53 protein-coding genes (2 of these 53 only partly in view) are annotated in these 55556 nt (G+C 65.5%); 39 read left to right on the top strand and 14 right to left on the bottom strand.

All coding sequences use genetic code 11. The annotated features are described in order from the left end of the window. From CAL19_RS19805 to CAL19_RS09015, 4 genes are all read left to right on the top strand, one after another. Positions 1–109 carry the 3' end of a hypothetical protein gene (locus tag CAL19_RS19805; protein ID WP_026637917.1) on the top strand. Its footprint begins 515 nt before the window's first position, so 109 of the gene's 624 nt are visible here — the last part of the coding sequence; the start codon falls outside the window, past its left edge; the stop codon is at positions 107–109. Between the two features lie 85 nt (positions 110–194). Then, on the top strand, positions 195–1043 hold the full coding sequence (locus tag CAL19_RS09025; protein WP_026637916.1) for an HAD family hydrolase: 849 nt from the start codon (positions 195–197) through the stop codon (positions 1041–1043). A gap of 46 nt (positions 1044–1089) precedes the next feature. Further along, positions 1090–1539, top strand: coding sequence for a tRNA adenosine(34) deaminase TadA (gene tadA, locus CAL19_RS09020; RefSeq protein ID WP_051423596.1), 450 nt, complete (start codon positions 1090–1092; stop codon positions 1537–1539). Beyond that, positions 1536–2504 (top strand): LD-carboxypeptidase, encoded by a 969-nt coding sequence (locus CAL19_RS09015; RefSeq protein ID WP_026637914.1) that lies wholly within the window; start codon positions 1536–1538, stop codon positions 2502–2504. The genes tadA and CAL19_RS09015 overlap by 4 nt, the downstream gene beginning before the upstream one ends. A 36-nt stretch (positions 2505–2540) precedes the next feature. On the opposite strand, the gene CAL19_RS09010 is transcribed toward CAL19_RS09015, so the two are convergent. The 4 genes from CAL19_RS09010 to CAL19_RS08995 all read right to left on the bottom strand — a co-directional run bounded on the left by CAL19_RS09010 (position 2541) and on the right by CAL19_RS08995 (position 7157). Then, positions 2541–3335 carry an enoyl-CoA hydratase/isomerase family protein gene (locus CAL19_RS09010; protein WP_094796604.1) on the bottom strand — a complete coding sequence of 265 codons (795 nt, stop codon included), beginning with the start codon at positions 3333–3335 and terminating at the stop codon, positions 2541–2543. A 27-nt stretch (positions 3336–3362) separates the two neighbouring features. Continuing rightward, entirely contained in the window at positions 3363–5288 is a 1926-nt protein-coding gene (locus tag CAL19_RS09005) for a TRAP transporter large permease (protein ID WP_094796603.1), read from the bottom strand. Continuing rightward, entirely contained in the window at positions 5285–5908 is a 624-nt protein-coding gene (locus tag CAL19_RS09000) for a TRAP transporter small permease subunit (protein WP_026637911.1), read from the bottom strand. The genes CAL19_RS09005 and CAL19_RS09000 overlap by 4 nt, the downstream gene beginning before the upstream one ends. Before the next feature lie 124 nt (positions 5909–6032). Continuing rightward, positions 6033–7157 carry a TRAP transporter substrate-binding protein gene (locus CAL19_RS08995; RefSeq protein WP_094796602.1) on the bottom strand — a complete coding sequence of 375 codons (1125 nt, stop codon included), beginning with the start codon at positions 7155–7157 and terminating at the stop codon, positions 6033–6035. Between the two features lie 322 nt (positions 7158–7479). On the opposite strand from CAL19_RS08995, the gene CAL19_RS08990 reads away from it, so the two are divergent. The 6 genes from CAL19_RS08990 (at position 7480) to CAL19_RS08965 (ending at position 13388) form a co-directional block, all read left to right on the top strand. Then, a complete protein-coding gene (locus tag CAL19_RS08990) occupies positions 7480–9084 on the top strand; it encodes an ABC-F family ATPase (RefSeq protein WP_026637909.1) in 1605 nt (534 codons plus the stop codon). A 156-nt stretch (positions 9085–9240) separates the two neighbouring features. Next, entirely contained in the window at positions 9241–9999 is a 759-nt protein-coding gene (locus CAL19_RS08985; protein ID WP_026637908.1) for an ABC transporter ATP-binding protein, read from the top strand. A gap of 90 nt (positions 10000–10089) precedes the next feature. After that, on the top strand, positions 10090–11097 hold the full coding sequence (locus CAL19_RS08980; RefSeq protein ID WP_094796601.1) for an ABC transporter substrate-binding protein: 1008 nt from the start codon (positions 10090–10092) through the stop codon (positions 11095–11097). Then, complete coding sequence (locus CAL19_RS08975; protein WP_026637906.1) at positions 11094–11867, top strand: ABC transporter permease; 774 nt, start codon at positions 11094–11096, stop codon at positions 11865–11867. The genes CAL19_RS08980 and CAL19_RS08975 overlap by 4 nt, the downstream gene beginning before the upstream one ends. A 39-nt stretch (positions 11868–11906) precedes the next feature. Then, complete coding sequence (locus CAL19_RS08970; protein ID WP_094796600.1) at positions 11907–12764, top strand: transporter substrate-binding domain-containing protein; 858 nt, start codon at positions 11907–11909, stop codon at positions 12762–12764. Between the two features lie 36 nt (positions 12765–12800). After that, positions 12801–13388 (top strand): IMPACT family protein, encoded by a 588-nt coding sequence (locus CAL19_RS08965; RefSeq protein ID WP_026637904.1) that lies wholly within the window; start codon positions 12801–12803, stop codon positions 13386–13388. Positions 13389–13407: 19 nt separating this feature from the next. Here CAL19_RS08965 and trxA read toward each other — a convergent pair whose 3' ends face one another. The 3 genes from trxA to CAL19_RS08950 all read right to left on the bottom strand — a co-directional run bounded on the left by trxA (position 13408) and on the right by CAL19_RS08950 (position 17079). After that, a complete protein-coding gene (trxA, locus tag CAL19_RS08960) occupies positions 13408–13785 on the bottom strand; it encodes a thioredoxin (RefSeq protein ID WP_026637903.1) in 378 nt (125 codons plus the stop codon). Between the two features lie 111 nt (positions 13786–13896). Then, a complete protein-coding gene (locus CAL19_RS08955) occupies positions 13897–14913 on the bottom strand; it encodes an LLM class flavin-dependent oxidoreductase (protein ID WP_094796599.1) in 1017 nt (338 codons plus the stop codon). 873 nt (positions 14914–15786) lie between these two features. Further along, positions 15787–17079: an NCS2 family permease gene (locus CAL19_RS08950; RefSeq protein WP_026637901.1), complete on the bottom strand. Its 1293-nt coding sequence runs from the start codon at positions 17077–17079 to the stop codon at positions 15787–15789. Positions 17080–17154: 75 nt separating this feature from the next. Here CAL19_RS08950 and tsaD point away from each other — a divergent pair, with 75 nt between their 5' ends. Continuing rightward, entirely contained in the window at positions 17155–18207 is a 1053-nt protein-coding gene (gene tsaD, locus CAL19_RS08945) for a tRNA (adenosine(37)-N6)-threonylcarbamoyltransferase complex transferase subunit TsaD (RefSeq protein WP_094796598.1), read from the top strand. Here the strand turns inward: tsaD and plsY are convergent. Beyond that, positions 18204–18845 carry a glycerol-3-phosphate 1-O-acyltransferase PlsY gene (gene plsY / locus CAL19_RS08940; protein WP_026637899.1) on the bottom strand — a complete coding sequence of 214 codons (642 nt, stop codon included), beginning with the start codon at positions 18843–18845 and terminating at the stop codon, positions 18204–18206. The two genes, tsaD and plsY, sit on opposite strands and share 4 nt — an antisense overlap. 202 nt (positions 18846–19047) lie before the next feature. Between plsY and surE the strand changes: the two genes are divergently transcribed. The 7 genes from surE (at position 19048) to rlmD (ending at position 25518) form a co-directional block, all read left to right on the top strand. After that, on the top strand, positions 19048–19806 hold the full coding sequence (gene surE / locus CAL19_RS08935) for a 5'/3'-nucleotidase SurE (protein ID WP_026637898.1): 759 nt from the start codon (positions 19048–19050) through the stop codon (positions 19804–19806). Beyond that, positions 19791–20606 carry a protein-L-isoaspartate(D-aspartate) O-methyltransferase gene (locus CAL19_RS08930; RefSeq protein WP_249276280.1) on the top strand — a complete coding sequence of 272 codons (816 nt, stop codon included), beginning with the start codon at positions 19791–19793 and terminating at the stop codon, positions 20604–20606. The genes surE and CAL19_RS08930 overlap by 16 nt, the downstream gene beginning before the upstream one ends. A gap of 17 nt (positions 20607–20623) precedes the next feature. Next, positions 20624–21478, top strand: coding sequence for a peptidoglycan DD-metalloendopeptidase family protein (locus tag CAL19_RS08925; RefSeq protein WP_094796597.1), 855 nt, complete (start codon positions 20624–20626; stop codon positions 21476–21478). Further along, positions 21475–22257, top strand: coding sequence for a 3'-5' exonuclease (locus CAL19_RS08920; RefSeq protein ID WP_094796596.1), 783 nt, complete (start codon positions 21475–21477; stop codon positions 22255–22257). Before CAL19_RS08925 ends, CAL19_RS08920 begins: the two co-directional genes overlap by 4 nt. A 101-nt stretch (positions 22258–22358) precedes the next feature. Then, on the top strand, positions 22359–22970 hold the full coding sequence (locus tag CAL19_RS08915; RefSeq protein WP_094796595.1) for a hypothetical protein: 612 nt from the start codon (positions 22359–22361) through the stop codon (positions 22968–22970). A gap of 332 nt (positions 22971–23302) precedes the next feature. Beyond that, positions 23303–24052, top strand: a complete 750-nt coding sequence (locus tag CAL19_RS08910; RefSeq protein WP_026637893.1) for a TorF family putative porin — start codon at positions 23303–23305, stop codon at positions 24050–24052. A gap of 71 nt (positions 24053–24123) precedes the next feature. Next, positions 24124–25518: a 23S rRNA (uracil(1939)-C(5))-methyltransferase RlmD gene (rlmD, locus tag CAL19_RS08905; RefSeq protein ID WP_094796594.1), complete on the top strand. Its 1395-nt coding sequence runs from the start codon at positions 24124–24126 to the stop codon at positions 25516–25518. Between the two features lie 60 nt (positions 25519–25578). Here rlmD and cueR read toward each other — a convergent pair whose 3' ends face one another. Both cueR and CAL19_RS08895 read right to left on the bottom strand, forming a co-directional pair. Continuing rightward, positions 25579–25974, bottom strand: a complete 396-nt coding sequence (cueR, locus tag CAL19_RS08900) for a Cu(I)-responsive transcriptional regulator (protein WP_094796593.1) — start codon at positions 25972–25974, stop codon at positions 25579–25581. Then, the gene (locus CAL19_RS08895; RefSeq protein WP_094796592.1) at positions 25971–28268 is read right to left on the bottom strand and encodes a heavy metal translocating P-type ATPase; all 2298 of its coding nucleotides are present in this window, start codon (positions 28266–28268) and stop codon (positions 25971–25973) included. The genes cueR and CAL19_RS08895 overlap by 4 nt, the downstream gene beginning before the upstream one ends. Positions 28269–28450: 182 nt before the next feature. Between CAL19_RS08895 and CAL19_RS08890 the strand changes: the two genes are divergently transcribed. From CAL19_RS08890 to CAL19_RS08880, 3 genes are all read left to right on the top strand, one after another. Beyond that, positions 28451–28654 carry a heavy-metal-associated domain-containing protein gene (locus tag CAL19_RS08890; protein ID WP_094796591.1) on the top strand — a complete coding sequence of 68 codons (204 nt, stop codon included), beginning with the start codon at positions 28451–28453 and terminating at the stop codon, positions 28652–28654. 119 nt (positions 28655–28773) lie between these two features. Continuing rightward, complete coding sequence (locus tag CAL19_RS08885; RefSeq protein WP_094796590.1) at positions 28774–29502, top strand: glutathione peroxidase; 729 nt, start codon at positions 28774–28776, stop codon at positions 29500–29502. 107 nt (positions 29503–29609) lie between these two features. After that, positions 29610–31028, top strand: coding sequence for a dihydrolipoyl dehydrogenase (locus tag CAL19_RS08880; protein WP_026637887.1), 1419 nt, complete (start codon positions 29610–29612; stop codon positions 31026–31028). Between the two features lie 271 nt (positions 31029–31299). Here CAL19_RS08880 and CAL19_RS08875 read toward each other — a convergent pair whose 3' ends face one another. Together CAL19_RS08875 and map are read right to left on the bottom strand one after the other, a co-directional pair. After that, positions 31300–33912, bottom strand: a complete 2613-nt coding sequence (locus CAL19_RS08875) for a [protein-PII] uridylyltransferase (protein ID WP_094796589.1) — start codon at positions 33910–33912, stop codon at positions 31300–31302. Positions 33913–33920: 8 nt separating this feature from the next. Continuing rightward, the gene (gene map / locus CAL19_RS08870; RefSeq protein ID WP_026637885.1) at positions 33921–34739 is read right to left on the bottom strand and encodes a type I methionyl aminopeptidase; all 819 of its coding nucleotides are present in this window, start codon (positions 34737–34739) and stop codon (positions 33921–33923) included. A 262-nt stretch (positions 34740–35001) separates the two neighbouring features. Between map and rpsB the strand changes: the two genes are divergently transcribed. The 16 genes from rpsB (at position 35002) to CAL19_RS08790 (ending at position 50668) form a co-directional block, all read left to right on the top strand. Beyond that, complete coding sequence (gene rpsB / locus CAL19_RS08865; protein WP_026637884.1) at positions 35002–35751, top strand: 30S ribosomal protein S2; 750 nt, start codon at positions 35002–35004, stop codon at positions 35749–35751. Between the two features lie 266 nt (positions 35752–36017). Continuing rightward, complete coding sequence (gene tsf / locus CAL19_RS08860) at positions 36018–36893, top strand: translation elongation factor Ts (protein ID WP_026637883.1); 876 nt, start codon at positions 36018–36020, stop codon at positions 36891–36893. Positions 36894–36989: 96 nt separating this feature from the next. Then, complete coding sequence (pyrH, locus tag CAL19_RS08855; protein WP_026637882.1) at positions 36990–37706, top strand: UMP kinase; 717 nt, start codon at positions 36990–36992, stop codon at positions 37704–37706. A 15-nt stretch (positions 37707–37721) separates the two neighbouring features. After that, positions 37722–38282: a ribosome recycling factor gene (gene frr / locus CAL19_RS08850; RefSeq protein ID WP_026637881.1), complete on the top strand. Its 561-nt coding sequence runs from the start codon at positions 37722–37724 to the stop codon at positions 38280–38282. Between the two features lie 134 nt (positions 38283–38416). Beyond that, positions 38417–39181 carry a polyprenyl diphosphate synthase gene (gene uppS / locus CAL19_RS08845; RefSeq protein ID WP_094796588.1) on the top strand — a complete coding sequence of 255 codons (765 nt, stop codon included), beginning with the start codon at positions 38417–38419 and terminating at the stop codon, positions 39179–39181. Positions 39182–39194: 13 nt separating this feature from the next. Continuing rightward, positions 39195–40052: a phosphatidate cytidylyltransferase gene (locus tag CAL19_RS08840; RefSeq protein ID WP_094796587.1), complete on the top strand. Its 858-nt coding sequence runs from the start codon at positions 39195–39197 to the stop codon at positions 40050–40052. After that, on the top strand, positions 40049–41248 hold the full coding sequence (locus CAL19_RS08835) for a 1-deoxy-D-xylulose-5-phosphate reductoisomerase (RefSeq protein ID WP_094796586.1): 1200 nt from the start codon (positions 40049–40051) through the stop codon (positions 41246–41248). Before CAL19_RS08840 ends, CAL19_RS08835 begins: the two co-directional genes overlap by 4 nt. 26 nt (positions 41249–41274) lie before the next feature. Continuing rightward, entirely contained in the window at positions 41275–42606 is a 1332-nt protein-coding gene (rseP, locus tag CAL19_RS08830; protein ID WP_026637877.1) for an RIP metalloprotease RseP, read from the top strand. 54 nt (positions 42607–42660) lie between these two features. Beyond that, complete coding sequence (bamA, locus tag CAL19_RS08825) at positions 42661–44991, top strand: outer membrane protein assembly factor BamA (RefSeq protein WP_094796585.1); 2331 nt, start codon at positions 42661–42663, stop codon at positions 44989–44991. 110 nt (positions 44992–45101) lie between these two features. After that, complete coding sequence (locus CAL19_RS08820; protein ID WP_094796584.1) at positions 45102–45656, top strand: OmpH family outer membrane protein; 555 nt, start codon at positions 45102–45104, stop codon at positions 45654–45656. Between the two features lie 17 nt (positions 45657–45673). After that, positions 45674–46798: a UDP-3-O-(3-hydroxymyristoyl)glucosamine N-acyltransferase gene (gene lpxD, locus CAL19_RS08815; RefSeq protein WP_094796583.1), complete on the top strand. Its 1125-nt coding sequence runs from the start codon at positions 45674–45676 to the stop codon at positions 46796–46798. A 58-nt stretch (positions 46799–46856) separates the two neighbouring features. Next, a complete protein-coding gene (gene fabZ, locus CAL19_RS08810; protein ID WP_026637873.1) occupies positions 46857–47312 on the top strand; it encodes a 3-hydroxyacyl-ACP dehydratase FabZ in 456 nt (151 codons plus the stop codon). Continuing rightward, positions 47313–48107: an acyl-ACP--UDP-N-acetylglucosamine O-acyltransferase gene (gene lpxA, locus CAL19_RS08805; RefSeq protein WP_026637872.1), complete on the top strand. Its 795-nt coding sequence runs from the start codon at positions 47313–47315 to the stop codon at positions 48105–48107. Next, positions 48104–49291: a lipid-A-disaccharide synthase gene (lpxB, locus tag CAL19_RS08800; RefSeq protein ID WP_094796582.1), complete on the top strand. Its 1188-nt coding sequence runs from the start codon at positions 48104–48106 to the stop codon at positions 49289–49291. The genes lpxA and lpxB overlap by 4 nt, the downstream gene beginning before the upstream one ends. Continuing rightward, positions 49278–49892, top strand: coding sequence for a ribonuclease HII (gene rnhB, locus CAL19_RS08795; protein ID WP_038851852.1), 615 nt, complete (start codon positions 49278–49280; stop codon positions 49890–49892). Before lpxB ends, rnhB begins: the two co-directional genes overlap by 14 nt. Continuing rightward, a complete protein-coding gene (locus CAL19_RS08790) occupies positions 49889–50668 on the top strand; it encodes a TrmH family RNA methyltransferase (protein ID WP_094796581.1) in 780 nt (259 codons plus the stop codon). The genes rnhB and CAL19_RS08790 overlap by 4 nt, the downstream gene beginning before the upstream one ends. A 28-nt stretch (positions 50669–50696) precedes the next feature. On the opposite strand, the gene ppsR is transcribed toward CAL19_RS08790, so the two are convergent. Beyond that, positions 50697–51527, bottom strand: coding sequence for a posphoenolpyruvate synthetase regulatory kinase/phosphorylase PpsR (gene ppsR / locus CAL19_RS08785; RefSeq protein ID WP_026637868.1), 831 nt, complete (start codon positions 51525–51527; stop codon positions 50697–50699). 159 nt (positions 51528–51686) lie between these two features. On the opposite strand from ppsR, the gene ppsA reads away from it, so the two are divergent. Then, entirely contained in the window at positions 51687–54056 is a 2370-nt protein-coding gene (gene ppsA / locus CAL19_RS08780) for a phosphoenolpyruvate synthase (protein WP_094796580.1), read from the top strand. Positions 54057–54647: 591 nt separating this feature from the next. Here ppsA and CAL19_RS08775 read toward each other — a convergent pair. Then, complete coding sequence (locus CAL19_RS08775; protein ID WP_026638606.1) at positions 54648–55400, bottom strand: glutamine amidotransferase; 753 nt, start codon at positions 55398–55400, stop codon at positions 54648–54650. A 99-nt stretch (positions 55401–55499) separates the two neighbouring features. Here CAL19_RS08775 and CAL19_RS08770 point away from each other — a divergent pair, with 99 nt between their 5' ends. Then, on the top strand, positions 55500–55556 hold the 5' portion of the coding sequence (locus tag CAL19_RS08770) for an NfeD family protein (RefSeq protein WP_026638605.1). 375 nt of this gene lie beyond the right edge of the window; 57 of the gene's 432 nt are visible here — the first part of the coding sequence; the start codon lies at positions 55500–55502; its stop codon lies off the right edge, out of view.

The raw sequence follows: 55556 nt of genomic DNA, 5'->3' as shown, positions 1-55556 counted from the left end.
GCCGGCCACGGCGCCTGGGGCCCCCATGCCGGCTCCCGTGTCGCCGGGCGCCGCGCCGGGCACTGTCGCGCCGCCGCCGGCGCCCGTCACGCCCGTGCCGGCGCGTTAACGCGGCGTGCTGATTGCGGTTCCCGGCCACGCCCGGGGCCGCAATCAGGCAAAATGTCGGCTATTGCCGACTTTGCGCCGCTTTCATGTCCGACGTCATTGCCCTGATTTTCGACTTCGACGACACGCTGGCTCCCGACAGCACGTCCGGCTTCCTCGACAGCCTTGGGGTGGATACGGCCGCCTTCTGGAAAGACAAGGTGGGGCCGCTGCTTTCCGACCAGGACTGGGACCCGGTGCCCGCCTACCTGTATCAGATGATCGAGCTCTCGCGCAGCGGCGCCAACGGGCTCATCACCCGGCAGAGGCTGGCCGACTGGGGCGCCCGCCTGCCTCTGCACGATGGGGTCGACACCTTGTTCCAGCGGCTGCGCGCGGCCGTGCGCGCCGAACATCCGCAAGTGCAGCTCGAGTTCTACCTGATTTCCAGCGGTATTGGCGATGTCGTGCGCGCCACGCCCATTGCGCATGAATTTACCGAGATCTGGGCATCGGAATTCGTGTATGGCCCGGACCAGGGCATTGTGTTTCCCCGCCGCCTGGTCAGCTTTACCGACAAGACCCGCTACTTGTTCCACATTCAGAAAGGCATCATTGGCCGCGAATTTCGCAACAAACCCTTTGAGGTCAACCGCAAGGTGCCCGAAGACCGCCTGCGCGTGCCGTTCGACCAGATGGTGTTCGTGGGCGATGGCTATACCGATATTCCATGCTTTTCGCTGATACGCCGCGCCGGCGGGTTCGCCTTCGGCGTGTGGGATCCCAAGCACCGCGACAAGCGCAGCCGCGCATGGGGTTTTATCGAGGAAGGGCGGGTCTCGAACCTGAACCAGGCCCGCTACGACGAACAAGCGGAACTGTATCAGTGGCTGGAAGAAGCGGTGGTCAGCCTGGCCGGCCGCATCGCGCTGAAGTCGCGGGTGTACCGTGGCTGAGCCCGCAGGGGCGACAGGCGCCGCATCTTCCCTGGACACCGACATGATGGCCCTGGCCCTCGAACAGGCCCAGGCCGCATGGCAGGCCGGCGAGGTGCCGGTGGGGGCCGTCGTGGCCGATCCGCAGGGCAGGGTGCTGGGGGTCGGCTACAACCGCACCATCACCGATAGCGATCCCACGGCCCACGCCGAAATCGTGGCCCTGCGCGCGGCCGCGACGCATATGGGCAATTACCGGCTGCCCGGCCTGACGCTGTATGTCACGCTCGAACCGTGCGTCATGTGCATCGGGGCCATGCTGCACGCGCGGCTGGCGCGCGTGGCCTACGGCGCATCCGATCCCAAGACCGGCGCCTGCGGCAGCGTTCTCGATGTTGCCGCTATCCAGCGGTTGAACCACCACACCACAATCACCGGCGGCGTCCTGGCTGAACCTTGCGGCGACCTGCTGCGCCGGTTCTTTCGCGAACGCCGCGCCAAGGAATCCACTGCATGAGTACCGCCCAACACCCGCCTCACGGGCATCATGACCACGCCTGCACCGACGGCTGCGAGCACCACCAGGCGCCGGCCGGTGGCATTTACCTTATCTCGCCATCGTCGGCGGTGGGCGATCCGGCCGCATTGCAGCGGGCCTGCCAGCGACTCGCGCAACAGGGTTTCAAGACCACTGTGGACCGCGCCGCGCTGGCGGTGCACCAGCGCTTTGCCGGCACCGACAAGCAACGCCTGGCTGGCCTGGCGCGCGCCATCCGCCAGAAGCATCCCATTGTGATGGCCACGCGCGGCGGCTATGGGCTGAGCCGGCTGCTGCCCGACATCGATTGGCGCGCCATGGCCGACAGCGGCAAGCGCTTCGTGGGCATGAGCGATTTCACGGCGTTCAACCTCGCGCTGCTGGCGCAAACCGGGGCCGTCAGTTATACCGGCGCCACGGCCGTGGCCGATTTCGGCGGCACTCGGGTCGACGACCTGACGCCGGCCTTGTTTGGCGAACTCATGCGCGGCGAACTCGAGATTCTCAGCTTCGAAACGCCCGACGCCGATCCGGTCGATTGCCGGGGCATCCTGTGGGGCGGCAACCTGGCCACGCTGGTGTCGCTGGTGGGCACGCCGTACCTGCCCAGGATACGCGGCGGCATCCTGTTCCTGGAAGACGTGGCCGAACATCCCTACCGGGTCGAGCGCATGCTGGCGCAGTTGTGGCAGGCGGGCATCCTGCAGCGCCAGAAGGCCATCGTGCTGGGGCATTTCAGCAATTACAGGCTGGCGCCCCATGACGCGGGGTACGACATGCCGGAAGTCCTGAAGTGGCTGCGGCGCACCGTCAAGGTTCCGGTCGTCACCGGCTTGCCCTACGGCCACATCGACACAAAGGCCACGCTGCCCATCGGCAAGAAGGTGGGCCTGGCCACCGAGCCGGGCATGGCGCACCTGGTGATCGACGAACACCACCATTGACCTTACCGGTTTGCCGCTCGGCGCGGCTCGGCGTCATTACGACGCTTCGGGCGGAGCCCAGCGCGGCCGGCGCTTTTCCAGAAATGCCGCAATGCCTTCGCGGCCATCGTCGCTGGCGCGCTGCGCCGCCAGCCGGGCGGCCGTGTCGCCTATTGCGTCGGCGTCGATAGCGCGGCCAGCCAGGTCGCGAATCAACCGCTTGCACTGCGCCACGGCGTGCGGCGAAGCGAACATGAAGGCCCCCAGCAGGGCATTGATGTGCGAGTCCAGTTCGTCTGTCTCGCATAGTTCCTGCACCAGGCCCAGGCGCCACGCTTCGGCGGCATCGAAGGTCTCGGCGGTCAGGAACCAGCGGCTGGCCGCGCGCGCGCCGATCGCGCGCAATACATAGGGCGAGATCATTGCCGGTATCAGGCCCAGCCGTGTCTCGGTCAGCGCAAATCGCGCCTCGCGGCCGGCCACGGCAATATCGCACGCGGTAACCAGCCCCATGCCGCCAGCCATGCAGGGCCCGTGGACACGCGCGATGGTGGGTTTGGAGCACGTGTAGATGCTGTGCAGCAAGTTGGCCAGGCCCATGGCGTCGGCGCGGTTCTCGTCCTGGCTCGCCTGTGCGCTCTGGCGCATCGCGTTCAGGTCCGCGCCCGCGCAAAAGGCCTTGCCGCGTGCGGCCAGCACAATGGCGCGCACTTCGGCGTCCTGTTCCAGCGTCGCGAACACGTCGGTCAGCTCGGCGATCATCCGCGCATCCAGCGCGTTGCGCACCTCCGGCCGGTTGAGCCAGACCACGGCAGTCTGGGGGCCATACGCAACTTCCACGGTTTGCAGCATATGCAGCGTCCTTCAAATGACGGTGAATCAACGGTAGAGCACAGTGGGCAACCACATGCCGATGCCCGGAAACATGTACAACAGGAAGATCGCAACCACCTGTATGGCCATGAAGGGCATCATCCCCAGGAAGATCTGGTTCAGTGTCACGTGCGGCGGCGACACACCCTTCAAATAGAACGCCGACATGGCCACGGGCGGCGACAGGAAGGCGGTTTGCAGGTTCAGCGCCACCAGCAGGCCGAAGAACAGCGGGTCGATATCGAAGCTGACGAGCAGCGGCACGAAAATCGGCATGAAGATAACAATGATCTCCGTCCATTCCAGGGGCCATCCCAGCAGGAAGATGATGATCTGGGCCAGCAGCATGAACTCGACGGGCGTCAGGCCCATCGACAGCACCCATTCCTCGATCAGGCGCTGTCCGCCCAGCAAGGCAAAGGCCGCCGAGAAGATCGACGACCCCACGAACAGCCAGCACACCATGGCGGATGTCTTGGCGGTCAGATACACCGACTCTTTCAGCATTGGCATGTTCAGGCGCCGGTATGCCAGCGCCAGCAGCGCGCCGCCCATCGCGCCCATCGCGGCCGCCTCGCTGGGCGTCGCCAGCCCAAAGGTGATAGTGCCCAGCACGGCGGCGATCAGCATGCTCAGGGGGAAGAACGAGCCCAGCAGCATCTTGAAGACTTCCAGCCGCACCCATGTCAGCAGCGCGTAGAACAGCGCCAGCAAAGCCAGGCATACGCCAAAGAAAATCCAGTATCCGGCCGGCGCCGGCAGGCGTGCGGGGCCTTCATCCGCCTGGGGCGTGTCCGGGGGAGCGGCGCCTGCGCCATCGGCGGACGGGGTGCCCGGCGGCTCGCTCAGGCCCCCATCGGCCGGCGGTTCGGCCAGCGAGCCGCCCTCTATGGGCGGCTCGGCAAGCCCGTAGTCATAATCCTGGCCGCTGCCCAGCCGCAGTTCGTCAGGAATCTCGTACACGACCGGGGGCTTGGTGACGACGTGGTATACGCTGCCCGTCAGCACCGCGAATGCCAGCAGCGGCAACAATGCTGCCGCCATATTGCGGCTCAGGAAGGCGAACGACACCGAACTGTTGCGCCGCCCCTTGAACATGGCCGCCAGCATGCCTGTCACGGCGTGCGTATAGCCCTGGCGCGTCAGGGTGTCCGCGTCGGCGGGCAGTGGCAGGCGCCGCTCTTCTGCCGTAAGGGGCGGCGCCATGTCGGGCCGCAACTTTGCCACCACCATCACATAGCCCACGTACAGGGCGGTCAGCATCAGGCCGGGAAAGAACGCGCCTGCGTACAACTGCACGACCGATACGCCCGTCGTGGCCCCGTACACGATCAGCATCACGGATGGCGGCAACAGGATGCCCAGGCAGCCACCCGCGGTAATCGACCCCGCCGTCAGGCGCACGCTGTAACCCGCCTTCAGCATGGCCGGCATGGCCAGCAGCCCCATCAAGGTGACCACTGCGCCGACGATACCGGTTGCTGTCGCGAAGATGGCGCAGGTGGCCAGCGTGGCCACCGCCAGCGCGCCGGGCAGCCGGGCCAGGGCCAGATGCATGGAGCGGAACAGTTTTTCGATCAGGTTGCCGCGCTCGACCAGGTAGCCCATGAACACGAACAACGGCACCGAGATCAGCGCGTCGTTGGTCATGGTGGCGTAGGTTCGCTGCACCATCAGGTCCAGGGTCTGCCGCAACGACAATTGCGCGTCGGGGTTCTGCAGGAAATAGGCCAGGAAGGTAAAGATGACGCCCATGCCCATCAGGGTGAACGCCGTGGGAAAGCCCAGCATGATGGCCACCACGATAAGAGCCAGCATCAGCAGCCCCAGGTGTCCGGTGGTGATGTCCGACCAGGGTGTCAGAAAACCGATCAGCGCAAGAACGATGCCTATGCAGCTCAGGCCAAACCACAGTGCCTTGTGGATTCTCATTTGGCCTTCTCCTCATCTACAACGTATCGGTCCAGCTCGGCAATATCCTCATCCTTGACCTGCACCAGTTCCTTGAGCTTGTCGACGTCGACTTCCTCCACATCTTCTTCGCGCGATGGCCACTTGCCCTGTCGCAGGCACAGGGCGCAACGGGCGATTTCCGCGAGCCCTTGCAACAGCAGGAATGCCCCCGCAATGGGAATGAACGCCTTGAACGGATAGATGGGCGGGCCATCGGCCATCAGCGACGAATGCTCGCGTATGGCGATCGACTCGCCCGCGTAATACCACCCGGCCCAGACCAGGGCCACCACGCCGGGTATGAAAAACGCGATGTACAGCACGATATCCAGGGTGGCCTGTACGCGCGGCGGCAGGAAGCCGTACAGGATGTCTCCGCGCACGTGCCCGTTCTTGGCCAGTGTGTAGGCTCCGGCCATCATGAACAGCACACCGTAATACATCAGCTGCAGGTCGAATGCCCAGGCGCTGGGAGTGTTGAACACATACCGGGCCGTCACTTCCCAGCATATATGTACGGTCAGTACCACGATGAGCCAGGCGAAGGCCTGGCCCACGAAGGTAGACAGCCGGTCTACCATGCGTATCAGCTTGAGCATCGAATGCCATCCAGGTCGTGAACAGGGCGTGCAAAACAACGCACCCGCCCGCCGCGCCGCTCAATGTCGGGGGCGCGGGTAGGGGCGGGTGCACAGCCGCGGCGATCCATCAGCCCGCGGCAGTTCAGGCGGCCGGCTTGCGAGCGAAGTAATGGTTGAACGCCATCCTGAAGTTGACCGATACGTCGTTGTGCCAGCGCCCCGCGCGTTCGGCAAAGGCGCGTTGCGAGTCCAGCACCTTCTTGAACAACGGATTCTCGGCGGACCGCTTTTCGATCATCTGATCCCAGATCTTGAGCTGCTGTTGCAGGATCGCGTCGGGCGTTTTGTAGAACTTGACGTTGTGATCCTTCTGCAGCTTGATGTAGTCGGACGAATAGCGGTCGGCCGCCTTCCACGACATATCGGCGCTGGCGGCCTGCGCGGCATATGCCAGGATGTGCTTCAGGTGCTGGGGCAGCGCGTCATACCGCTTTTTATTGAACAGCACCTCGAACTGTTCGGCGCTCTGGTGAAAGCTCTGCAACATGCAGATCTTGGACACATCCTGGAAGCCCAATGCCAGGTCGGACGATGCGTTGTTGAATTCGGCGCCGTCCAGCAGGCCCCGGTCCAGGGCGGGCACGATCTCGCCGCCCGGCAGCGCGTTCACGGCAGCCCCCATGGCCGAATACATGTCGATGGCCAGGCCCACGGTGCGGAATTTCACGCCCTTTACGTCTTCGGCCTTGGTAATGGGACGCTTGAACCAGCCGAAGGGCTGGGTGGGCATGGGGCCATACATCAGCGACACCACGTTCACCCCCATGGCCTGCTGTATTTCCGTCAGCAGTTCCTTGCCGCCGCCATACTCGTGCCAGGCCAGCAGCATGTTGGCGTCCATGCCGAACGCAGGGCCGGATCCCCACAGCGCCACCGCCGTGTTCTTGCCGTACCAATAAGCCACCACGCCGTGGCCGCCATCGAGCGTGCCGGCCGAAACGGCGTCGAGCAGGTCGAACGCCTTGACGACGGCGCCCGCGGGCAGCACCTCTATCTTCAACTGGCCCTCGGCCATGTCGTTGACCTTGCGTGCGTAGTCTTGCGCGAACTCGTGGAAAATGTCGTTGGACGGCCAGGTGCTCTGGAAGCGCAGCGACACAGGCGAGCCCTGCGCGCGGGTAATGGCCGGAAAGCCCAGGGCCGCGGTGCCCGCTATGGACGTCGCGCCCGCGATGAAACGACGGCGGGAAGAGGGGGGGTGTTGCATGGCTTGTTGTCTCCGGTTTTTTGACTGCGTGAACCAACTTGTTGTGCACAACTTGTGGGACAGCGGACTACAGGACAAAGCGCAATGCATGAAGCGTGCGGCCGCACAGAGAAACAGCCGCCGCATGGCGGGTGGGTCGCAAGGCGATTAAACCGTGCCGGGCGTGATCTGACAATTGCCTGACGCTTGGTGATAACCCGTACCGATTCTGCCGAACGTCCACCGTCCGCGCGCGGCGCCATTCGCGGGAAGGGCCCCTTGGCTGCTAAACTACCCGGTTTACCCCTGCGTCTGCGACGCGCCTGCCTCCAATTCCACAGCCGTGATTTCTACCGCCAATCTCACTATCCAGTTCGGCCCCAAGCCCCTATTCGAAAACGTCAGCGTCAAGTTCGGGGAAGGCAACCGATATGGTCTGATCGGGGCCAACGGCTCGGGCAAGTCGACGTTCATGAAAATCATCGGCGGCGATCTCGAGCCGTCGGCCGGCAACGTGTCGCTCGAGCCGGGGGTGCGGCTGGGCAAGTTGCGCCAGGACCAGTTCGCGTATGAAGACATGCGCGTGCTCGACGTCGTGATGATGGGCCACACCGAAATGTGGGCGGCCATGACCGAGCGCGACGCGATCTACGCCAACCCCGACGCCACCGAAGACGACTACATGCGGGCCGCCGAGCTCGAGGCCAAGTTCGCCGAATACGACGGCTACACGGCCGAAGCCCGCGCGGGCGAACTGCTGCTGGGGCTGGAGTTCGCCGTCGACCAGCACCAACTGCCCATGCGCGAAATCGCGCCCGGCTGGAAACTGCGCGTGCTGCTTGCGCAGGCGCTGTTTTCCAATCCGGACGTGCTGCTGCTCGACGAACCCACCAACAACCTCGATATCAACACCATCCGCTGGCTGGAAACGGTGCTCAACAGCTACCAGAGCACCATGATCATCATCAGCCACGACCGGCACTTCCTGAACCAGGTCTGCACCCATATGGCGGACGTGGACTATGGCGAAATCCGCATCTATCCGGGCAACTACGACGACTACATGCTGGCGTCCACGCAAGCCCGCGAGCGCCTGGTGGCCAACAACGCCAAGGCCAAGGAGCGCGTCGCCGAACTCCAGGACTTCGTGCGGCGCTTCTCGGCCAACAAGTCCAAGTCGCGCCAGGCGACCTCGCGCCTGAAGCAGATCGACCGCATCAAAGCAGAGCAGGTCGTCGTCAAGCCATCATCGCGCCAGAACCCGTACATACGGTTCGAACAGAACAAGGTCATGCATCGCCTGGCCGCCACCATCGAACGCTTGTCCAAGTCGTACGACGCGCCTGTCATTCGCGATTTTTCGGCCATGATCGACGCCGGCGAAAAGATCGCCATCATCGGCGCCAACGGCGTGGGCAAGACCACGCTTCTGCGCATGCTGGCGGGCGATCTCGCGCCCGATTCGGGCTCGATCAAATGGTCGGATAACGCCGACCTCGGCTACATGGCGCAAGACGTATCCGACCAGTTCCAGCAGTCGGACATCAATCTGTTCGACTGGATGAGCGAATACCGCCAGCCCGGCGACGACGATCAGGCCATCCGGTCCGTGCTGGGCCGCCTGTTGTTCTCGGCCGACGACCTGCCCAAGGCGCCGCGCGTGCTGTCGGGGGGCGAGAAAAACCGCATGACCTTCGGCCGACTGATGCTGGGCCGGCATAACGTCATGCTGCTCGACGAGCCGACCAACCACTTGGACATGGAATCCATCGAATCGCTGCAGTTCGCGCTCGAAAAATACCAGGGCACCCTGATATTCGTGTCGCACGACCGCGAGTTCGTGTCCGGCCTGGCCACACGGGTCATCGAAATCCTGCCCGACGGCGAAATCGTGGACTACCGTGGCGGATACGAAGACTACCTGGCTTCCCGCGGCATCGAAGGCTGACCGGCCCAAAGCCGGCCCAGGCGGGCCGGCCTGCCCGCGCCGGCTCTTTCTATATGCCTGATAGTTATTAAAGAATTATAAAAATATTGTTTGGATTCATATAACGGATTGTTAGATTAGGGGCTCTTTACACGCCACCGTGCGAGCCCCATCCCCATGAATCTGACTTTCGATCACGTCCACAAGAACTTCGGCGCCCTGCAGGTCGTGGACGGTTTCTCCAGTGAATTCAAGACTGGAGAGCTGGTCGCCCTGGTGGGTCCGTCCGGCTGCGGGAAGTCCACCTTGCTGCACATGGCCGCCGGGCTCGAGACCCCCACGCAGGGTCAGGTGCTGGCCGACGGCAAGCCGGTGGCCGGCCCGCACCCCAGCCGCACGCTGGTGTTCCAGGAACACGCGCTGTACCCGTGGCTGACGCTGCGCGACAACGTGGCGCTGGCCCTGGAATTCCAGAATGTCGCCAAGGCGACGGCGCGCGAAAAGGCCGTGGGCTGGCTGGCGCGAGTGGGGCTGGAAGGCTTCGAAAACTATTATCCGCAACAGGTTTCAGGGGGCATGCGCCAGCGTGCGGCTCTGGCGCGCGCGTTTATCGCGCAACCCCAGACCATGCTGATGGATGAGCCGTTCGGCGCGCTGGATGCGCTGACTCGGCTCAGCCTGCAAGACGTCCTGCGCCAGCTTATTCAACAAGAAAAGCCTTCTGTGCTGCTGGTCACGCACGATGTGGACGAGGCCCTGTTCCTGGCCGACCGCGTGGTCGTGTTCAGCGCGCGGCCTGCTCGTGTGCTGCGCGAATTCAATCTGAAGCATCGCCGCAAGACGCACGACCTGGCCGACCTCGCCGGCGAAAAGCGCGAGATCCTCAGCCTGTTGGGCATCCGCGTCGCCGACAGCGACATCGCGCTGGCGGCCTGACGGCGCCCCGGCCCGCGGCCCTTCCATGGCGCCCGACGGCGCCGCATCGAATTTCATATCACTATCTGTTGAAGCACTGGAGAGCAAACAATGAGACTCAAGAACTGGTTGGCCGCCACGCTGGCCACCGCAGCGGCGGCCATGGCGCTCGCCTCGACTGCCGCCGCGGCCGAAAAGTTCCGCGTGGGCTATCTGCGCGTCATGGACGATGCGCAGGCCATCGTGGCCCAGGAGGGCGACTTCTACAAGAACGCCGGGCTGGATACTGAGCTGGTGGAGTTCAAGTCGGGCACCGACCTGATCAAGGCGATTGTCGGCGGCCAGCTCGACATCGGCGTGCTGGGCTTTACCAACGCCGTGGCGTGGGCGTCCAAGGGCGCCGATCTGAAGGTCGTGGGCGGCGCGCAACAGGGGTACCACTCGCTGCTGGTGCGCGAAGGCACGGGCATCGACGATATCGCGGGCCTCAAGGGCAAGACGCTGGCCTCACAGAGCGAGGGCAGTACGGCGGACGTGGTGCTCAAGGGCGTAGTGCTGAAAGAGGGCGGCCTGCAGCCCTCGGACGTGAACATCATGGGCGTCAGCCCTGCCGTTGCGGTGCAATCGCTGGTCGGGCAGCGCGTCGACGCGGCGTTCCTGTTCGAGCCCTATGACCGCATCGCGCAACTGGTCGCCCCGGTCAAGCAGATCTACGAGGTGGGCCAGGCCTGGCCGTTCCCGTGCATGGTGGTGATCACCTCGGGCGAAGTGCTTGAAAAGCGCAAGGACGATGTATGGAAGGCGCTGGACGCGCAAAAGGCCGCCATCGACCTGCTGCAGCAGAATCCCTCCAAGGCCGCAAGCCTGATCGCTTCTTACTTCATTGCCGAGCCTACCCTCAAGACGCTCAAGCGTGGCGAGCTGCCGCGCGAGACGGTCATCGAAGAAGCCATCAAGACGCAGGTCTTTACGGCCAAGCTTACCGACAAGGACGCGGCGCGCATGCAGGAAATCGCCGATATCCTGCAGGCGCAGGGCTCGCTCAAGACCCGCGACGGCAAGCCGTACGATGTCTCGACCATCGTTGACCTTTCGTGGCAAGAGGCGCGCAAGCTTTGACCTCCTCGACCCGCGTAACAGGGCTGCGCAAGCACCTCGCCGGGGTGCTTGGCGTGGCTTTCATCCTACTGCTCTGGCAAGCCGCGGCCTGGGCGCTGCCCGACTTCCTGATGCCGGGCGTGCCCACGGTGGTGCTGCGCCTGCTGCACGACCTGGGCGACCCGGGCTTTCACCAGAGCCTCATGGGCACGCTGGGCCGGCTGGGAGCGGGCTACGGCCTGGCCCTGCTGGCCGGTGTCGGGTTCGGGCTGGTGGCGGCGGTGCTGTATTTCTTTCGCGAAGTGCTGCGCAGCGCCATTGTCATCCTGCAATCCATTCCGTCCATTGCCTGGGTGCCGCTCTTTCTGATCGTCATGGGGTTCGGCAGCGCGCCCATCATTGTGGTCGTCGCGTTGGCGGCGTTCTTTCCGGCGGCGCTCAGCGTCATGAACGCCACCGAATCCGTGCAACGGGTGCATGTGTCGGCCGCGCGCGTCATGGGCGCCACGCGCTGGGGCTTGATCAAGCGCGTCTATCTGCCCGCCGTCATGCCCGAGCTGATCACCGGCGCGCAACTGGCCTTCGGCAATGCGTGGCGGGCCCTGATTTCGGCCGAAATGCTGATCGGCTTCGGCAAAGGGTTGGGGCGGTCGCTGGCGTATTCGGGTGAAATCGCCGACATGAGCGGCGTGATGATGAACATCCTGGTGATAGCGATTCTTGCCGCCCTGATCGACCAGCTCGTGCTTGAAAACCTCAAGCACCGCCTGTTGCGGTATCAGTACGTTTAACCGGACGGAAGGCGGGGCTTGCCCCCGCCGCTTAGCACCATGCCTGGCTTGAAAGTTGTTTCTCACGCGCGCCGCGCCCTGGCCACAGGGCTTGCGGCCTGGCTGCTGTGCGCGCAGGCGGCGGGTCCGGCCGATGCGGCGGACCAGCCGTTCGGAAAGGCGCGCGAACGCGGCACGCTCGTGGTTGGCGTGCCATACCTGGCGCCGCCTGCGGCGGCAGGCGCCAAGGTGCGTACGCCCGAGCGCCTGGACACTGTTGCGGCGGCGCGCCTGGCCGAGCAGCTCGGCCTCGCCCTTGAAGTGGTGCAGATCCCGCCCGCGCGACAGGCCCAGGCGCTGGCCGACGGCGTGGTCGACGTGCTGCTCGCCGACCGTGTCGCGGACCAGTCTGCCCCCGCGTTGCAGGGCGACGGCACGGCCGTGGTGGCGGCGGGCTATGTGACGCGCCCCAAGGCGGTTATCCGCAGCGACACGCCGTTGCGCGACTGGAGCCAGGCAAAGGGCCTTACCGTATGCATGTCCACCGCTGCCTTTCAGGCGCAGGCGCTGGCCGCGACCTGGGGCGCAAAGGTGCAGACTCATCGGGTGCCGTCCGATGCGCTGGTGGCGGTACGGGAAGGCAGCTGCGATATCGGCCTGGTGGACGACACGGTGTGGGGCCCGTTGATGCAGTTCCCCGAATGGAAGAAGTTTTCGGCAACGCTGCCTGTCACCGGCCCGCAGGCGGAACTGGTATGGGTGGCCCGCAATGGCGATCAGGCCACGGCCCGCTGGCTGGCCGCCACCATGCGCCAATGGCGCAGCCAGGGCGTCTGGCAAGCCATGGCGCGCAAGTGGGCGCGCGACGTCGCGTTCGACGTTTATCTGGACCAGGAAGTCCCCGACTGCCACGGCTGACGGGCGGCGGGCGCCGGCCGCCTACAATCCCGGGGTATGAGCGAAACCCTGAGCGCGGCGAGCGCGCATCAAGAAGACATCAAGAAGAGCCGTTTCCAGGCTTACGCGGCGCCGGTGGCCAGCGTGGACGAAGCCATGGCGTTTTTCGCCGCGCACAGCGATCCGACGGCCACCCACAATTGCTGGGCTTACCGTATCGGGCAGGCTTATCGCTTCAATGACGATGGCGAGCCGGGCGGGACGGCCGGGCGCCCCATATTGCAGGCCATAGAGGGGCAGGGGCTGGATCGGGTCGCGGTGCTGGTGGTCAGGTGGTTCGGGGGCGTCAAGCTGGGCGCGGGCGGCCTGGTGCGGGCCTACGGCGGCTGCGCGGCACAATGCCTGCGCCTGGCGCCCCGCGTCCCGATTGTGGATATGGCCACCGTTACGTGCCGCTGCGAATACGCTGAACTGCCCTTGCTCAAGGCGCGCGTCGCGCAAGCCGGCGCGCAGGTGCAGGCCGAATCTTTTGGCGGCGAGGGCGCGTCGCTGGTGCTGCGGGTGCCGCGCGACGCGTTATCCAACGTGGAACAGATCGCCGCCGACGTTACGCGCGGCCGCGCCGGCTGGCAAGTCCGCGATTAGCCGGCGAGCCCGCAGGCGCCTATTTGTCGGTGTCGCCTTGCGCGGCGGCGATTTCCTGGTGCACCTTTTCCATGTCCACCGCCTTGATCTTCTCGAGCAGTTCCTGAAGCTGGCCGGCGGACAGGGCGCCGGGCTGCGAGAACATCAGCACTTGTTCACGGAACACCATCAGGGTGGGAATCGAGCGGATGCCCAGGGCGCCGGCCAGCTCCTGCTCTTCGTCGGTATTGACCTTGGCAAAGGTTACGTCGGTGTGGTCTTTGGCGGCTTGCTCGAATACGGGAGCGAAGCCGCGGCAGGGGCCGCACCAGGGCGCCCAGAAGTCCACGATCAGGGTGTTGTCGGGCGTGATGGCTTCCTGGAAGGATTCTTTGGTGAGTTCGAGAATGCTGCTCATGCTTGGCGTCCTTGCCGCCGAATGGGCGGCGTCGATGGCCGGATCGGCCGATTGGGCGGGCGCTTGCCGGGCGTCCGCGCGAAAATCCCGCCGCGGGGCGGGGGTGCGGGCCTACGCTGCGGCCTGGGCGGCTGCGTTTTGCTTCAGCGTAGCAAGTATTTCGTAAGAGCGCAGGCGATCGGCGTGGCGATAGAAATCGGAAACAATCATGACCTCGTCGGCCTCGGTCTGGGCGATCAGCGCCTGCAGACCGGCCTTGACGGTGGCAGGGCCTCCGACGATCGAGGCTGCCAGTTTCTGTTCCACTGCATGCTGCTCCCACTCGTTCCAGAGCCCGTCCATGCTGGCGACCGGGGGCTGCAGCTGCAGGCGGTTGCCGCGCACCAGCGACAGGAATTTCAATTGCTGGGTGGTGGCCAGGTAACGGGCGTGCTCGTCGGTGTCGGCGGCGATTACCGGTACGCCTATCATCGCGTAGGGGCGCGACAGCGTTGCCGATGGCTTGAACAGATGCCGGTACAGGCGCATGGCGGCCATGCCTTCGGGCGAGAAGTGGCCGGCGAACGAGAAGGGCAGCCCCAGTTCGGCTGCCAGGCGTGCGCTGAAGTCGCTGGAACCCAATAGCCAGATGGGGATGTCCAGGCCGGCGCCGGGAATGGCGCGCACGCTCTGGCCGGGGCGTTCCGGCGCCAGGAAGGCGCGCAGTTCGTCGAGCAGGGCAGGAAATTCCAGCCCGCTGCGCGGGCCGCGCCGCAAGGCGTGCTGTGTGGCGCCGTCGCTGCCCGGCGCGCGGCCCAGGCCCAGGTCGATGCGTCCGGGAAACAGGCTTTCCAGGGTGCCGAACTGTTCGGCGATGATCAGCGGGGCATGGTTGGGCAGCATGATGCCGCCCGAACCCACTCGCAGGGTGCTGGTGCGGGCGGCAACGTGGCCGATGAGCACGGCGGTGGCGCTGCTGGCCACTCCGGTGATGTTGTGGTGTTCGGCGAGCCAGAACCGCTTGTATCCCCAGCGCTCGACGTGCTGGGCCAGGTCCACGGTGTTCTGGAACGCCTGCGCGGCAGTGCCGCCCTGCACGATGGGGGCAAGGTCCAGTACGGAAAACGGCACGCGGGCCAGATCGGTCATGGTGGTAAGGCTCCCGGAAGTCATGACAATAAAGCGCCCGAAGCCGGGCGCCTGTGCAATTTCCGGACAGTGTATCGGCGATTGCGCTGCAAGGCGCGATCAACCGCACTCTTGATCAGGTCGATAGAAACTGCCAATGGCCGAGGAAGTATGCACGGGCGGGTTGCTGTTGGCGCGCAGGCACGCAATCGCCATGCCGATGGACGCAGCGTCCGGCGTAGGCGCCGGCATGGCAACGACGGGCTGTGCAGTCCGGTGCGGGTCAGCTTCGTCCCATGCCCGACTTCCGCGGGGTACGACAGGCGTCTGACCGCCGTAGAGTGCGTCAGGTGCCTGCCCCCGTAGAGTGCGTCAGGTGTCTGACTCCCGAAGGGTGTCAGACATCGAGACACCGGTAAGCAGTCGCGGCCTTGTTCGGTTCTGGCGCCGTCCCGCGCCGTGGGGGCTTGCAGGGCGGCGCACGTGCGTCGGGCTCGGGCGCATGCAGGCGCCCTCGGCCGGCTGCGCCGGCTGCCCCGCCGCCCAACGCGCCGCCCTGCAAGCCCCCACGGCGCGGGACTGTGGCAAGAAAGCGATGGAGCGGTGTCGTTCTCGCGCGGGCGCGCATATCCGCCAGGTGTCTGACACCCGAAGGGAGTCAGACACCGCGATCAGGCACCACGACCAGCAAGCCTGGGTCTCGCCGACTTCGTCAGGTGTCTGACTCCCGAAGGGTGTCAGACATCGAGATCGAAGGGTGTCAGACACCGCGATCAGCCGCCCCGACCAGGAAGCCTGGGTCTCGCGGACTTCGTCAGGTGTCTGACTCCCGAAGGGTGTCAGACACCGAGACCGGTTCCCGCAGCGAGCTGCACTCGCTTCATGCTCTATCCGTCACTCGGGGAAGAATGCGTACCGTATGACGAACAGCGCTGCCACCAGCCACGTGGCGGCATGGACTTCGCGGGCGCGGCCGGTGCAGGTCTTGAGCACGACGTAGCTGATGAACCCGAAGGCCAGCCCGTTGGCGATCGAATAGGTGAATGGCATGATCAGCGCCGTCAAAGCCGCGGGAGTGGCTTCGGACACTTCGTTCCAGTCGATATCGATCAGCTCGCGCATCATCAGGCCCGCCACATAGAGCAGGGCGGGCGCCGTGGCGTAGGCGGGCACCGAGCCGGCAAGCGGCGAAATGAACAGTGCGGCCAGGAACAGCACGCCGACCACCAGTGCCGTCAGGCCGGTGCGGCCGCCGGCTTGTACGCCCGAGGCGCTTTCGACATATGCGGTTGTGCTGCTGGTGCCCAGCACGGAGCCGGCCACGATGGCGGTGCTGTCTGCGAAGAGCGCGCGGCCCAGGCGGTTGGGGCGGTCTTCGGGCACCAGGCCGGCCCGCTTGGCCACGCCCATCAGCGTGCCGGTGGCGTCGAAGACTTCAACCAGCACGAACACCAGGATCACGTGCACGAAGCCCGTGTGCAGGGCGCCCATGATGTCCAGTTGCATGAACGTGGGCGCCAGGCTGGGCGGCGACGAGAAGACGCCGTGGAATTCGTTGTAGCCCAGGGCCATGGACAGCAGCGTGACGGCCAGGATGCCGATCAGGATGGCTCCGCGCACGCGCAATGCGTCCAGCGCTGCGATGATGAAGAACCCCAGAATGGCGAACAGCGGGCCGTGGCCGCGCAGGTCGCCCAAGGTTACCTTGGTAGCCGGATGCGCCACCACGATACCGGCGTTGGACAGCGCGATAATGGCCAGGAACAGCCCGATGCCGGCCGCGATGGCGCTGCGCAGCGAATGCGGAATGCCCTTGATCAGCCATCCGCGCGCGCCGGTAACGGTAAGCAGCAGGAAGATCACGCCGGAGATGAACACTGCGCCCAGCGCCTGTTCCCAGGTATAGCCCATGGTCTTGACCACGGTGAACGCGAAGAAGGCATTCAGGCCCATGCCAGGCGCCATCCCGATGGGCCAGTTGGCCACCAGCGCCATGATCAGAGTGCCCAGCGCGGCGGCCAGGCATGTGGCGACAAACACGGCATTACGGTCCATGCCGGTTGACGACAAGATATCCGGATTGACGAAGATGATGTAGGACATCGTCAGGAATGTCGTCAGGCCGGCGACGATCTCGGTACGGGCATTGGTACCGTGCTCGCGCAGTTTGAATAGCTTCTCCAGCATTTTTCGGTTCCCCGGTAATTGGTAGGCGCGGTGTTAGAAAGCCGCCATTTTCGCACCAGATGTAAACTTCCTGCCATGATCATCCTAGGCTTTGAAAGTTCGTGTGATGAAACCGGCGTGGCGGCCGTATGCACCGAACGCGGTTTGCTCTCGCACGCGCTACATACCCAGATCGCCATGCATCAGGAATACGGCGGCGTGGTGCCCGAGCTCGCCTCGCGCGACCATATCCGCCGCACAGTGCCGCTGGCCCGCCAGGTTCTGGCCGATGCGGGCCTGGGCCTGCAGGATGTCGACGCGGTGGCCTACACGGCCGGGCCGGGCCTGGCCGGGGCCTTGCTGGTCGGCGCCAGTGTGGCGCAGGCATTTGCCTGGGCCCGCGGACTGCCTGCCATTCCCATTCATCACCTGGAAGGGCATTTGCTGTCGCCTCTGCTGGATGATCCGCGCCCCGATTTCCCTTTTGTGGCGCTGCTGGTGTCGGGCGGCCATACGCAGCTGATGCGTGTGGACGGCGTGGGCCGCTACGCCTTGCTGGGCGAAACCCTGGATGACGCGGCGGGCGAGGCGTTCGACAAGTCGGCCAAGCTGCTGGGCCTGGGGTACCCCGGCGGGCCGGCGCTGGCGCGCCTGGCGTCCCACGGCAATGCGCAGCGTTTCGTCCTGCCGCGCCCCATGCTGCACAGCGGCGACCTGGACTTCAGCTTCAGCGGCCTGAAAACCGCCGTCCTGACGCGGGTAAAAGAGGCCGAGCGCGAAGGGGGGCTGGATGATGCCGCGCGCGCCGACCTGGCGGCGGCCACGCAGGCGGCGATTGTTGAAGTGCTGGTGGCCAAGTCCGCGCGCGCGCTCAAGCAAACGGGGCTGAAGCGCCTGGTGGTGGCCGGAGGGGTGGGCGCCAACGAACAGTTGCGCGAACAGCTCGCGCGCGCCTTGAAGCCCTTGGGCGCACGCGCCTATTTCCCGCCGCTGTCACTGTGCACCGACAATGGCGCCATGATCGCCTTTGCCGCGGCCGAGCGGGTCAAGGCGGGCCTGGCCACGCTGCGCGCCGGCCAGCACGCGTTTACCGTGCGGCCCCGCTGGGACCTGGCCGACATTGGCGCGGACGCGGCCCCCGCGCGCTAGGCTTTTTTACGGCTGCCGATGCGGCTTTCTGTGCCGGCCATCAGCCGTGCAATATTGGCGCGGTGCCGGTAGAACAGCAAAATGGTAATGACGCCCAGCGCCACGCCGATGGGCGCCTGGGCGTACCACGCCACGCCGGAACCGAACAGGTAGTACACGGGCGCGAAAAACGCGGCCACCAGGGCGGCCAGCGACGAATAGCGGGTGAATACCGCCACGATCACCCACGTGGCCGCGGTTGCCAGCGCCAGGCCGGGATGGATGGCCAGCAGGATGCCCAGGGCGGTCGCGACGCCCTTGCCTCCGCGAAAGCCCAGGAATACCGGGTACAGATGGCCCAGAAAGGCGGCCAGCGCCACCATGGCGAACGCGTTCCAGGTCAGGCCCGGCGCCAGCGCCTGCGCCAGCCACAGTGCAAACCAGCCCTTGGCGGCATCGCCCACGAGCGTCAGCGCGGCCGCGGCCTTGCTGCCCGAGCGCAGCACATTGGTGGCGCCAGGGTTCTTCGAGCCGTAGCTGCGCGGGTCTTTCAGGCCCATCAGCTTGCTGACCACCACCGCGAAGGGGATGGACCCGATCAGGTAGGCCAGGGCGACAAGCGCCGCGCTGAAGAAGAACGAAGGGGCTGTCTGCACCATGACTGAAGTCCGTTTTGATAGCTGATCGCTCGCATAGAGCTCGTGGCTGCGGATTCTACCGCGCAGCCCGCGGCGGCGTCTGCGGGTTATCCATAAGGCCAGACTGCGGCCCGGCTCCCGTGGTGTTCCGGACACTGGCCGGCAGCATTACGGCGGTACAATCGGTCGCGTTTCAATGAGTGCGCTTTCTTCTGGATGCACAATGCGGATTCTGGTTTCTAACGACGATGGCTATACGGCGCCAGGCCTGGAAGCCCTGGTTCAGGCCCTGCAGGGGCTGGGCGAACTGACTGTCGTGGCGCCCGAAACCAATCACAGCGGCGCCTCGAATTCGCTTACGCTGAATCGTCCGCTCACCGTGCGCACCGCCGCCAACGGCTTTGTGTGTGTCAACGGAACGCCTTCCGATTGTGTACACGTCGCGCTCACGGGCCTCATGGACGCCCGCCCCGACCTGGTGGTGTCGGGTATCAACAACGGCGCCAATATGGGCGACGACACCCTGTATTCCGGCACCGTGGCCGCTGCGGCCGAGGGATACCTGTTCGGCATCCCGGCCATCGCGTTCTCGCTGGTCGAAAAGGGCTGGCAACACATTGACGCGGCCGCCCGCATTGCGCGCCAGATCGTTGAAAGGCAGATCGCCCAACGCCTGGCCGCGCCCCTGCTGCTCAATGTCAATATCCCCAGCCTGCCGTACGAGGCTATCAGCGGCATCGAGGTCACGCGGCTGGGCAAGCGCCATCCGTCCGAGCCGGTGGTGCGCACCACCACGCCTTACGGAGATACGGTGTATTGGATCGGCCGCGTGGGCCTGGCCGCGGATGCCGCGCCCGGCACCGACTTTCATGCCGTGACGCAGGGCGCGGTGTCTATCACCCCGTTGCGCCTGGACCTGACACAGCACAGCCAGCTCGACGAAGTCCGGCAATGGGCGGAACCGCTATGCGCAAGCCAGTGACACCTCCCGGCGCCGCGTCGCGTCCGCGCCAGGCCCAGTATGGATCTACGGCGCTTGCGCCCGGCATTACCGCGGCCAACAGCAATACCCGCATCTCGCCCCCCACGCTGGCGCGGCCTGCGCCAGCCGGCGGGGCAGCAGGGCAGGGCGGCAACCTGGGGTTGAACTCCGACCGCCTGCGCCATGCCATGGTGCAGCGTCTGCGCAGCCAGGGCATCAGCGATGAGCGCGTACTCAATGCCATGGCCGCCGTGCCGCGCCACATTTTCGTCGACGAGGCGTTGGCCAGCCGGGCCTATGAAGACGCCGCGTTGCCTATCGGCCATTCTCAGACAATTTCACAGCCCTGGGTGGTGGCGCGCATGATCGCCGCCGCCTGCGAAGACCGTACGCCTACGCGCGTGCTCGAGGTCGGCGCAGGTTGCGGTTATCAAGCCGCGGTACTCGCGCAGTTCGTGCGCGATGTGCACGCCATCGAGCGCATCCGGGGCCTGTTCGAACTGGCCCGCACCCATCTGCGCGCCTTGCGGCTGACCACGCGCGTACGGCTGGTCCATGGCGACGGCATGCTGGGCCTGCCCGGCGCCGCGCCTTTCGATGCTATTGTTGTGGCTGCGGCCGGGCTGTCCATCCCCCAGGCGTTGCTGACGCAGCTGGCGATGGGCGGCCGTCTGATCGCACCCGAAGGCGGATCCAGCCAGCGGCTGGTGCTCATCGAACGTACGGGCGCCGCCAGCTGGAAGCGCACCGAGCTCGAAGCCGTCCGCTTCGTCCCGCTCAGGGCCGGAATACAATCTTGAGCTACCAGGAGAAACACATGCTCAACGGGCAGTTGCCACTGACCGAACTTTCTTATCCCGCGGTTCGCGCCGCGCGCTTGCCGCGAACCGCGCGGCTGGCGGGTATGTTCAGCCTGGCACTGCTGGCCGGGTGCTCGTTCAACAAGAACCGCGCCCCGGTCGTCGATCTCTCGAACCAGCCACCCGCGTCGGTGCAGCCGGGCGGCACGTATGTCGTCAAGCCGGGCGACACGCTATACCAGATTGCCCGGGCGCATAACCTGGGAATCGATGAGATCAAGCGCTGGAACAACATCAGCGACGCCAACCAGTTGTCGGTGGGGCAGGTGCTGAAATTGTCCGGCAGCGCGGCTGGCGCCAGCACGCCGCCCGCCACGCCGGTCACCCCTGCCGTGTCCGCCGAGCCCAAGCCGGTTCCGCTGGACCAGCCCGAGCCGCCCGCCACCGCTACGCCGCCTGCCGAGGCGCCGGCCGCGGTGCCCACGCCGCCGCGCGCGTCGGACGCCAGCCTCATCAGCTGGGGCTGGCCGGCAAGCGGCCCCATTCTGCAAGCGTTCAGCAGCAGCACCAAAGGCATCGACATCGGCGGTTCGCTCGGCGATCCGGTGGCCGCCGCGGCCGACGGCAAGGTCATGTACAGCGGCAACGGCGTGCGCGGCCTGGGCAATCTCATCATCATCAACCACCAGAACGGTTTCATCACCGCCTACGCGCACAACCAGACGCTGCTGGTCAAGACCGGGCAAACCGTCAAGCGCGGCGCCAAGATCGCCGAAGTCGGCCAGAGCGACACCACGTCGCCCCGCCTGCATTTCGAGATTCGCCGCCAGGGCACGCCTGTCGACCCGCTGCAATATCTGCCGCCCCGATGACGCCCACGCTCGTGTTCGACCTCGAAACGCTGCCTGATGTCGACGGGCTGCGCAAGCTGAACGGCTGGGGTCCCGAAGTTCCGGACGCCGAAGTCGCAGAGCGCGCCTTCCAGGCGCGCCGCGACACGGTGGGACACGATTTCCTGCCCCTGCACCTGCAGCGCGTGGCCGTCATCGGCTGCGTGTTCCGCGACGACCAGGGGTTTCGCGTCAAGACACTCGGCCAGCCGGGCGACTCCGAGGCCACGCTGCTCGGCCTGTTTTTCAAGACCATCGAACGCTACACCCCGCGCCTGGTCAGCTGGAACGGTTCGGGCTTCGACCTGCCGGTGCTGCACTATCGCAGCCTGATCCACGGCGTGCCCGCCCCGCGCTACTGGGATACCGGTGAAGACGACCGCGAGTTCAAGTTCAACAACTATCTGGGCCGATATCACAACCGCCACATCGACCTGATGGACTTGCTGGCCAAGTACAACGGCCGCGCCAATGCTCCGCTCGATGAATTGGCCAAGCTGTGCGGTTTTCCGGGCAAGCTGGGCATGGATGGCAGCCAGGTGTGGCCCGCATGGCAGCAGGGCAAGGCCGACGAGATCCGCGCCTACTGTGAAACCGACGTGGTCAACACCTGGCTGGTGTACTGCCGCTTCCGTTTCCTGCGCGGCGAACTCGACACCGACGCATACCAGGCCGAAGTCCAGCTGGTACGCGACACCCTCGCGAGCAGCCAGGCCGCGCACTGGCGCGAGTACCTGGCGGCCTGGAACGCGGGGGGCTAGGGCGGCCGCAACCAACTGAAATATCGGGCGGGCTGCCAGTAACCCGCATGAAACCGGCCCGGCCGGACAATGGTCTCGCGTTCTACTTCAAGGAGACCTTTATGTCCCGAATCGCGATCCGTTCTACGCTTGCCGCCCTTGGCCTGGCCGTGGCCGCCGCAGGCTTCACAGCTCCTGCGTTCGCGGCGCCCGATGCCGACGGCGCGCGCCATGACCAGCGCCACCATCGCGGCGGCAAACATGGCCATCACCATTTCGGCATGTACAAGGATGGATTCATGATCCCCGGTGTCGGCCCGCTTTCCAAGAAGCAGGTTGAAGCGCTGAAGCTCGACGCCAGCCAGAAGTCCGCTTTTGATGCCGCCCGGCGGTCCCAGGATGCGCTGCGCAAATCCATGCGCGAGGCCGGCGCCCAGCGTCACGACCTGCTCAAGAGCCAGCTGGCTGATGGCAAGCTTGACCCCCGGGCGCTCGTGGCCAGCGCCGATGAAGGCCGCGAGCAATTCCGCCAGCAGGCCGGCGAGGTTCAAGGCAAGTGGCTGGCCGCCTGGGATACTCTGAACGATGGCCAACGCAAGCAGGTGGCCGAATGGGTCAAGGCGCGTCACGACAAGATGCAGCAGCGCATCGCCAAGATGCAGGAAAGGCAGGCCAAGAGGCAAGAGCGCTCTGCCGCGCAGCCTGCTGCGGCCAGCGCGGCGCCGGCCAACTGACGTGCACGCGGGTGTGCTGCGCAGACGCGCAGCACCTGCCGGCGGGCGGCCCTATGGGCCGCTTTTTTTTCGCGCGAGGCCGGCATCTGGCGGCATGCCCCGGACCGGCGCAAGCCCGGCCGGCGGATTGCTCCGAGAATGTGCGTGCAGCCCCGATACGGTGCATGGCAGCGCTGCGGCAAGCCTGTCGACACGGCGCATGCAGCATGTCCGGAGTTGGCATGAAAGGTGCTTTGTGAACAGGGCCAGTGGCGCTTCACCGGGGCGCCACGGAAACACCAGACCGGCAGTCCCGCCGGCGTTCCGGACCTTTCCGCACAGGATACGCATCCATGAAACGCACGCTGCTTGCCTTGCCCCTGGCGCTTTGCGCCGCATTCGCCGCCACTTCATACGCCGAAACCGACCTGGGCGCGGGCTTCTCGCTCAGCGGCAACGCCACCATCGTCAACGACTACCGTTTCCGCGGATACTCGCAGACCAACTTCCGTCCCGCCGTGCAGGTGGGTTTCGATCTGTCCCACAGTTCGGGCTTTTATGTGGGCAACTGGAACTCGAATGTGTCCGACTACGTGTTTCCGGAAGGCAACCTGGAAATGGACTTCTACGGAGGCTGGAAGGGCGAAGTGGGGCACGGAATCGGTCTTGACGTAGGCGCCCTCTATTACTACTACCCCGGTTCCTCGTCGCCCAAGGGCGGCAACTACAACAACACGGATCTGTACGTCGGGCTCAGCTACGGCTCTTACTCGCTGAAGTATTCGTACACGCCAAGCGATTTCTTCAGCACGCCCGACACGAAGGGCACGTGGTATCTGGACGGCACGGCCAATTTCGACCTGGGCGAAGGCTGGGGCCTGGTGGCGCACGTGGGCTACCAGAAGCTGAAGAAGCAGCAGAACATGGATGGCGATTCCATCGGCCATTATGTGGACTACAAGCTGGGGGTCACCAAAGACCTCAATGGCTGGGTACTGGGGCTGGCCGCCGTAGGGGCGAGCGAAGACAACTGGCTGCCCACCAAGAACGGCCACCCGTCGGGGCGGCTGGGCGCGGTGTTCTCCGTCAGCCGCAGCTTCTAGACGTCGCGCGCGCAGCACTTCGGCTTCTTTTACAATGGCCGGTTGCCCGAATCAGCCTGGACCTACCCAAGATGGCCGAAGTACTGAATATCGAATCCCTGGACCTGGAGGCCCGGGGAATCGCCCACCGCGATGGCAAAGCCATATTTGTCGAAGGCGCATTGCCCGGCGAGCGCGTCACTGCAGAAACTGTCAGGCGCAAGCCGTCGTATGAAATCGCCCGCGTCCAGGATGTCCTGCGCCCGTCACCCCTGCGGGTAGCGCCGCGCTGCCCGCATTTCGGCGTGTGCGGCGGCTGTGCCATGCAGCACCTGGAACCCAGCGCGCAAGTGGCCATCAAGCAACGCGCCCTGGAAGACACTTTCTGGCACGTAGGCCGGTTGCGGCCGGCGCGCATGCTGGCGCCGCTGCACGGGCCCACGTGGGGCTATCGATATCGCGCCCGCCTGTCGGTACGCGTCGTGCCCAAGAAGGGCGGAGTGCTGGTTGGGTTTCACGAACGCAAGAGCAGTTACGTGGCCGATATGCGCGAATGCCACGTCCTGCCGCCCCACGTCAGCGATCTGTTGATGCCATTGCGCGGCATGATCGCGCAGATGTCCGTGCCCACCCGCCTGCCGCAAATTGAAGTGTCGCTGGGCGAGGGCGTCACGGTATTGGTGCTGCGCCACCTCGAGCCGCTCGTGGATGCCGACATCGCGGTGCTGCGGCAGTTTGCCGAACGCTACGATGTCCAGTGGTGGCTGCAACCCAAGGGGCCCGACACGGTGCACCCGCTTGATCCCGCCCATGCGGATACGCTGGCTTACACGATGCCCGAGTTCGGCCTGCGCATGCCGTATCGCCCCACCGACTTTACGCAGGTCAACCATGCCATCAACCGCGCGATGGTGTCGCGCGCGCTCAACCTGCTTGGCACGCAGCCCGGCGACCGGGTGGCCGATCTGTTCTGCGGGCTGGGCAACTTCACCCTGCCGCTGGCCACGCGTGCGCGGGAAGTGGTGGGTGTGGAGGGCAGCAAGGCGCTTACCGACCGTGCGTTGGACGCCGCCCGCCGGCACGGCCTGTCCGAACGCACCCGCTTCGCCACACTCAACTTGTTCGAGGTGGATGTGGCGTGGCTGCGCGGGCTGGGTCATTTCGATCGCATGCTCATCGACCCGCCGCGCGAAGGCGCGCAGGCCGTGGCGCGGGCGCTGGCCGTGCTCGGCCCGGACGAGCGCCCGCACCGCATTGTCTACGTGTCGTGCAACCCCGCCACGCTGGCCCGCGATGCGGCCATCATGGTCCACGAGGGCGGGTATGCGCTCAAGAGCGCGGGCGTGATCAACATGTTCCCGCACACCGGCCATGTCGAGTCCATCGCGGTGTTCGAATCCTTGCCCGCCCACGAGGTGCTGGCGATCCAGCAACGGGCGCGCAGCAAGGCGGAATCCGAAGCGGAATCCGAGGCGGCCGGCGTCTAGGCCTGTATCAGGTTCCTTTCCGGGTAAGCAGGCGCCGCCAGCGGCGGCCCCGCGGCCCGGTCAGGCGGCGGGGCCGCCCAGCTCGTCGATGATGGGGCAGGTGGGCCGGCCATCGCCATGGCAGTGCTGCGCCAGGTGGCGCAATGTGTCGGCCATTTGCTGCAGCTCGGCCGCCTTGCGTTCCAGGCCCGCCACGTGGTCCAGGGCGATGCGCTTGACGTCGGCGCTGGCGCGGTTGCGGTCACGCCACAAGGCCAGCAGTTCATGCATCTGTTCCACCGAGAATCCCAGGTCGCGGGCTCGCCGGATGAAGCGCAGCGTATGCAGGTCGGCATCGCCGTACACCCGGTAGCCCGACTCGGTGCGGGTGGCCGGTCCGATAAGGCCGATGCTCTCGTAATAGCGGATCATCTTGGCAGAAATGCCGCAGGCTTTCGCGGCTTGTCCGATATTCATGCCCGTGGCTCCGTTGCGTGCTGCGCCCGCCCGCGTGCGGCGGCGCCGTAACCGCGCAGGCGCAGCGCGTTGCCCAGCACGAACACGCTCGACAGCGCCATGGCGCCCGCGGCAAACATGGGCGACAGTTGCAGGCCGAAGGCGGGATACAGCGCACCCGCGGCCACGGGTATCAAGGCCGCGTTGTAGGCAAAGGCCCAGAACAGGTTCTGACGGATATTGGCCAGCGTCGCGCGGCTCAGCCCGATGGCATCGGGTACGCCGCGCAGGTCATCGGCCATCAGCACGACCGACGCCGCTTCGATGGCCACGTCGGTGCCCGTGCCGATCGCGATGCCGATATCGGCAGCCGCCAGCGCAGGCGCGTCGTTGATGCCGTCGCCCACGAACGCCAGCCGCTTGCCGCCCGTACGCAGCGCATCGATGGCTTGTACTTTGCCATCGGGCAGCACTTCGGCCCGCACCTCGTCGATGTCCAGCTGGCGCGCCACGGCCCGGGCGGTCGAGGCGTTGTCGCCGGTGATCATGGCAGTCTGGATGCCCATCGCGTGCAGGGCGGCAATCGCCTCGACAGCAGAGGGCTTGAGCGGATCGCTCACGGCCAGCAACGCGGCCGCGGCGCCATCGATTGCCACATATACGGGCGTCTTGCCGGCTTCGCCCCACTGCGCCGCCAGGTCAGCGAACATCGACGCGTCGACGTTTTCCTGCCGCATCAGTCGCGCCGCTCCGGCAATGATGCTGCGGCCCTCGACGGTGGCTCGCACGCCGGCGCCCGTCACGGCGTGGAATTCCGAGGCGCGCAGCGTGGGCACCCGGCGTTCGCCGGCGGCCTGCACGATGGCCCGTGCGATGGGGTGTTCGGATCGCTGCTGCACCGCCGCCAGCCAGCTCAATACCTGCACGGCGTCAAAACCCGGCGTGGCGTGCAGGTCTGTAAGCACCGGTTTGCCCAGCGTAAGCGTGCCGGTCTTGTCGAAGGCCACGATGTCTACGTCGCGCAACGATTGCAGCGCGTCGCCCTGGCGGAACAATACGCCCATGTCCGCGCCGCGCCCTGTGCCCACCATGATCGACGTCGGCGTGGCCAGGCCCATCGCGCACGGGCACGCAATGATCAGCACGGCAACCGCATTGACAAGCGCGTGCGTGAGCGCTGGCGCTGGCCCCCACGCCAGCCAGGCAAGGAAGGTCAGGAGGGCGGTCGCCATGACCGCGGGCACGAACCAGGCCGTGACCTGATCGACCAGCGCCTGGATGGGCAGCCTGGCCCCCTGGGCTGCCTGCACCATGCGGATGATGCGCGCCAGCATGGTATCGGCGCCCGTATGCGTTACGCGCATCGTGAAGCTGCCCGAAGTATTCAACGTGCCGCCGGTGGCGCGCATGCCGGCGCCTTTCTCGACCGGCATGGGTTCGCCGGTCAGCATCGATTCGTCGATGTAGGAATTGCCTTCGATGATGTCGCCGTCGATGGGAATTTCTTCGCCTGGACGCACCAGCACGAGTTCGCCGCGGCGCACCTGTTCGATGGGCACGTCCTGCGGCTGCTCGCCGCGTATTACGCGGGCGGTGCGCGGCTGCAGTCCGACCAGGCGCTTGATGGCCGCGCCGGTGCGCCCTTTGGCGCGAGCCTCGAGCATGCGCCCCAGCAGGATCAGGGTCACGATCACCGCGGCGGCCTCGAAGTACACGTGTCGCGCGTTGTCGGGCAGCCATTGCGGCATGAAGGTGGTCACGCTGGAATACGCCCAGGCGGCCCCGGCGCCCAGCGCAACGAGCGAGTTCATCTCGGGGGCCAGGCGCCCCAACGCGGCCAGCCCCTTGATAAAGAACACTCGGCCCGGCCATGCCAGCACCAGGGTCGTCAAGACAAACTGCAGCAGCCAGCTGTTGCGCGTGCCTAGGGTGGCGGCCACCCAGTGATGCAGCGCCGGAACTGCGTGCCCGCCCATTTCCAGCACAAAAACCGGCAGGGTCAGCACCAAGGCAATCAGGAAAGCGCGGCGCAGTTCGCGCGCCTCGTCGGTGCGGGCCTGTTCTTGCATCGCGGCCGTGTCGTCGCCGGCAGTAACAGGCCGCGCCGCATAACCCAAGCGGGTCACTGCCGCCACCAGCGCCTGCGCATCGGCATCGCGCCCGTGCTGCACCTGGGCACGTTCGGTCGCCAGGTTGACATGGGCCGCTCCCACGCCAGGTACCGCCGCAAGCGCCTTTTCGACGCGCTTGACGCAAGAGGCGCAGGTCATGCCTTCGATGGCGAGTTCGGTGTGCAGGGTGGCAGGGGAGGTCATGCAGGGCTCCGGCAGGGCATGTACACGGCAGTAGTATCATCCTTGCCATAATGGGAAGGTCAACGGCGAATTATACGGTTGACCTTCCCATCATGGGAAGGTATAGCCTGGGCATCTCATGTGCTGAAGAGCGGGCGGGCCATCCGCGGCCCGGCCACGTCAAACTGTCTCAAGGAGCTTTCATGGCCTTCGAATTCAATGTTCCCGACATGTCCTGCGGTCACTGTGTGTCGGCTATTACCCAGGCCGTGCAACAGGCGGCGCCCGGTGCGCAGGTCACCGCAGATCTGTCCAGCAAACGCGTAAGTGTGCAAGGCGCGCCGTCGATGGAACCTGTACGCGCGGCGATCGTCGATGCGGGATATGAGGTACAGATCATCAAATAGCGAGTATTGATAGTGTCTAGCTATTGATTATGTTTAATAATTAAATTTGATATATTGATAGTGGCTATTTATCATCTCTTCCATGGTGGTTAGGCCACCGACCTCTAGGAGATGAATTGATGTTGCAGAATCGTGAAGGCCAGCGCGTCCCTGACGTAACTTTCCCCGTACGCCAGGGCAATGACTGGAAACAGGTAACTACCGACGATCTGTTCAAGAACAAGACCGTAGTGGTCTTTTCGTTGCCGGGCGCTTTTACGCCCACTTGCTCGTCCACCCATCTGCCGCGCTACAACGAACTGGCGTCGACGTTCCGTGCCGCGGGCGTGGACGACATTATCTGCGTATCGGTCAATGACACCTTCGTCATGAACGAGTGGGCCAAAGACCAGGAATCCGCCAATATCACGCTGCTGCCCGACGGCAACGGCGATTTCACCGAAGGCATGGGCATGCTGGTGGACAAGCGCGACCTGGGCTTCGGCAAGCGCAGCTGGCGCTATTCGATGCTGGTAAAGGATGGCGTCGTGCAGAAGATGTTCATCGAGCCGCAGAAAGAAGGCGACCCGTTTGAAGTATCGGACGCCGACACGATGCTGGCGTACATCGCCCCCAACGCCAAGAAGCCCGACCAGGCCGTGGTGTTTTCCAAGCCGGGCTGCCCGTTCTGCGTCGAGGCCAAGCAGTTGCTCGTCGAGAAGGGTTTCGATCCCATCGAGATTCCCCTCGAGCACAAAGTGCGGGGCCGCGTCATCGGCGCCGTATCGGGCAAGGGCACTGCGCCCCAGGTGTTCATCAATGGCGCGCTGGTGGGCGGCCTGGAAGACCTGAAGGCTCATCTGGCCTGAGGCCGGCGCAACGCGGGCCTGCTTACCTGGCCGCCGCAAGGCGCGCCAGGCATGCCTTATCTTTGGTTGCCGCTTGTACGGCGGCACCGGCACAGCACGGAATACTCATGAAATCACTGCATACCGACGTCGCCGTCATCGGCGCGGGCACTGCGGGCCTGGCGGCATATCGCGCGGCGCGCGGCGCCGGCAAGCGCGCGCTGCTTATCGAGGGCGGCCCCTATGGCACCACCTGCGCACGCGTGGGCTGCATGCCTTCCAAACTGTTGATCGCCGCGGCCGAAGCCGCGCACGGTGCGGCGCATGCCAAGGCGTTCGGCGTGCATATTGACGGCGCCGTGCGTGTCGACGGACGCGAAGTCATGGACCGCGTCCGGCGTGAGCGCGATCGCTTTGTCGGGTTTGTCCTGCAAGGCGTCGAGAACATCCCGGCGCAGGACAAGGTCGCCGGTTACGCCCGTTTCGTGTCCGATACGGTGCTGCGTGTGGATGACGCCATCGAGATCCAGGCCGGCAATGTGGTCATAGCCACCGGTTCACGGCCTTCTGTGCCCGCCTCGTTCGCGGCGCTGGGCGACCGCATGGTGATCAATGACGATGTGTTCGCCTGGCAGGACCTGCCGCGCAGCGTCGCTGTGTTCGGTCCCGGCGTCATAGGGCTCGAGCTGGGCCAGGCCCTGGCGCGCCTGGGCGTGCGGGTGCGGGTATTCGGCGTCAGCGGCAGCCTGGGCGGCATCAGCGACCCCGACGTGCGCCAGCGCGCGCGCCGTGTCTTCCAGGACGAGTTCTACCTGGATCCGGACGCGCGCGTCCTGTCTACAGCGCGGGTTGGCGATCAGGTGGAAGTGCGCTTTCTCGCCCTAGACAACACCGAAAAGACCGAATACTTCGACTACGCCCTGGTGGCCACCGGGCGCAAGCCCAATGTCGACGGGCTGGATCTGCACCAGACCAGCATCGAGCTGGACGCGCGCGGTGTGCCGCTGTTCAATCGCGACACCCTGCAGGCCGGGCAGTCGCCCATTTTCATCGCGGGCGATGCCAACGCCGACGTGCCGCTCTTGCACGAGGCGGCCGATGAAGGACGCATCGCGGGCATGAATGCGGCGCGCTTTCCCGACGTGCAGCCCGGCTTGCGGCGCGCGCCCCTGGCCGTGGTGTTCTCGGACCCGCAGATCGCCGTGGTCGGCACGCCTTATGCACGCCTGGCATCGGGCAGCTTCGTGACCGGCGAGGTCGATTTCGGCGACCAGGGACGCTCGCGCGTCATGCTCAAAAACAAGGGCATGCTGCACGTGTATGCCGACATCGAATCGGGCGTGTTCCTGGGGGCGGAAATGGTCGGCCCGGCTGCCGAGCACATGGGTCATTTACTGGCGTGGTCCGTGCAGCAGCGCATGACCATCGGCCAGATGCTCGACATGCCCTTCTATCATCCCGTGGTGGAAGAGGGCCTGCGCACAGCGCTGCGCGACGCCGCCGCGCGCCTTGAACAGGCCCGCACGGCAGAAAAGCGCGCAGCCTGAAACACCCGCCGCGGCACGGTAGGCAGGTGTCTGACATCCTTTGCGGGCTGGGATGTAGGGTGATGCGCGGGGGGTGTCTGACACCCTTCGGGAGTCAGACACCGGTTTGGTGTATGGGCTGGATGTTGGGTGATGCGCGGGGGGTGTCTGACACCCTTCGGGAGTCAGACACCGGTTTGGTGTATGGGCTGGGATGTTGGGTGATGCGGGGGGTGTCTGACACCCTTTGGGTGTCTGACACCGAGGCCGTCGCCGGACGAGGCCCTCAACGCTACGCGGCCTGTTTGCTCGTTTCTTCTCCCGCCAGCGCATCCAGCACGGCGCGCTCGAACTGCATCTGCGTGCGCGGCCGGTCGAATACCGCTCCGGAAAGGATAAAGACGTCTTCGACGCGGTCGCCCAGGGTCATGATTTTGGCCATGCTGACACTGACAGCGTGTTCGGCGAACACGCGCGTCAAGGCGTGCAGCAACCCGGGGCGGTCCGTTGCAGTTACCGACAGGCGCCATGATTGGCTGCGCTCGTCGGGCTGCAGCTCGGCCTGGGGCATGATGGGAAATACCTTCGACAGCCGCGATTGACGCCGACGCGACGCCGCGCCGTATCCCGCGCGCGAGCCGACGGCTTCGTGCGGGTCGCGCAGCCGCTGGGCCAGTTCGTGCTCGACCAGGGTGGCCTGGGCGCGCAGATCCAGGGTGCCTTCGGGCAGCAGCACGATGAAGCTGTCAAGCGCCCACCCATGCCGGGTGGTATGCACGCGTGCATCCTGGATGCCCATGGATTTCGCATCGAAGTACGCGCAAATCGCCGCGAACAGCTCGGGCACGTCGGGCGTGTAGACCATGACCTGCAGGCCCTCGCCCTGTTCGGTGGGGCGCGCACGCACCACCGGGCCGTCGGGCTCGACCTGATAGTACAGGTGGCGGGTATGCCAGGCGATGTCCGAGGCGTCGTGCCTCAGGAAGTACGCCACGTCGAGTTCATTCCAGAACGCTTCGCGCGCATCGTCGCGCAGGCCCGCCAGGCGCGTCAGCCGCGCGGCTTCTTCCTTGCGCTCGGTCAGCACGGTATGCGTGTCGGCCGGAGAGCTGCCCAGCGCGGCGAGCGTGAGCCTGTACAGGTCTTCGAGCAGCTTGCCTTTCCAGGCGTTCCACACTTTGGGGCTGGTGCCGCGTATGTCGGCCACCGTCAGCAGATACAGCGCCGTCAGGCGTCGTTCATCGCGCACGACCGATGCGAATTCGTTGATGACGGCCGGGTCGGATAAATCGCGCTTCTGCGCGACCGCCGACATCAGCAAGTGTTGGCGTACCAGGAATTCCACCAGGTCGGCATCGTCTGCGTCCAGCCCGTGGTCTTGCGCAAAACGCCGCACATCGCGCGCGCCCAGTTCGGAATGGTCGCCGCCGCGCCCCTTGGCGATATCGTGGAACAGCGCGGCCACATAGAGCAGCCAGTGGCGTTCCAGGTTGGCGATCAACTGGCTGGCCAACGGATATTCCTGCGCATGCTCGGGCATGGTGAACCGCCGGATGTTGCGCACCACCGCCAGCGTGTGCTGGTCCACCGTATAGGCATGGAACAGGTCGTGCTGCATCTGCCCGACAATACGCCGGAACACGGGCAGATAGCGGGGCAGGATGTTCAGCATCGTCATCCGGCGCAATTCGTGCACAATGCCGCGCGGCTGTTGCAGGATCTGCAGGAACAGCTTGCGGTTGACCGGGTTGCGGCGAAACTGCGCGTCGATGCGGTGCCGCGAATGCCATATCGCCCGTAGCGTGCGCGGCGTCAGGCCGGTCAGTTCCGGATGCTGCTGCATCACAAGAAAGGCGCGCAGCAGCAGCGTCGGCTTGCGCTCGAAGCCGTCGTCGCGCACGATATCCAGGCGGCCGCGCAAGTTGCGGAAATCCACGTCGATCTCGCGCGCTCCGGTGTCGGGCATCGGGAACAGCCGCTCTTCGATGCTGGGCACCAGAATCGCGTTCAGTTGCGTCACCAGGCGCGCCGCCCAGTAATAGCGCTGCATCAACAGTTCGCTGCCGCGGCGCGTGGCGGTGGCCTTGATGCCGTAGATATCGGCAAGGCCCGGCTGCAGGTCGAACAGCACCCGATCTTCGCGGCGGCCCGTCAGCAGGTGCAATTCGATGCGCAGCCGCTTGAACGCCTGCTCGGCGCGGCGCAGGTCGCGGGCCTCGGCGGGCGTCAGCAGGCCTGCCTGGGCCACCTCGCGCCAGGTGCGCCCAAACCCTGCCGCGCGCGCCATCCATAGAATCACCTGCAGATCGCGCAACCCGCCCGGAGATTCCTTGCAATTGGGTTCCAGCGCGTAGGGCGTTTCCTGGTAGCGCGCGTGACGTTGCTGCATTTCGACCCGCTTGGCCTGGAAGAAGGCGGGCGCGTCCAGCTGGGCCTGGATGGCGGCCTCGAACTGTTTCATCAGGGTCCGGCTGCCGGCCAGCCAGCGCGATTCGAGCAGCGCGGTCTCGACCGTGATGTCGGCCTGCGCCTCTTGCTCGCAGTCGGCCAGCGTACGCACGCTATGGCCGGGCTCCAGTCCCAGGTCCCATAAGGCTGCCACCAGGCTCTCGATGGCGCGGGCGTCTTCGGGGCCAGGGCGGTGTGGCAGCAGTATCAGCAAATCCACATCGGAATGCGGATACAGCTCGCCGCGCCCGTAGCCGCCCACGGCGGCCAGTGTGGCCCCGGCGGGCAAGGGATGCAGTTTGAGCAGCTCGCGCAGGGTGTGGTCCACGACGCGCCGCAGTTCGGATAACAGCGTGTCCGGCCTTCCATGCTGGCGGAATTGCGCAATGGCGGCGCTGCGGGCGGCTTCCAGCCGCCCGCGCAGGTCAGTCAGCGAAAGGGTGGCCGCGGCGATCATGGTGTGCCTCAAGCAGGCAGCGTCAGACGTTCGGCCACGAAATCCGGCGGCTGGCGCACGCCCGGTGACAGTGTCAGGACTTCATAACCCGTGTCGGTGACCAGCACGGTGTGCTCCCATTGCGCCGACAGGCTGTGGTCGCGCGTGACCACGGTCCAGCCGTCGGCCAGCTGTCGGATCTCGCGTCGGCCGGCGTTGATCATGGGTTCGATGGTGAAGATCATGCCCGTGGTCAGGCGCACGCCGCTGCCGGGCTTGCCGTAGTGCAGCACCTGCGGGTCTTCGTGAAAGTTGCGTCCGATGCCGTGCCCGCAGAACTCGCGCACCACCGAATAGCCGTTGGCTTCGGCATGCTTCTGGATGGCATGGCCGACATCGCCAAGCGTGGCGCCGTTGCGCACTTGCTGAATGCCTTTCCACATGCACTCGAAGGTGACTTCGGCCAGCCGGCGCGACTGTATCGTGGGCTCGCCCACGTGGTACATGCGGCTGGTATCGCCGAACCAGCCATCCTTGATGATCGTTACGTCGATGTTCACCGCATCGCCGTTCTTGAGCACCTTGTCGCCCGGGATGCCGTGGCAGACCTGGTGGTTGACCGACGTGCAGATGGCCCCGGGGAAGGGCGGGTAGCCGGGCGGCGCATAGCCCACGGTGGCCGATTTCACCTTCAGCTCGTCGGTCAGGTATTCCAGGCACAGACGGTCGAGCTCGCCCGTCGTGACGCCAGGCTTGACGTGAGGAGTAATGAAATCAAGGATCTGCGCGGCGGCGCGGCAGGCCGCGCGCATTTTGTCGAGGTCGGCGGGGTCGGTAACTATGCCCATGTATCGGCTTGAGTATCGGGGTGGAAAAATAGTAGAATTATAGGCTTGCCTAAAAAACCGGGGCAGCGCCCAACGCTAGTTAATTGTAGGCCCATGGCTTGCGCCATGGCTGTACGGCTGGTATCGCGGGGCGACGGTCGGGGTTTTTTTGGCTTGTTTTTCCATCCTGGTAATCAGGAAATCGCGTGTTGCGCCGCCTAGGGTGCTTGCCTGGTCAGGGCGGGTACGGGCGCAGCACAAGACCCAACCCTCGGAGAATTTCATGTCTTTGATGCGCGAAATGCTGGAAGCCGGTGTCCATTTTGGCCACCAGACCCGCTACTGGAATCCCAAGATGGCCCCGTATATCTTCGGCCATCGCAACAAGATCCACATCATCAACCTTGAGCAAACGGTGGCCAAGTACCAAGAGGCCGCCAAGTTCGTCAAGCAACTCGCGGCCCGTGGCGGCAACATCCTGTTCGTCGGCACCAAGCGCGCCGCCCGTGAGCTGGTGGCCACCGAAGCCGCCCGCTGCGGCATGCCCTATGTCGACGCCCGCTGGCTGGGCGGCATGCTCACCAACTTCAAGACCGTCAAGACCTCGGTCAAGCGCCTGAAGGAAATGGAAGCCGTCGTCGCCGACGGTGGCGCCGAGCGCATGATCAAGAAAGAAGGCCTGCTGTTCCAGCGCGAGCTCGACAAACTCAACAAGTCCATCGGCGGCATCAAAGACATGAACGGCCTGCCCGACGCGCTGTTCGTCATTGACGTCGGCTACCACAAGATCGCCGTGGCCGAAGCCCGCACGCTGGGCATCCCCGTCGTGGCCGTGGTTGATACCAACCATTCGCCCGAAGGGATCGACTACGTCATCCCCGGTAACGACGACTCGGCCAAGGCCATCGCGCTGTACGCCAAGGGTATCGCCGATGCCGTGCTGGAAGGCCGCGAGCAAAGCCTGAATGGCTTGGTCGAAGAAGCCGGCGAAGGCTCGGAAGAGTTCGTCGAGGTGCAGGACAACCAGGCCTGATGCGGCCCGGGCTTCGCCGCATGGCAAGCCGCGCCGTCCGCCGCTCGATGCAGTCGGGCTGGCCCGCGGCGCCATGCGGTTGATGGCCTTGTTGTAACCGTCCCGTCGGGCGCCGGCCAGCGGCCACCACCGCACTCCGCCCGCCCGGCAAGCTGCAAGCATCGAGACGGATTCCCGTCTCAGGGCCCGCTACGGCGGGCGTCCTGTCGAATCAATCTGCGTGTTCCGCTGCCGTCGGTGCACGTCTTACCGAAACTGGAGCAATCATGGCTGAAATTACCGCTGCCCTTGTCAAGGAACTGCGCGAAAAAACCGACGCGCCCATGATGGAGTGCAAGAAAGCCCTGACCGAAGCCGAGGGCGATCTGGCCCGCGCCGAAGAAATCCTGCGCGTCAAGCTGGGTAACAAGGCCAGCAAGGCGGCCGCCCGCGTCACGGCCGACGGCCTGATCGGCCTGTACATCTCGGCCGACGCCAAGCAGGGCGCCGTCGTCGAAGTGAACTGCGAAACCGATTTCGTCGCCAAGAACGACGATTTCGTGGCGTTCGTGAACAAGGTTGCCGAACTGGCCACCACCCAGAACCCCGCCGACGTCGAAGCCCTGTCGGCGTTGCCCATGGGCGAAGGCACGGTTGAAACCACCCGTACCGCGCTGGTAGGCAAGATCGGTGAAAACGTCTCGATCCGCCGCTTCGAGCGCATCGAAACGCCCAACGCCCTGGCCAGCTATGTGCACGGCGGCCGCATCGGCGTGCTGGTGGAATACGCCGGCAGCGAAGAGGTCGGCAAAGACCTGGCCATGCACATTGCGGCCACCAAGCCCAAGGCGCTGAACGCCGAAGGCGTGCCCGCCGCCGATATCGCCGCCGAGCGTTCGGTTGCCGAGCAGAAGGCCGCCGAATCCGGCAAGCCGGCCGAGATCGTCGCCAAGATGGTCGAAGGCTCGGTGCAGAAGTTCCTGAAGGAAGTCACGCTGATGTCGCAGCCCTTCGTCAAGAACGACAAGCAGTCGGTCGAGCAGATGCTCAAGGAAAAGAACGCCTCCATCAGCAAGTTCGTGCTGTTCGTGGTGGGCGAGGGCATCGAGAAAAAATCCAGCGACTTCGCCGCCGAAGTTGCCGCCGCCGCCGGTCGCGCCTGACCTTCCGCGGTGCCTGGGGCCGGCTAGATAAATGTCTAGTCCGGCCCTATTTCTTGTCTTACACTTTCGTCGGATCGTTCCCTGGGACATCTTCCTATGAGCAGCAGGTCATATAAGCGGGTTCTTCTCAAATTGTCCGGCGAGGCGCTGATGGGCGAAGATGCGTTCGGCATCAATCGCAGCACCATCGTGCGCATGACCGAAGAAATCGCCGAAGTCGTCGCGCTGGGCGTGGAACTCGCCATCGTCATCGGCGGCGGCAACATCTTCCGCGGGGTCGCCCCTGGCGCGCAGGGCATGGACCGCGCCACCGCCGACTACATGGGCATGATGGCGACCATCATGAACGCCCTGGCCTTGCAGGACGCGCTCAAGCACAAGGGTGTGGACACCCGCGTGCAATCGGCGCTGAACATCGACCAGGTGGTCGAGCCGTACATCCGGCCCAAGGCGCTTCGGTACCTCGAAGAAGGCAAGGTCGTGATTTTCGCGGCCGGGACGGGCAACCCCTTCTTTACCACCGATACCGCGGCCGCGCTGCGCGGCGCCGAGATCGGCGCCGAGATCGTGCTCAAGGCCACCAAGGTCGACGGCATCTACAGCGCCGATCCCAACAAAGACCCAACGGCGACGCGTTATGCGCGCATCAGCTTCGACGAGGCCATCGTGCGCCGCCTCGAAGTCATGGATGCCACGGCATTCGCGCTGTGCCGGGACCAGAAATTGCCCATCAAGGTGTTTTCGATCAACAAGTCGGGGGCGCTCAAGCGCGCCGTCAGCGGCGAAGACGAAGGCACGCTGGTACACGTTTAAGCAAAGGAAATCCTCATGAGCGTCGCAGAAATCCGTAAATCCGCCGAATCCAGGATGGCCAAGTCGCTTGAGACGCTGAAGGTCAACCTGTCCAAGATCCGCACGGGGCGTGCCCACACGGGCATCCTGGACCACGTCCAGGTTGAATACTACGGTTCCCAGGTGCCCGTGAGCCAGGTCGCCAACGTGAACCTGGTCGATGCGCGCACCATCAGCGTGCAACCCTACGAAAAGCCCATGGCCCAGGTCATCGAAAAGGCCATTCGCGAATCGGATCTCGGGCTCAACCCCATGAGCATGGGCGACACCATCCGCGTGCCCATGCCCGCGCTTACCGAAGAGCGCCGCCGCGACCTCACCAAAGTGGTCAAATCCGAAGGCGAGGATGCCAAGGTGGCGGTCCGCAACCTGCGCCGCGAAGCCAATGAAGGCCTCAAGAAGCTGGTCAAGGACAAGGAAATCTCCGAAGACGACGAACGCCGCGCCCAGGACGACATCCAGAAGCTCACCGACCGCAACGTGGCCGAGATCGACAAGCTCGTCACGCAGAAAGAAGCCGAAATCATGACCGTATAATCGGTCCAGGTACCGATTTCACGCGCCGCCAGTGCCGTACCGCTGCTTGCTTGCATGGCAGGGTGGCGGCGAGGCGGCGCGGTTCTTTTGGTTTCCCGGCCCACGCGGGCCCATCCGGCACGACGCTTCAGCTCATGGCTATCAGTTCTACCCAGGCGATTCCCGCCACCCAGGCGGTTCCGCAGCACGTTGCCATCATCATGGACGGCAATGGCCGCTGGGCTACGCGCCGGCACCTGCCGCGCACCGCCGGGCATGCAAAGGGAGTGCAGGCCGTGCGCCGGGTGGTCGAAGCCTGCGGGCGGCGGGGCGTGCGTTACCTTACGCTGTTCGCCTTCAGCTCGGAAAACTGGCGTCGCCCCCCCGAAGAAGTCTCGTTGCTGATGCGGCTGTTCGTCCAGGCGCTGGAACGCGAGGTCGACAAGCTCAATGAGCAGGGGGTGCGGCTGCACGTCGTGGGCGACATGTCGCGCTTCGAGCCGCGCCTGCAGTCGCTTATCGCCGATGCGCAGGTGCGCACGGCCCATAACGACCGCCTGCATTTGTCGGTAGCCGCCAACTATGGCGGGCGCTGGGATGTCCTGCAAGCCATGCGGGCCATGCTCATCCAGCACCCCGACCTGGCCCGCGAACCCCAACGTATCGACGAAAGCCACCTGGCGCCGCATCTGTCGATGGCGTGGGCGCCAGAGCCCGACCTGTTCATCCGCACCGGCGGCGAACAGCGCATTTCCAATTTCCTGGTCTGGCAGCTGGCTTATACCGAGCTGTATTTCACCGACCAGTACTGGCCCGATTTCGGGGCAGCCGAACTCGATGCCGCGTTTGAGTGGTACCGCAATCGCGAACGCCGCTTCGGGCGCACCAGCGAGCAATTGCGCAACGACAGCGCACAGTGATCCGGAGAACCGCATGCTAGGCCAACGAGTCGTTACCGCCGTGGTGTTGCTGGCCGTGCTGGCGGCCGCATTGGCCGCCGGCAATCCGGGGTGGTTCATGGCCCTGCTGGCTGTCGCTGCGGCATGCGCGTGCTGGGAATGGCTGCGCCTGACGCTGCCGCAGCCGCCATCGCGCACGCTCTGTATAGGCGTGGCGGCCGCTATGCTCGCCCTCATGCTGTGGCTGGCGTGGACGTGGTTGTCCGGCCAGCCCGCCGGGGCGGGATGGGGCGCCGCCATCGTGCGCTGGCTGGTGCCGGCGGTGGCCGCCATCTGGCTGTTGGCGGTTGTTCCTGCCGTGGTGCGCGGCCGGGCCGACAAACCCGCGGCCAGCATGGGTTGGTCGCTGTTCAGCGTTCCGGCCGTCCTGGCGGCCTGGTCGGTCCTGGCCCTTATGTACCTCTCGGGCGGCGGGTGGTTCGTGGTGTCGTTGCTGGCGCTGGTCTGGATCGCCGATATCGCCGCCTATTTCGCGGGCCGCGCGTTCGGGCGGCGCAAGCTCGCTCCGCGGGTCAGCCCCGGCAAGACCATCGAAGGCGCCGTGGCGGGCATCCTGGGCGCCGTCGTGTGGGTCTGGGTGTCCAGCATGTGGGCCGGCAGCTTCGGCGCCGCGCTGGTCGAGCGCGGCTCGCTGTGGCTGGCGTTGCCGGCCGCCGCCGTGCTGGGCGCAATATCCATCGTGGGCGATCTGTTCGAATCCTTGTTGAAGCGTCGCGCGGGCCGCAAAGACTCCAGCGCCTTGCTGCCGGGGCATGGCGGCGTGTACGACCGCATCGATGCCATCCTGCCCGTCGCGCCGTTCGCCATGCTGTTGTCTGGAGTGTTGTCTTGACTCGTCTTCAACGCGTAGCGGTCCTCGGGTCGACCGGTTCCATCGGCGAAAGCACGCTGGACGTCATCGCGCGTCATCCCGAAAGGCTGCGGGTTTTCGCGCTATCGGCGCATAGCCGCATGGAACGCCTGGCCGAACAGGCCTGCGCCAGCAGCGCGCCGGTGGTGGTGGTGCCCGACCGGGCGGCGCGCCAGCGCTTTATCGATGCGTGGCCCGCGGGCCGCACGCCTCCCGAGATCCGCGTCGGCGCCCAGGCGCTGGCCGACACGGCAGCCGACACGCAATGCGATACCGTCATGGCGGCCATCGTGGGCGCCGCGGGGCTGCCGGCCGCCCTGGCCGCCGCGCAGGCGGGCAAGCGGGTGCTGCTGGCCAACAAAGAGGCGCTGGTCGCCGCGGGCGGGCTTTTCATGCGCGCCGTGCGCGAGCACGGCGCAGAGCTGCTGCCCATCGACAGCGAGCACAACGCCATCTTTCAATGCCTGCCGCGCGGTGATCGCGCCCACGTGCCCAGCGAGCCTGCCAGGGGCGTGCGCCGTCTCCTGCTCACGGCCTCGGGTGGCCCTTTCCGGCGTGTCGATCCCGTCGATTTGCACGACGTCACGCCGGCTCAGGCGTGCGCGCACCCCAACTGGACGATGGGGCGCAAAATCTCGGTCGATTCGGCCACCATGCTGAACAAGGGCCTGGAGGTCATCGAGGCGCACTGGCTGTTTGCCATGCCTGCCGACCGCATCGAAGTCTTGATCCATCCGCAAAGCGTCGTGCACTCGCTGGTCGAATATGAAGATGGTTCGGTGCTGGCCCAACTGGGGCAACCCGACATGCGCACGCCCATTTCGTATGGGTTGGGTTTCCCCGAGCGCATCAGCAGCGGCGTGGGGCCGCTGGACCTTGCACGCTGCGGCAAGCTGGAGTTCGAAACGCCCAACATGGAGCGCTTTCCGTGCCTGCAACTGGCTTTCGACGCCTTGCGGGCAGGGCAGGCCGCCTGCGTGACCCTCAATGCCGCCAACGAGGTCGCTGTCGAAGCGTTCCTGGCAGGGCGCCTGCGCTACACCTGGATTCCCCGTGTAATCACCGCCGCGCTCGAATGGCAGCAGCGCCAGTCTTCTGTTACGCTCGATAGCCTGGCCGACGTCCTGGCGCTCGACGCCGCAGCCCGGCGTTATGCCGGCAATCTCGGCCTGGCCTGATCTACGCCGCCCTCATACACCGATACATGCTTTTCACCCTGCTTGCCTTTGTCGTAGCCCTGGGCACACTCATTACATTCCACGAGCTCGGCCACTATTGGGTGGCGCGGCTGTGCGGGGTGCGCGTGCTGCGGTTTTCCGTGGGCTTTGGCAGGGTCCTGGCGCGCCGCACCGACCGGCACGGCACCGAGTGGGCGATCTCGGCCATCCCGCTGGGCGGGTACGTCAAGATGCAGGACGACCCGCCGGCCGGCGCCACGCCCGCCCAGGCGGCGCAGTCGTTCAACGCGCAGCCGGTGGGTCGCCGCATTGCCATCGTGGCCGCAGGGCCGCTGTTCAACCTGATTCTCGCCGTGCTGCTTTATGCCGGATTGAACCTGGCCGGCACACAGGAGCCCGCCCCGGTGCTTGCCGTGCCGGCCGCCGGCACGCCCGCCGCCCAGGCCGGCCTGCAGGGGGGCGACCATATCGTGGCCATCGACGGCCGGCCGGTAGTTTCCTGGAACGACGCACGCTGGCGCCTGCTGGACATGCTGTCGTCCGGCGGCCGCGCGCAGGTCGATGTGCGCTCGGCCGACGGCGCAGCCCGGCAGCATACCCTGCAAGTGTCTCCCAGCCGCATGGATCCCGCCCAGGGCGACCCGCTGGCCGAATCCGGCCTGCGCCTGGCGCTGCCCAAACCCATCGTGCGAGAAGTCTTCGCCTCAGGCGAGGGCGAGCATGCCGGCCTGCGCGCGGGCGACCTCATCATCCGCGCCGGGCAGGTTGCCGATCCCGATACGGGGCAGCTCGTGCGCATCATCCAGCAGCACGCCGGGCAGTCGCTGCCGCTGACGATCGTGCGCGATGGCGCCCAGGTGTCGCTCACCGTCGTGCCGCGCGCCGAAACTGTCGAAGGCCAGACCATCGGCCGCATCGGCGTGCAGCTGGGCGGCGAGGCGCCCATGGTCACGGTGCGCTACGGCCTGCTCGAAAGCCTGGGCCGGGCCACCGTACGCACCTGGGACACAGCCTGGCTGTCATTGCGCATGATGGGTCGCATGGTCATCGGCGAAGTGTCGTGGCGCAACATCAGCGGCCCGGTCACCATCGCCGACTACGCGGGGCAGACGGCGCGCCTGGGCCTGGCGGCCTACGTGGCTTACCTGGCGCTCATCAGCATCAGCCTGGGCGTCCTCAACCTGTTGCCGATTCCGATGCTCGATGGCGGGCATCTGCTGTACTATCTCGTCGAAATTGTGCGCGGCAGCCCGCCGCCCGACCGCTGGATCGATATCGGACAGCGCACGGGCATCGGCCTGTTGGCAGGGCTGATGGCGCTGGCCCTGTTCAACGATTTTGCGCGCCTGTTCACCTGACTTGCGATCGAATAAAATCGTCCGCCATTTGCTACACCTAGGATAGCCAAGCCCATGTCTTTACGGATATTTCATCACAAGAAGGGCGTCATGCCGAGCTTGATCGCCGCGCTGCTCATGCCGGCCCTGGCTCACGCGTTCGACCCTTTTGTCGTGCGGGATATCCGCGTAGAAGGCATCCAGCGCACTGACGCCGGCACGGTGTTCGGCTACCTGCCGGTAAAGGTGGGCGAAGAATTCACCGAGGCCGAAGCCACCGAGGCCGTCCGCCGCCTGTATGCCACCGGCTTTTTCAGCGATGTGCGCATCCAGACCGACAACGACGTCGTGGTGGTCGTGGTCCAGGAACGCCCCACGATCGCGTCCGTCACGTTCAACGGCATGCGCGAGTTCGACTCCAAGGCGATCACCACGTCGCTGATGCAGGTGGGCTTCGGGGAAGGGCGCATCTTCGACCAGTCGATGCTCGAGCGCGCCGAATACGAGCTCAAGGAACAATACCTGGGCAAGGGCAAGTACGGGGTCGAAGTCACCTCCACGGTCACTCCCTTGCCGCGCAACCGGGTCGGCGTCAGCTTCGATGTGTTCGAAGGCGAAGTCGCCAAGATCCGCCAGATCAGCGTGGTGGGCAACAAGGCCTTCTCCGAAAGCGAACTGCTCGACCTGTTCGACCTCACCACGCCCGGCTGGCTTACCTGGTACACCAACACTGACAAATACTCGCGCGAAAAGCTCGAGGGCGACATCGAACGGCTGCGGTCGTTCTACCTCGACCAGGGCTACCTGGAGTTTTCCGTCGAGCCGCCGCAGGTCACCATTTCGCCCGACCGCAAGGACATCTACATCACCGTCACCCTGCACGAGGGCGAACCCTACAAGGTGCGCAGCGTGAAGCTGGCGGGCAACCTGCTGGGCCTGGACAAAGAGATCAACGACCTGGTGCAGGTCAAGCCAGGCGAGACCTTCTCGGCCGCGCAGGCCAACGATTCGGCCAAGGCCATCACGGATTACCTGGGCGAGCTCGGTTATGCATTCGCCAACGTGAACCCCAACCCGACGCTCGATCGCGCCAAGCACGAAGCCGACGTCACGTTCTATGTCGATCCCAGCCGGCGGGTCTACGTGCGCCGCATCCAGATCGGCGGCAATACCCGCACCCGCGACGAGGTCGTGCGCCGCGAAATGCGCCAGGAAGAGGCCGCGTGGTACGACTCGGGCGACCTCAAGGTTTCTCGCGACCGCATCGACCGGCTGGGGTATTTCAGCGAAGTCAACGTGTCCACCGATCCGGTGCCGGGCTCGCCCGACCAGGTCGACGTCAACGTCGACGTCAAGGAAAAGCCCACCGGCATGATCAACCTGGGCGTGGGCTACGGTTCATCCGAAAAGGCCATTCTTTCGGCGGGCATCAGCGAAGACAACGTGTTCGGCAGCGGCACCAACCTGACGCTGCAGTTCAACACCAGCAAGACCAATCGCGCCGCGGTGCTTTCGCACACCGACCCGTATTTCACCAAGGACGGCATCAGCCGCACCACGTCGGCCTACTACCGCGTGACCGAGCCCTGGGACAACAACGACGGCGACTACCGCGTCAAGGCGATGGGCCTGGGCATGAACTTCGGCGTGCCCATCTCTGAATACGACCGTGTGTTCCTGGGTGCTACGTTCGAACGCAACCAGATCGACCTGTACAACAACTCGCCGCTGGCCTACCGCGACTTCGTGGACCAATACGGCGACAGCACGAACGCCCTGATCTTCAATGTGGGCTGGTCCAAAGACACCCGCGACAGCGCGCTGGCCCCGACCAAGGGTTCGTACACCCGCCTGAAGGGCGATTTCTCCACCATGGACCTGAAGTACTACCTGCTCACAGCGCAGCAGCAGTACTACATTCCCCTGGGGCGCAGCTACACGCTGGCGCTCAACGGCATGATCGACTACGGCCGCAGCTATGGCAGCCTGGACTACCCGGTCATCAAGAACGTCTATGCGGGCGGCATCGGCACCGTGCGCGGCTACGACGGCGCCTCGCTGGGTCCGCGCGACACGCTTACCGGCGACTATCTGGGCGGATCGCGGCGTATCGTTGCCAATGCGCAGCTGTACCTGCCGTTCCCCGGCGCATCCAAAGATCGTACGCTGCGGTGGTTCGTGTTCGCCGATGCCGGCCAGGTGGCGGCGGGCAGCGGCATGAATTGCACGGCCGGCGAACCGGGCCGCGAGGTCGACGATCCTTGCGGCTGGCGCTATTCTGCGGGTATCGGGCTGTCGTGGCAGTCCCCGCTGGGGCCGCTGCAGCTGTCGTATGCCCGTCCGCTGAACGCCAAGTCGGGCGACGATCGCCAGAGCTTCCAGTTCCAGATCGGTACGGGTTTCTGATCGCCGTCAGTTACGCCTGATCACACGGGCAGGTGGCGGCGCCCCGGCGGGCCGCCTGTTTAGTGGCACAATATCGGCTTTGCTTTACCTCATTGGAAGGTGAGATTTTCATGATGTCTGATTTCGCACTCAACACCTCGAGCCCGGCGCGACGCGTCGGCAAACTGCGCGGTACGCTGGCCTTGGCGGGTGCGCTGCTCCTGGGTTCCGTCGTGGCGCTTCCTGCCCACGCGCAAGGCACCAAGATCGGCTTCGTGAACACCGAGCGCATTCTGCGCGAGTCTGCACCGGCCAAGTCCGCGCAGTCCAAGATCGAGTCCGAATTCAAGAAGCGCGACGACGAACTCCAGCGCCTGAGCAACAACTTGCGCGCCCAGGCCGAAAAGTTCGACAAAGACGCGCCGGTGCTGTCCGAAACCGACCGCACCAACCGCCAGCGTGAGTTGTCGCGCCTTGATACCGAGCTGCAGCGCAAGCGCCGCGAGTTCCAGGAAGACTTCAACCGGCGTCGCAACGAGGAATTCTCGGCCATCGTCAACAAGGCCAACCAGGCCATCAAGCGCATTGCCGAGCAAGAGAACTACGACCTCATTGTGCAGGACGCCGTGACGGTCAATCCGCGTGTGGATATCACCGACAAGGTGATCCAGGCCCTCGGCAAATAATCGGCGGCGTCACACGCATGCCGATCCTGCTGGATCCCGCCCGCGCGCCGACCCTGGACGCACTGCTGGCGGCTGCCCACACCCAAGGCCTCGAATGGCATATTGAGCCTGCGGCAGGCGACCCTGCGGCAGGCGATCCTGCGGCAGGCGGTGCCATGCCCCGTATAAGGGGCATCGGCACGCTGTCCTCCGCGGGGCCCGAAGAAATCAGCTTCCTGACCAACCCGCGCTACCAGAGCCAGTTGGCCGATACTCGCGCAGCGGCCGTCATCCTGTCGCCCGAAGCGGCCCGGGCGCTGGCGGACAACCCTGCGGCGCCGGCATGCGCCCGGGTGGTTTGTTCCCAGCCCTACCTGCTTTATGCGCGGTTGGCCCAGTGGTTCGACGCCGCGCGCCAGCCTGCGCAACCTGCCGGCATACACCCGTTGGCAGTGGTTGCCGATGACGCCGTGATCGAAGACGGCGTGCGCATCGGCCCGCATTGTGTGGTCGAATCCGGCGCTCGCGTCGGACGCGGCAGCACGCTGGGGCCGGGATGCGTGATCGGCGCCGGCTCGTCGCTGGGCCCCGACTGCCTGCTGCACGCGCGGGTCACCCTGTACCCCAACGTGCGGGTGGGCGCGCGCGCCATTCTGCACAGCGGCGTCGTGCTGGGAGCCGACGGCTTCGGCTTCGCACCGGACCCGACGCTGGGCAAGGGCGCTTGGGGCAAGATCGCCCAGCTGGGGGGGGTGCGCATCGGCGATGACGTCGAAATCGGCGCCAACACCACCATCGACCGCGGCGCCCTCGAAGACACCGACATCGGCGATGGCGTCAAGCTCGACAACCAGATCATGCTGGGGCACAACGTGCGTGTGGGCGCCCATACGGCCATGGCCGCTTGCGTGGGCGTCGCGGGGTCCACGGTTATCGGCTCGCGCTGCACCATTGGCGGCGCGGCCATGCTTTCCGGCCACCTGACGCTGGCCGACGACGTCCATATCTCGGGCGGCACCGCGGTCACCTCGAGCATCACGCAACCCGGCCGCTATACGGGCGTGTATCCTTACGCTGAGCATGGTCAATGGCAGCGCAACGCCGCGGTCATACAGCAACTGTCACATTTGCGCCGCCGCCTGCGGTCGCTTGAAAAATCCTGATCGATCCGCCGGCCGTGCCGGCGCGGCAGAACTATTAAAACAGTAGGAAACTTTACGAATGGAACTCGACATCAAGGCGATCATGGAGCGCTTGCCGCATCGCTACCCGATGCTGCTTATCGATCGCGTGTTGGAGATCGTGCCGGGCAAGTCCATCGTCGCCATCAAGAACGTGTCCATCAACGAGCCGTTCTTCGAGGGTCATTTCCCGCATCATCCCGTCATGCCGGGCGTTCTCATCACCGAAGCCATGGCCCAGGCCGCGGCGCTGTTCTCGTTTACCGACGAAGACGGCGGCCTGAAATGCGACAGCGCCAAGACGGCCTACTATCTGGTGGGCATCGACGACGCCAGGTTCCGCCGCCCGGTGGTGCCGGGCGATCAGCTTCGCCTGGAAGTGCAGGCCGAACGCCTGAGCCGCGCCATCTGCAAGTACCAGGGCAAGGCCCTGGTCGACGGCCAGATCGTGGCCGAGGCCAAGCTCATGTGCGCCATCCGCAGTCTGGAAGCCTAAATGTCCGGAAACATCCATCCCACCGCCATCGTAGACCCCGCCGCCCAGATCGACCAGAGCGTGCGGATTGGCCCATATTGCGTCGTGGGGCCCGGCGTCACGATAGGCGCCGGGACGGAAGTCGGCCCGCATTGCGTCCTGGATGGCGTCACCACCATCGGCCGCGACAACCGCTTCTACCGGTTTTGCTCCATCGGCGGCATGCCGCAAGACAAAAAGTACGCCGGCGAACCCACGCGCCTGGTGATCGGCGACCGCAATACGGTGCGCGAGTTCACCACCTTCAATACGGGCACCGTGCAGGACGGCGGCGTCACCACGCTGGGCGATGACAACTGGATCATGGCCTATGTGCATATCGCGCACGATTGCCATATCGGCAGCAACACGATCCTGGCCAACTCCGTGCAACTGGGCGGCCACGTGCATGTGGGCGACTGGGCCATCGTGGGCGGCCTGACCGGCGTGCACCAGTTCAGCAAGATCGGCTCCCACAGCATGACCGGCGGCAACAGCTCGCTGATGCAGGACATGCCGCCCTACGTGCTGGGCGCGGGCAATCCGTGCCGGCCGGTCGGCGTCAACGTCGAGGGCCTGCGTCGCCGCGGGTTCAGCGCCGAAGTCATCTCCAGCCTGCGCGAGGCCTACAAGATCGTGTATCGGCGCGGCTTGTCGCTGGACGAGGCGCGCGCCGAACTGCGCGCGCGCCAGAAATCGCACCCCGAGGCCGAACAGGCCCTGCAGATATGGCTGGACTTCTTCGACGCCTCCAGCCGGGGCATCATCCGGCCATGAGCTTGTCCGTGGGCATGGTGGCGGGCGAGCCCTCGGGCGACCTGCTGGCCAGCCGGGTCATCGCGGGGCTGCGCCAGCGCGACGCCGGCCTGTCGTGCCAGGGGATAGGCGGGCCCGCCATGCAGGACGCCGGCTTCCAAGCGTGGCATCCCATGCATGCGCTGACCGTGTTCGGCTATGTAGACGCGCTCAAGCGCCTGCCGGGGCTGCTGCGCACCTACGGCGACGTCAAGCGCCGCTGGCTCGCGCAGCCGCCGTCGGTGTTCGTGGGCGTGGACGCTCCCGACTTCAACCTGAAGCTCGAGTTGCAGCTGCGGCAGGCGGGCATTCCCACGGTGCACTTCGTCGGTCCGTCGATCTGGGCCTGGCGCTACGAGCGCATCAACAAGATCCGCGCGGCCGTGTCGCACATGCTGGTGCTGTTTCCGTTCGAAGAAGAGCTCTACCGCAAGGAAGGCATTCCGGTCACCTATGTGGGCCACCCGCTGGCCGATGCCATTGCTCTGCAACCCGACCGCCAGGCCGCCCGGCAGCGCCTGGGCCTGGACGACAACGCCCGCGTACTGGCGATCCTGCCGGGCAGCAGGTCGTCCGAGATCCGCATTCTGGCGCCCCGGTTCCTGCAGGCCGCGCAACAACTGCAACGGCGCGATCCGCGCCTGGTGTGCATTGTGCCCATGGTCAACGCGCAGCGCCGCCAGGAATTCGAAGCCGTGCTGGCGCAGTATCCGGTGCCCGGGCTGCGGTGCCTCACCGCCGATGACCTGCCCGCCGCGGCGGGGCAGCCCGTGGCCTGGAGCGCGCTCGAGGCCAGCGACGCAGTGCTGGTCGCCAGCGGCACGGCCACGCTTGAAACGGCGCTGTTCAAGCGCCCGATGGTGATCTCGTACTATCTGTCGCCGTGGATGCGCCGCATCATGGCCTGGAAATCGGGCCAGCAGCGCCCCTATCTGCCCTGGGTGGGGCTGCCCAATGTGCTGTTGCGCGACTTCGCGGTGCCGGAGTTGCTGCAAGATGACGCCACGCCCGATAAACTTGCCGAAGCGACCTGGGTGGCCCTGACCGACGAGGCGCACGCCGCCCGCATCGAAACCCGATTCACCGCGCTGCATCGCGACCTGACCCGCGATACGGCGCGCCTGGCCGCGCAGGCCATTGTCGAGGTAGCCCATGGCGCAGCATAGCCTGTTCGCCGCCACGCCCGATTTTGCCGGCGTCCTGATGGCCGGGGTGGACGAGGCTGGCCGGGGCCCGCTGGCGGGCGGCGTGTATGCCGCCGCGGTCATCCTCGATCCGGGCCGTCCGGTCGACGGCCTGGCCGACTCCAAGGCGCTTACGCCCGAAAGGCGTGAAGAACTGGCCGGGTACATCCAGGAGCGTGCGATGGCATGGTGCGTGGCCAGCGCATCGGTGTGCGAGATCGACACCCTGAACATCCTGCGGGCGACGATGCTGGCCATGCAGCGCGCCGTCGAGGGCCTGGCGCACGTGCCGCAGGTGGCGATGGTCGATGGCAACCAGGCGCCGCCCCTGCGTTGCACCGTGCAAACCGTGATCAAGGGCGACGCCCTAGTGCCCGCCATCTCGGCCGCGTCGATCCTGGCCAAGACGGCGCGCGATGCGGATCTGCTGCGCCTGCATCAGCAGTATCCACAATACGGCTTCGACCAGCACAAGGGCTATTGCACGCCGCTGCACGTCGAGCGCCTGCGCCAGCATGGCCCTTGCCCCGAGCATCGCCGCAGCTTCGCCCCGGTCCGCGAGCGCCTGGCCGTGCCCGCATGAAACACATTACGTCGCGCGACAATCCCGCCTTCAAGCAGTTGTCGCGCCTGGGCGCGCACGCGGGGCGGCGCGGCGCGCAAGCCATCCTGGAAGGCGTGCATTTGTGCCAGGCGTGGCTGCAGCACGTCGGCGCCCCGTCCATGGCCGTCTTTGACGCCGAACGGGTGCAATATCCGGAACTCGCGGCTTTGCTGGCGGCGTTGCCGTCGAACCTGGTGCTGCTGGCCGATGCGCGCCTGCTGCGCCAGCTCGAAACCGTAGAAACCGGCCAGGGCGTGTTGTTCATCGTGGATCCGCCGGAGCCGGCGCTGCCGGCGCGCCTGGCCGAGCCCATGGTGTGGCTGGATCGCGTGCAGGACCCGGGCAATGTCGGCACCATCCTGCGCAGCTGCGCGGCGGCTGGAATCGAAAGAGTGCTTTTGTCGGCGGGCTGTGCGGCGGCCTGGTCGCCCAAAGTGTTGCGGGCGGGGCAGGGCGCGCATTTTGCCCTGGCGCTGCACGAACACGTTGACCTGCCGGGCTGTACAGAGCGGCTGGAAGTTCCCCTGGCGGTCACCACGCTGGGCAACGCCGTCAGCCTGTACGAGGCCGCGTTGCCGGCAGCCTGCGCCTGGGTATTCGGCCACGAAGGTCAGGGGGTGTCGCCCGCATTGCAACAGGCCGCCGTGCTGCGGGTGCGCATCGACCACGAGCCGGCGGTGGAATCGCTCAATGTCGCGGTGGCGGCCGCGCTGTGCCTGTTCGAGCAACGCCGCCAGCACCGGGCCGGCGGCTGACGGGCGCACCGCGCCCCCGCCGCGGGCCTCAGTTCGACCGGCCCAGGCCCACTTCCTGCATCACCGTGGTGGCGATCTCCTCGATGGACTTCGTCGTGGTCGACAGCCAGGAAATCCCTTCACGTCGCATCATGCGTTCGGCTTCCGCGACCTCGTAGCGGCACTGGTCCAGGTTGGCGTATTTGCTGTTGGGACGCCGTTCGTGGCGCACCTCGGCCAGGCGCTCGGGCTGGATAGACAGGCCGAACAGCTTGGCGCGGTACGGCGCAACCGTGGAAGGCAGGGTGCCCCGCTCGAAATCGTCGGGCGTCAGGGGAAAATTGGCGGCCTTGATCGCGTACTGCATGGCCAGGTACAGGCTGGTTGGGGTTTTCCCGCAGCGCGATACGCCCACCAGGATCACGTCGGCCTGGTCGAGCTGGTTGATGAACTGCCCGTCGTCGTGCGCCAGGCTGAAATTGATGGCGTCGATACGATTGCGGTATTGCTCGGAGTTGGCCGCCATATGCGACCGGCCCACCGAATGGCTGGATTTCAGGCCCAGGGCCTTTTCGATGTGGCCGACGAAGGTGCCGAACAGGTCCAGGAAGACCCCGTTGGCGGCGCGCACGGTTTTCATGCTGGCCGGATCGACCAGGGTGCTGAACACGATGGGAGGCACCCCGGTTTCACGGGCGTTTCGATCGATACGCGCCGCGACTTCGCGGGCTTTTTCCTGTGTGTCGATGAACGGCAGGCGCACGGGCTTGAAATGTACTTCTTCGAACTGCGACAGGACCGAGTGACTGAACGTTTCCGCGGTGATGCCTGTACTGTCGGAAACGATGTAGACGGTGCGTTCGATAGTGGGGGAAGCCATATGTAAAATATTCCAACCAAAGGGGAAAGCCATGGTGCCCGACCGGGTACAATCTGCCCCCGAATAAGTCACCCCAAGAGCGGTCCAAGGCCAGTTTGGTCAGCGCATCCGGATGCATTGACCAAACTCGCTTTCTCTCCATTGTAAAAGGTGACTTCAATGTCGTATGTCGTTTCGTTCGAGCAGCTCCGCATGTCGGATGTGGACTCGGTAGGAGGCAAAAACGCATCATTAGGTGAAATGATCAGCCAGCTGTCTGGCGCGGGGGTACGCGTGCCGGGCGGCTTTGCCACGACTGCCGAGGCCTTTCGCGACTTTCTCAAAGCCTCGGGACTGGACCGTCGTATCGCTGATCGTCTGAGCACCCTCAACCCCGAAGATGTCCGCGAGCTGGCCACTGCTGGCGCCGAGATCCGCCAATGGATCGTCGACGCGCCGTTCTCGCCGGAATTCGAACAGCAGATCCGCACCGCCTTCGCCGAGCTCGATGCCGACGGCAAGGGGTCTTTTGCCGTGCGCTCGTCGGCCACCGCCGAAGACTTGCCCGACGCCTCGTTTGCCGGCCAGCAGGAAACCTTCCTGAACGTCGTCGGCATCGACGACGTGCTGGACAAGATCCGCCACGTATTCGCCTCGCTGTACAACGACCGCGCCATTTCCTATCGCGTACACAAGGGCTACGCGCACGCCGAAGTGGCATTGTCGGCAGGTGTGCAGCGCATGGTGCGCTCCGACAAGGGCAGCGCCGGCGTGATGTTCACCATCGACACCGAATCGGGCTTCAAGGACGTGGTGTTCATCACCTCGTCCTATGGGCTGGGCGAGACGGTGGTGCAGGGCGCCGTGAACCCGGATGAGTTCTATGTGTTCAAGCCCACGCTCGAGCAGGGCCACTATCCGATCGTCAGCCGTCGCATCGGCTCCAAGCTGATCAAGATGGAGTTCGATCCCGAGCGCCCCGAAGGCCGCGCCGTGCGCACGGTGGACGTGCCGGTGTCCGAGCGCAACCGTTATTCGCTGACGGACGACGAAGTGATCGAACTGGCCCGGTATGCGGTCATCATCGAGAAGCACTACGGCCGGCCCATGGATATCGAATGGGGCCGCGACGGCATCGACGGCAAGATCTACATTCTGCAGGCGCGTCCCGAAACGGTGAAGTCGCAGCAGGGCAGCAACGACGTGCAGCAGCGCTATCGCCTGAAGGCCACCGGCCAGGTGCTGGTGACCGGACGCGCCATCGGCCAGAAGATCGGTTCCGGCCCGGTGCGCGTGGTGGCCGACATTTCCGAGATGGACAAGGTGCAGGCCGGCGACGTGCTCGTTACCGACATGACCGACCCCAACTGGGAACCCGTCATGAAGCGCGCTTCGGCCATCGTGACCAATCGTGGAGGACGCACGTGCCACGCGGCCATCATTGCGCGCGAACTGGGTATCCCCGCGGTGGTCGGCTGCGGCGAGGCCACCGACCTGCTCAAGGAAGGCCAGGCAGTCACGGTGTCGTGCGCCGAGGGCGACGAAGGCCGCATTTACGATGGCCTGATCGAGACCGAAGTCGAGGAAGTGCGCCGTGGCGAGATGCCGCCCATCGACGTAAAGATCATGATGAACGTGGGCAATCCGCAGCTGGCCTTCGATTTCGCGCAGATTCCCAATGCCGGCGTGGGCCTTGCCCGCCTGGAGTTCATCATCAACAACAACATCGGCATCCACCCGAAGGCGGTGCTCGACTATCCCAATGTCGATGGCGAACTGAAAAAGGCCGTGGAATCGGCCGCGCGCGGCTATGCCAGCCCGCGCGCGTTCTTTGTCGAGAAGCTGGCCGAAGGCATCGCCACCATTGCGGCGGCGTTCTGGCCCAAGTCGGTCATCGTGCGCATGTCCGATTTCAAGTCGAACGAGTATCGCAAGCTGGTGGGCGGCTCGCGCTATGAGCCCGAAGAAGAAAACCCCATGCTGGGTTTCCGCGGCGCTTCGCGCTACATCGCCGCCGAGTTCGGCGAGTGCTTCCGCATGGAATGCGAGGCGCTCAAGAAGGTGCGCGACGATATGGGCCTGACCAACGTCGAGATCATGGTGCCTTTCGTGCGTACCGTCAGCCAGGCTGCCCGGGTCGTCGAATTGCTGGGCTCGCATGGCCTGGCGCGCGGCGAAAACGGCCTGAAGCTCATCATGATGTGCGAGGTTCCCTCCAACGCCATTCTGGCCGATGAGTTCCTGCAGTACTTCGATGGTTTCTCCATCGGTTCGAACGACATGACCCAGCTGACGCTGGGCCTGGACCGCGATTCGGGCATGGAACTGCTGGCCGCCGATTTCGACGAGCGCGACGACGCGGTGAAATTCATGCTGCGCCGGGCCATCAAGGCCTGCCTGGCGGCGAACAAGTACGTCGGCATCTGCGGCCAGGGCCCCAGCGACCACCCCGATTTCGCTCAATGGCTCAAGGACGAAGGCATCCTGTCGATGTCCCTGAACCCCGATACGGTGGTGGATACCTGGCAACGTCTGGCCAAGCAGGGCTGAAGCTGCTCGGCTTGCCGTCAGGCAAGCTTGCCGGTGTGAACAAGCCTGGCGCCTTTGGGGCGCCAGGTTTTTTTGTGCGCGGCGGCTGGGTGCGGTGTGTGACACCCGGCGGGAGTCAGGCACCAGCAATCGGCTTTTCGGCTGGGTGGTGTCTGACACCCTGGCGGGAGTCAGACACCTGGACGTGGGCTGCCTGGAAGTGTGCTGCCTGGAAGTGGGCTGCCGCCGGTGTCTGACTCCCGTAGGGTGTCAGACACCCTGGGTGGCTGGCGACGCCGCCGCGCGCGCTTTATGCCTGTTGAGTGGCGGCCGCGTGGTCGGTGTGAGCAAGCCTGGCGCCTTTGGGGCGCCAGGCTTTTTTGTGCGCGGCGGCTGGGTGCGGTGTGTGACACCCGGCGGGAGTCAGGCACCAGCAATCGGCTTTTCGGCTGGGTGGTGTCTGACACCCTGGCGGGAGTCAGACACCTGGACGTGGGCTGCGTGGACATGGGCTGCCTGGAAGTGGGCTGCCTGGAAGTGGGCTGCCGCCGGTGTCTGACTCCCGTAGGGTGTCAGACACCCTGGATGGCTGGCGACGCCGCCGCGCGCGCTTTATGCCTGTTGAGTGGCGGGCGCGTGGTTCAGGCGCAGGAACCTGCGCAGCAGGCTGGCCGCGGTAGGGGTGGGCTTCAGGTTGGCGGCCAGCGCGGCGGCGTCCAGGCCTTCGCGCGCATAAACGGCCTGATAGCGTATCAGGTGCGCGCGCAGGAATTCCGGGCCGAATTCCGGATGAAACTGCGATGAATAAATACCGGGAGCCAGGCGCACCAGCTGATGGGCGTCGAGCGCCGAGCGCGCCAGGGTCACGGCGCCATCGGGCAGGCGCGTGATGGTCTGGGCGTGCAGCAGTTGCGCGGGAAAGCTCACCGGCAAGCCGGCCATGAGCGGGTCGCCTTCGGCGGCGGACAGGCAGTCGATGGTTTGCGTGCCCAGTTCGCGGCCCTGCGGGTTGAAGTCGACGGCCCCGCCCAGTGCATAGGCAAGCAGCTGGTGGCCGTAGCAGACGCCGAACATGGGCAGGCGCTGCGCGGCGGCCTGGCGCAGCCACTGGGCCGTCTGTTCGCTCCAGCTTTCGTGGTCGGTGACCATGGCCGGGGAGCCGGTGATCAGCACCGCGCGATAGGCGTCGGCGCCCAGAGGCGTTTGCCCCTCGAAGACGCGCACGATATGTGCGGCATCGGCGGCCAGGCCCGCGGCATGGCGCAGCATCTGCGCATAATCGCCGTGGCGGCGCCGCAGGCCGTCGTCGGGGTCGCCAGTGTGCAGGATGAGCACGGGACGTTCAGGGCGGACGGCGGAGTTCATGCCGCCATGATAAGCTCCGCGCCGCGATTTCGCACGGTGTGTGGCGGAAATCCGTACAATCGACGCGGTATCAATTTGAACTGGACAAGTCGTATGGGCATGTGGATCTGGTTCGGCCTGGCGGCGCTGGCGCTGATCGGCGAAGTCGCCAGCGGC

This window comes from Bordetella genomosp. 7 (assembly GCF_002261265.1).
Taxonomy (GTDB): domain Bacteria; phylum Pseudomonadota; class Gammaproteobacteria; order Burkholderiales; family Burkholderiaceae_B; genus Bordetella_A.
The sequence above is the reverse complement of the archived record's forward strand: the minus strand, read 5'-3'. Positions and strand labels throughout refer to the sequence as shown.

What these genes read in the sequence shown, in the direction of transcription:
- CAL19_RS09025 (WP_026637916.1), top strand. Translation starts at nt 195, where the DNA reads ATGTCCGACGTCATTGCCCTGATTTTCGACTTCGACGACACGCTGGCT.
- tadA (WP_051423596.1), top strand. Translation starts at nt 1,090, where the DNA reads ATGGCCCTGGCCCTCGAACAGGCCCAGGCCGCATGGCAGGCCGGCGAG.
- CAL19_RS09015 (WP_026637914.1), top strand. Translation starts at nt 1,536, where the DNA reads ATGAGTACCGCCCAACACCCGCCTCACGGGCATCATGACCACGCCTGC.
- CAL19_RS09010 (WP_094796604.1), bottom strand. Translation starts at nt 3,335, where the DNA reads ATGCTGCAAACCGTGGAAGTTGCGTATGGCCCCCAGACTGCCGTGGTC.
- CAL19_RS09005 (WP_094796603.1), bottom strand. Translation starts at nt 5,288, where the DNA reads ATGAGAATCCACAAGGCACTGTGGTTTGGCCTGAGCTGCATAGGCATC.
- CAL19_RS09000 (WP_026637911.1), bottom strand. Translation starts at nt 5,908, where the DNA reads ATGCTCAAGCTGATACGCATGGTAGACCGGCTGTCTACCTTCGTGGGC.
- CAL19_RS08995 (WP_094796602.1), bottom strand. Translation starts at nt 7,157, where the DNA reads ATGCAACACCCCCCCTCTTCCCGCCGTCGTTTCATCGCGGGCGCGACG.
- CAL19_RS08985 (WP_026637908.1), top strand. Translation starts at nt 9,241, where the DNA reads ATGAATCTGACTTTCGATCACGTCCACAAGAACTTCGGCGCCCTGCAG.
- CAL19_RS08980 (WP_094796601.1), top strand. Translation starts at nt 10,090, where the DNA reads ATGAGACTCAAGAACTGGTTGGCCGCCACGCTGGCCACCGCAGCGGCG.
- CAL19_RS08970 (WP_094796600.1), top strand. Translation starts at nt 11,907, where the DNA reads ATGCCTGGCTTGAAAGTTGTTTCTCACGCGCGCCGCGCCCTGGCCACA.
- CAL19_RS08965 (WP_026637904.1), top strand. Translation starts at nt 12,801, where the DNA reads ATGAGCGAAACCCTGAGCGCGGCGAGCGCGCATCAAGAAGACATCAAG.
- trxA (WP_026637903.1), bottom strand. Translation starts at nt 13,785, where the DNA reads ATGAGCAGCATTCTCGAACTCACCAAAGAATCCTTCCAGGAAGCCATC.
- CAL19_RS08955 (WP_094796599.1), bottom strand. Translation starts at nt 14,913, where the DNA reads ATGACCGATCTGGCCCGCGTGCCGTTTTCCGTACTGGACCTTGCCCCC.
- CAL19_RS08950 (WP_026637901.1), bottom strand. Translation starts at nt 17,079, where the DNA reads ATGCTGGAGAAGCTATTCAAACTGCGCGAGCACGGTACCAATGCCCGT.
- tsaD (WP_094796598.1), top strand. Translation starts at nt 17,155, where the DNA reads ATGATCATCCTAGGCTTTGAAAGTTCGTGTGATGAAACCGGCGTGGCG.
- plsY (WP_026637899.1), bottom strand. Translation starts at nt 18,845, where the DNA reads ATGGTGCAGACAGCCCCTTCGTTCTTCTTCAGCGCGGCGCTTGTCGCC.
- surE (WP_026637898.1), top strand. Translation starts at nt 19,048, where the DNA reads ATGCGGATTCTGGTTTCTAACGACGATGGCTATACGGCGCCAGGCCTG.
- CAL19_RS08930 (WP_249276280.1), top strand. Translation starts at nt 19,791, where the DNA reads ATGCGCAAGCCAGTGACACCTCCCGGCGCCGCGTCGCGTCCGCGCCAG.
- CAL19_RS08925 (WP_094796597.1), top strand. Translation starts at nt 20,624, where the DNA reads ATGCTCAACGGGCAGTTGCCACTGACCGAACTTTCTTATCCCGCGGTT.
- CAL19_RS08920 (WP_094796596.1), top strand. Translation starts at nt 21,475, where the DNA reads ATGACGCCCACGCTCGTGTTCGACCTCGAAACGCTGCCTGATGTCGAC.
- CAL19_RS08915 (WP_094796595.1), top strand. Translation starts at nt 22,359, where the DNA reads ATGTCCCGAATCGCGATCCGTTCTACGCTTGCCGCCCTTGGCCTGGCC.
- CAL19_RS08910 (WP_026637893.1), top strand. Translation starts at nt 23,303, where the DNA reads ATGAAACGCACGCTGCTTGCCTTGCCCCTGGCGCTTTGCGCCGCATTC.
- rlmD (WP_094796594.1), top strand. Translation starts at nt 24,124, where the DNA reads ATGGCCGAAGTACTGAATATCGAATCCCTGGACCTGGAGGCCCGGGGA.
- cueR (WP_094796593.1), bottom strand. Translation starts at nt 25,974, where the DNA reads ATGAATATCGGACAAGCCGCGAAAGCCTGCGGCATTTCTGCCAAGATG.
- CAL19_RS08895 (WP_094796592.1), bottom strand. Translation starts at nt 28,268, where the DNA reads ATGACCTCCCCTGCCACCCTGCACACCGAACTCGCCATCGAAGGCATG.
- CAL19_RS08890 (WP_094796591.1), top strand. Translation starts at nt 28,451, where the DNA reads ATGGCCTTCGAATTCAATGTTCCCGACATGTCCTGCGGTCACTGTGTG.
- CAL19_RS08885 (WP_094796590.1), top strand. Translation starts at nt 28,774, where the DNA reads ATGTTGCAGAATCGTGAAGGCCAGCGCGTCCCTGACGTAACTTTCCCC.
- CAL19_RS08880 (WP_026637887.1), top strand. Translation starts at nt 29,610, where the DNA reads ATGAAATCACTGCATACCGACGTCGCCGTCATCGGCGCGGGCACTGCG.
- CAL19_RS08875 (WP_094796589.1), bottom strand. Translation starts at nt 33,912, where the DNA reads ATGATCGCCGCGGCCACCCTTTCGCTGACTGACCTGCGCGGGCGGCTG.
- map (WP_026637885.1), bottom strand. Translation starts at nt 34,739, where the DNA reads ATGGGCATAGTTACCGACCCCGCCGACCTCGACAAAATGCGCGCGGCC.
- rpsB (WP_026637884.1), top strand. Translation starts at nt 35,002, where the DNA reads ATGTCTTTGATGCGCGAAATGCTGGAAGCCGGTGTCCATTTTGGCCAC.
- tsf (WP_026637883.1), top strand. Translation starts at nt 36,018, where the DNA reads ATGGCTGAAATTACCGCTGCCCTTGTCAAGGAACTGCGCGAAAAAACC.
- pyrH (WP_026637882.1), top strand. Translation starts at nt 36,990, where the DNA reads ATGAGCAGCAGGTCATATAAGCGGGTTCTTCTCAAATTGTCCGGCGAG.
- frr (WP_026637881.1), top strand. Translation starts at nt 37,722, where the DNA reads ATGAGCGTCGCAGAAATCCGTAAATCCGCCGAATCCAGGATGGCCAAG.
- uppS (WP_094796588.1), top strand. Translation starts at nt 38,417, where the DNA reads ATGGCTATCAGTTCTACCCAGGCGATTCCCGCCACCCAGGCGGTTCCG.
- CAL19_RS08840 (WP_094796587.1), top strand. Translation starts at nt 39,195, where the DNA reads ATGCTAGGCCAACGAGTCGTTACCGCCGTGGTGTTGCTGGCCGTGCTG.
- rseP (WP_026637877.1), top strand. Translation starts at nt 41,275, where the DNA reads ATGCTTTTCACCCTGCTTGCCTTTGTCGTAGCCCTGGGCACACTCATT.
- bamA (WP_094796585.1), top strand. Translation starts at nt 42,661, where the DNA reads ATGTCTTTACGGATATTTCATCACAAGAAGGGCGTCATGCCGAGCTTG.
- CAL19_RS08820 (WP_094796584.1), top strand. Translation starts at nt 45,102, where the DNA reads ATGATGTCTGATTTCGCACTCAACACCTCGAGCCCGGCGCGACGCGTC.
- lpxD (WP_094796583.1), top strand. Translation starts at nt 45,674, where the DNA reads ATGCCGATCCTGCTGGATCCCGCCCGCGCGCCGACCCTGGACGCACTG.
- fabZ (WP_026637873.1), top strand. Translation starts at nt 46,857, where the DNA reads ATGGAACTCGACATCAAGGCGATCATGGAGCGCTTGCCGCATCGCTAC.
- lpxA (WP_026637872.1), top strand. Translation starts at nt 47,313, where the DNA reads ATGTCCGGAAACATCCATCCCACCGCCATCGTAGACCCCGCCGCCCAG.
- lpxB (WP_094796582.1), top strand. Translation starts at nt 48,104, where the DNA reads ATGAGCTTGTCCGTGGGCATGGTGGCGGGCGAGCCCTCGGGCGACCTG.
- rnhB (WP_038851852.1), top strand. Translation starts at nt 49,278, where the DNA reads ATGGCGCAGCATAGCCTGTTCGCCGCCACGCCCGATTTTGCCGGCGTC.
- CAL19_RS08790 (WP_094796581.1), top strand. Translation starts at nt 49,889, where the DNA reads ATGAAACACATTACGTCGCGCGACAATCCCGCCTTCAAGCAGTTGTCG.
- ppsR (WP_026637868.1), bottom strand. Translation starts at nt 51,527, where the DNA reads ATGGCTTCCCCCACTATCGAACGCACCGTCTACATCGTTTCCGACAGT.
- ppsA (WP_094796580.1), top strand. Translation starts at nt 51,687, where the DNA reads ATGTCGTATGTCGTTTCGTTCGAGCAGCTCCGCATGTCGGATGTGGAC.
- CAL19_RS08775 (WP_026638606.1), bottom strand. Translation starts at nt 55,400, where the DNA reads ATGAACTCCGCCGTCCGCCCTGAACGTCCCGTGCTCATCCTGCACACT.